This window comes from Adhaeribacter sp., assembly GCF_057359045.1.
In genome coordinates this window covers 1-45,783 of sequence record NZ_JBMQUD010000093.1, presented here as the reverse complement: position 1 = coordinate 45,783, position 45,783 = coordinate 1, and the positions used below count along the sequence as shown (strand labels likewise).

The following is a 45,783-nucleotide window of genomic DNA, read 5'->3' as shown; positions in this document are numbered from 1 at the left end:
TAAGTCAATCTAACCAATAGTTCTTTCCAAGATGACAGAATAAAATGATTTTTATTAAGAAAAATAGCCTATAAATTACCAATGTCCTTAGGAGAAGGGGCCAGGGAATAAGGTGCCATTCAAGCTTTATTAGATTTCATCCGAACAACAAGATTAATTCTTCTCCAGAATCTGGAAAAGTTCGTCGAGTTTAGGCGTTAAAATAATTTCGGTGCGGCGGTTTAGTTGGCGTTGGTCGGCAGATGAATTTTGGGCGACCGGCACATATTTGGAACGACCAGACGGGGTTACCCGCTCAGGGCTAAGCCCGGACTCAGTTAGAATACGGGTTATTTCGGTGGCACGCAGCACACTCAAATCCCAGTTGTCTTTCATGCCCACTGTACCTCTGGAAATGGGCACATCGTCGGTATGGCCTTCTACCAATACGTTTACATCCTGCTGATCCCGCAAGGCCACGGCCAATTTTTGTAAAGCATCCTGCCCTTTGGGATCTACTTTGGTACTGCCCGATTTAAATAATAATTGCTCCGACAACGAGACGTAGACTTTGCCATTTTTTACATTTACCGATAAATCGCCGGCTTTAAACCCTAATAAAGCATTGGTTACTTTGGCTTTTAAGGCGTTTACAGCTTTGTCTTTTTCGGCCAGTACCCGTTCCAATTCGTTCAGGCGTTCTTCGCGTTGTTTTAAATCGGCACTAAGTTTATCTATCTGGCTTTTGCTTAGAGCCAGGTCGCCGGATAAGCGGCTCGATTCAGAAGCACTGTTGCTGAGCAGTTTTTCGTGGTTTTTAATTAATTTATCGTAGGTGTTGGTTAACTCGCGGTATAAGCCCTGGGTTTTGCGCAAGGCCCTACCGGTTTCAGTGGAGTCTTTTACTAAAGCCCGGTGGGCATCTAGTTGCTGGGCCATTTGTTCTTCTAAATTTTTCCGTTCAGTCTGTACACGGGCCATGGCTTTTTCACAAGCTGCCAGGTCTAAGTCCAGTTTAGATTTGCGGGTGGCCAGGTCGTCGTATTTTTTCTTGGCAACGCAGGAGGCCAGTAAAAAAGTAAATAGAGAAAAAAGCAGGAGTTTACGTAAAATTAGGAAAGGCATAGGTATTTTAATAATTAGGTTGCTAAGTACAAATATACTAATTGACCCGACCCGCCAAACAGAATAAAACTTTTAAATACAGGAAAAGCATGATGCGGTAAGCAAGTTATTAAATAATCTAAAATAAATATAATAAACTCAATTTACAACGAGCGTAATCTTTTGGGATGTAAGTTGCATAGTTACCGGCAACAGGTTTTTACTACTAAAATCTGTTTTTAAGTTAATTTGTTGGGCCCGGATAAGTAGCTACAATACCCATTTAAAATTAATTAGCATAAGCAGAACCAACACCAGCAGTAGCTGATGAACCGCTTGTTCCTGAAAAGACACAAAAAAATCTGGTGCTCAAATCGTTTTAAAAAGCTTAAAAGGAGTAATGCCCACAACAGCGTAGTAAAAAAGGAGTATACCCAAGCTTGCTTGTTTTTAGTTTTAAAAACTGGCGTTTGGCATATCGGAAACGGAGCCGGGGGCGTTATGTATAACAGGATAATTTATTTAGCTTTTCTATAAATATTCACCGGAATCATAAGGTGTAAATAAATTAGCTAAGCAGGTGTAGTTGGTCTCCGGAAAAACTCTGTATATTTGCGCCCTGCAAAAAGTAACCGGGTGGTTGTGCTGGAGCCTTAAATAATAGGGAAGCCCTCGGAGTAAAAAGGTTTAAATAGAAATTGCCATTTCGCTTATAAAAAATAGGTAGTATGTCTTGGTTTAGAAGAGTAGAAAAAGGTATTGTAACCCCCACTGAGCAGAAGAAGGAAACCCCCGACGGCCTGTGGTATAAGTGCCCCAACTGTAAAGCGGTTACCAATACCACGGAGCACCGTAAAAATTTATACACTTGCCCCAAATGTAACTTTCACGAACGCATTAATTCTGCCGAATATTTTGAAGTATTATTCGACGACAATAAATTCGAAGAAATTAACGCCAATCTTAGTTCAGCGGACCCGCTCAATTTTGTAGATTCTAAGCCTTATCCCAAACGGATTGTAGATACGCAAAAAAAGACTAACCTCACCGATGCTGTCCGGACAGCGCACGGGAAAATTAATGGGGCTAATCTGGTAATTGCCTGTATGGACTTTAATTTTATTGGTGGTTCTATGGGTTCTGTAGTTGGCGAAAAAATTGCCCGCGCTATTGATTTTGCCCGGCAGCACAAATATCCTTTCCTCATGATTTCCAAATCAGGCGGTGCCCGTATGATGGAGGCCGGATATTCTTTAATGCAAATGGCCAAAACCTCGGCTAAACTGGCTTTACTCGCCGAAGAAGGCATTCCTTACATTTCGTTATTAACCGACCCCACTACCGGCGGTGTTACGGCATCGTTTGCCATGTTAGGCGATTTTAATATTGCTGAACCGGGTGCCCTCATTGGTTTTGCCGGTCCGCGGGTTATTAAAGAAACCATTGGCAAGGAATTACCCAAAGGCTTCCAGAGTTCAGAATTTGTTCTGGAGCACGGATTCCTGGATTTTATTGTGGAGCGCAAAGAGCTAAAACAAAAATTATCAGATCTGATAACCATGCTTCGCCCAACCGAAGAATCGCCGGCGGAAATTACCGAAACTACCCGCAAAAAAACGGTAAAAGCTTAAAATATAATTGTTTAGCCGATTGATGATAGGCCGCTATTGCGTAGCAGCCCAGGATTATTATACCTTTTTTATTCAGTTACCCAGATAACTAAATTAAAAATATAGAATCTGGCCCGGATTTTGAAAAGGGACTTTAACCGTTAACTAATTAGTATTAAAAAACATTTTTACCCGTATAAAGTATTATTGTTCGGAATCTTAATTCTAAAATTTAAACACTAAATTAATTTACTATGAAAATCTCGAAATTATTTTTTTCCTTTTTCTTCTCTTTACTAATCGTATTTTCGGGTTGTAAGTCTACTAATCAGTATAGCACCTCTAACGACTCAACCCGCAAAAAACAGGAAGAGGAAAAGTATAAAAACCGTACCCGTACCGGTGGTTTAATAGGTGCAGGCGCTGGTGCTGTTGTAGGTGGTGTGGTAGGTAGAATTACCGGTAACACGGCGGCGGGTGCCCTTATTGGTGCAGCTGTAGGTGGTACTACTGGTGCGGTTATTGGTCGACGGATGGATAAGCAAGCCGAAGAGTTGCGAGCAGATATGAAAAATGCTAAGATTGAGCGGGTTGGCGAAGGTATTAAAATTACTTTTGCTTCTGGTATTTTGTTTAATACCAACTCGGCTGATTTACAGCCCACCTCTATAACCGATATTAATACCCTGGCTGCTACCCTGAAAAAATACGGCGATACCAACGTAATTGTAGAAGGACACACCGATAACACCGGTACGGATGCCATTAACCAACCGCTTTCTGAAAACCGGGCTCGTTCTGTAGCCAGTCAGTTATTAGCGCAAGGCGTGGAGTCTAACAGAATTACAACCCAAGGCTTTGGTTCTTCTGTGCCGGTAGCCGATAACAATACTACCGCCGGTAAACAAGCCAACCGCCGGGTAGAAATTGCAATTTTTGCGAACGAAAAATTGAAAAAAGCTGCTGAGCGTGGCGATATCCGCTAAGCATAATATTATTTATAAAATACAAAACCGGGCCATTTGGCCCGGTTTTTTTATGTCCGGCAGATTGGTTTGGTTTACTAATATAGCTATAACTGCACTTTTTGTTTTTTATTGGATACTCTTTGCCGGACCAGGTACACTTGCAGCAGAATAATACTGGTACCCAATACTGCCAGGGCAATATCCTTCTGGGCATCCCACATATCGCCCTGCATACCCAAAAAATCATCGCCCTGGTTTTTAAAGAAAATATCGGCCACAAGCCACTCTACCACTTCGTATAAAGCCGCTAAAGAAAATGTTAGATCAAAAGGTAATAAATAGGTAAGCCAATTGCGCAGTTTAAGTTTAAACCGGAATATTTCGTGCATGGGGTAAGCCAGTAAAAAGCCAAAACCAAAGTGCACAATCCGGTCGAAGTGGTTACGTTCCAGGTTTAACTTTACCTGCAGCCACTCGCCAAAAGGGTTTTCGGCGTAAGTATATTGGCTGCCGTATACGTGAAGCATCAAAAAAATAAATATAAAACTTACCGCCAACGTCGAAAATTTATGCCAGCGGTTCAGGTAATACAGCAAAATTAAAAAGGGTATGGTTAAGGTATTTTCGAGGAGCCAGTTGGTAAAGTTAGTGGTGGTAAAACCCGTATAAACCCAAAAAGCCGTAAAAATTACCCCGTACCCGCCAATAATGCTAAGAGGGGCTATATAGGTGTTGCCGGTACGGGTTTCTGCTTTAATCGCCATGCTGCTGCGGGTATAATTAAGTACCTTTAGAGTTTTTACTTTTTATTAAATATTAGGTTTGAAATTCTAAAGATCTTCCAGAAATTTTTAAAGTGTTTTATTCTGACTAAAACCAGTTAAGGCCAGTTAGAACCTAATATTGTCCAGAAAGAACCTGTAAATCCGCAAAATGTTTTATGCCGCGGGACTAAACGCATCTTTTTAAATTCTTGCGATAAGTATTTGCATTTATTTAATTAAGTTGCCGCTTAAGCCTTAAACAGCTAGCACGTTTATGTTTCTTAAGAAAATTATTACTGGTTTATTTATCTGCCTGGGGCTAATCGGCTCGGGTAAAAAAGCAGAAGCGCAAACACCCATCACGCCACCACCCGCCGATTTAAAGATTTGGTTTACCCACCCGGCATTAAGCTGGAACGAAGCTTTACCGGTAGGAAACGGCCGGTTGGGCGCAATGATTTTTGGCGGCATTCAATCCGAAAGAATTCAGTTAAACGAGGAAACGGTTTGGAGTGGGGCACCCGCCGATTTTGTAAACCCGGCGGCCAAAGCTGCTTTGCCCCAGGTAAGGCAATTACTATTTGCGGGTAAGTACGCCGAAGCCCAAAAACTAGCCCAGGAGACCATGATGGGAAATAAAACGGTAGGTAGTAATTACCAGACCCTCGGCGATTTAGAATTGGATTTTGGAAGAGTTGATAATATTAGCGATTACCGCCGCGAACTGGATTTGGAAAACGCGCTAGCCACCGTCACCTATAAAGCCGGGCCAATTACTTTTACCCGCGAAATATTCTCGAGTGCGCCCAACCAGGTACTGGTGCTGCGGCTTACCGCCAGTAAAGCCGCCGCCTTAAACTTTAATTTAAAAATGAGCCGCCCCGGCGATAAAGCCCAGATTATTGCCAGCGAAAATGGTTTAACTTTAAGCGAACATGTAAACAATGGCGTCGGTGTAAAAATAAGTACGCGGGTAAAAGTTTTGACCGATGGCGGTCAGGTAACTGCAGCTGGTAACGCTCTGCAAATTAAGGAAGCCAACAGCGTAACCATATTATTAAGTGCCGCAACAGATTATTGGGGCGATGTGCCCTTAATTAAAGCAAATAAGCACCTAAGTGCCGCCGAAACACAACCTTACGCTAAACTAAAAACGGCCCATATCCAGGATTACCAAAGTTATTTTAAGCGGGTAGATTTTAATGTTGGAGTAACTGAAGCGGCCTATTACCCTACTGATGCCCGTTTGTTGGCGTTGCAAGCCGGCAACCCGGACCCGCATTTACTTCAATTATATTACCAGTTTGGCCGGTATTTATTAATCAGCAGTTCGCGGCCGGGTGGCTTGCCGGCTAATTTACAAGGCATTTGGGCCGATGGCTTGTACCCACCCTGGAGTGCCGATTATCATATCAACATCAATATTCAGATGAATTATTGGTTAGCCGAGGTAACGAATTTATCGGAACTGCACCAGCCGTTTTTAACTTTTCTGAACAAATTAAGCGTTGATGGCCGCAAAACCGCGCGCGACATGTATGGCCTGACGGGCGCGGTAGCGCACTTTACCACCGACGCCTGGCATTTTACCGAGCCTTACGGCCAAACGCAATGGGCCATGTGGCCAATGGGCTTGGCCTGGAGTGCCCAACATTTGTGGGAGCATTATTTATTTACCGAAGATAAAAAATACCTGCAGCAACTAGCATACCCGGTACTAAAAGAAACCGCCGAATTTTGCGCCAATTGGTTAGTCGAAAATCCGCAGACCAAACAGTTGGTATCGGGGCCTTCTATATCGCCGGAAAATACTTTTAAAACAACGGGTGGGGCAGTAGCTACCGTGGTTATGGGGCCTACCATGGACCACATGATTATCCGGGACTTATTTACCAATACCATTGCTGCCGCCCAGGTACTAAAAAAAGATGCGGCTTTCCGGCGGCACTTGCAAAATTTACTAAACCGTTTAAGTCCTACTAAAATTGCGAGCGATGGCCGCATAATGGAATGGACCGAAGAATTTGCCGAACCAGAACCGGGGCACCGGCATATTTCGCATTTGTACGGCTTGCATCCGGGCCGGCAAATTACAAAACAGCAAAATCCGGAACTAATGGCCGCAGCCCGTAAAACCATCGACTACCGTTTGAGCCACGGCGGCGGCCACACGGGTTGGAGCCGCGCCTGGATTATTAACTTTTTTGCCCGGTTGCAGGATGGCGGCGCCGCTTACGAAAATTTACTGGCCTTGCTCCGGAAATCTACTTTACCTAATTTATTTGATAATCATCCGCCTTTTCAGATTGATGGCAATTTTGGGGCTACGGCAGGTATAACCGAAATGTTGCTGCAAAGCCACGCCGGCGAAATAGAATTATTGCCAGCCTTGCCAACTGCCTGGCCCCAGGGCTACATTCACGGTATTTGTGCCCGCGGGGGCTTTGAACTGAATATAGATTGGGAAAAAGGCCAGCTTAAAAAAGTAACGGTGCTTTCTAAATTGGGCAATCTTTGCCAAATTCGTTACGGAGATAAAGTAGTTACTTTAAAAACCCAAATTGGTAAAGCTTATACATTAGATAGTAACTTGCAAGTATTATAAATAATAAATCCGGGTGTGTTAGGCACCCGGATTTATTATTAATTAAGAACTACATGAAAGCATAGAACAACCTGCTTTCTGGCTGGCCCAAGCGGGCCTTTTTACTAAAAAATGGTCAAATTTATTACTGTAAGGCTCTTTTAGGGCGGCTTGCAGTTGCGTAAATAAAGTGTTTTCGCCGCGTTCTAACTCTTCAATGGCCTGGTGCAATAAATAATTCCGGAGAATAAACCGCGGGTTACTTTGGCGCATGCGCTGTTCTGCTTCGGCCGGTGATATTTTGTTTTGCTGCCGGCGGGCAGCGTAGGCCAGGAGCCACTGGTTTAATTTTTCTGTTTGGCCGGTGTTAGGTGCCTGGTAAAAACTAGCTTCAAAATGATCAACTTTTAATTTGGCTGAATCATGGGTGGCAGCAAAACTGGGCAACAACTGGTAAAAAATGGTCATATCGGGCTTAATAGCCGTAAGAACTTCTTCTAAATTGGCCAACAACTTTAAATCTTCGGCGTTTACTATGTCCAGGCCTAATTTATTTCCCATCATTTGGTAATAATTCTGATAAAAATAGCCTTCAAAAGCTTCCAGTTCGGCTACCAGCTTTTCGGTTCCGGTAAGTAAAGGCGCTATCGCGCTAGCTAAACAGCCCAGGTTCCAATAAGCAATGGAGGCTTGCTGACCAAAAGCGTACCGGCGGCCCGGTAAATCGGTAGTATTGGGGGTAAAATTAGGGTCGTAATCGTCGAGGAAAGAAAAAGGGCCGTAATCAATGGTTAATCCCAGAATCGACATGTTGTCGGTATTCATTACTCCGTGCACAAAGCCTACCCGGAGCCATTCTACTATTAAGCGGGCTGTCCGTTCTACTACTTCTTTAAACCAGGCCAATATTTTTTCTTCGCCGTCGCCAGCAATACCAGGAAAATACCGGCTAATGGTCCAGTTGGTTAAATTTTTTAAGTTATCTAATTCTTTCCGGGCGGCAGGCATTTCAAAATTCCCGAAACGCAAAAAAGTAGGGGCTACGCGCATTACAATGGCCCCCGGTTCAAAGGCGGGGTTGCCGTTGTAAAACATGTCTCGCATTACCTGGTCGCCGGTAGAAGCCAAACTCAAGGCCCGGGTAGTTGGTACGCCCAGGTAATGCATGGCCTCGCTCATTAAATATTCCCGCACCGATGAGCGTAACACTGCGCGGCCATCGGCCCTGCGCGAATACGGGGTTCGTCCGGCGCCTTTTAGTTGTAATTCCCAGGTACGGCCGTCAGGTGCGGGCCACTCGCCCAAAGTTATGGCCCGGCCGTCGCCTAGTTGGCCGGCCCAATTGCCAAACTGGTGACCAGCGTAACAGGCCGCATACGGTACCATGGTAGGCGCGAGGTGGTTACCACCCAATAGATCAATATCGGTTTGAGTGGGTTTTTCAATGCCTAAATCTTTCGCTAAATCATCGGACCAGGCTAGTAATTGGGGTTTAGCTACCGGCGTGGGCATGGCTTTGCTGTACAACATCCCGGGGGTTTGGCGCGGACGCAGATCGCCGGAATCATCGCCCGGAAAATTATTTACAAATTCATTTTTATATTCTTGGGCACTCAGGCTGGGCATATATCAGTTTTATTAATTTAATGGTATAAAGAATTAACCAAATACAATATTGGTCTGGTAAGCATTAACAAAAGTTTTACCGGAAAAATTACCGGCTACTTACATAATTAAAGTAAAGTTTATAGCTGATTTTAATAATTATTATTTAGAGTATGTTTACATTTAGTAGAAACAGTCGAAATCCATCCTTTAGAAAGAATCTTCTGCTTAGGTAACCCCTACGAGTCTTTGGGAATGACGGAGATTACTGGGAGAAAGAGGCAATTTTCTTCCGCTTTTTTTAATTGTTTAATAAAATTTAAACATACTCTTACTTGATTTTAAAAGCGGTAAGTAGTGAATTTTTTCCGAGAAAACGATTACTCCGTATAAACAATAAAGCAGCAACTACGCCAACCGGTAGCTGCTGCTCTGCAGAAGTGGTATAAATTCTTTTATAATATTTCGAAAATATTTAAATCCTGATACGGCGTGCCGCTATTTTTAGATGAATATCTACCTCTGGATAAATATGGCGGTTTTTTAAAGCGGGATCGGCCGCGTAAGTCATGCCCCATTGGGTACGATCTAACTTAAAAGTAGCTTCTACCGCCAACGAATCTTCCTGTAAATCTATCCGGGCCGGAAAAGTAATGGCGTGCGTTTGGCCCAGCATAGTAAAGTTGCCGGTAACCTGCGCGTTGTTTGCGGTATTTGCCTCTGCAGCACTAGTGGGTAGAGGCATTACCTGGCTGAGCGTAAAACTGGCTTCGGGGTAAACGGCCAGGTTAAAAAAATCTTTGCTCTTCAGGTGTTTCAGCAGAACCGGTTTAACTGTTTTGGGCAAATCAAAATTTTTAATCGACGCAATGGGAATAACAAAGGTGCCGCTTTTAATCTGGCCATTTTCTACTAGCAGGCCGGCGCACGTTACGGCAAATGAACCCTGGTGCGTAGTATTGGGGCTGGCGCCCGACCATTTGATTAGCGATTTTTCCTCGTTTAGGGTGTAATTAAATTTATCGGTCTCGGAAATAAATAAAGAAGATAATAAGCTAAGTACACTTAGAAAGAATAATAAAAGGGGTTTCATGTAACTGTGTTTATGGAGGTTTACCTGTGGGTAAATAGTTAACTTTTACTAAGACTTTGCGGCCTAAAAATGCAACCGGAAGCAGTACCCCTAAAATTTATCTTTGTTAAAGCCAGAAATGATACCCTGAATGGGCAAAACCGGCTCCTGAATAGTATTATCAATATTTGTATTGATGTGCAGAGAACCTCTTTATTTTAAGAGCGATCTGCTGTACACGCGTATGCCAAACAGATAAATTTTTAAATAAACGGCTTTAAATCGTTTAAACTAAATAATTTTATTACCTTCGTTCTAATTACATGGGGTGCTTAATAAAGAATTAGGCTGAGATTATACCCATATACCTGATCTGGATAATGCCAGCGTAGGAAATGTAAACCTTCTTAAAAACACGCGTTCGCGTTTTTTAACATTTTCTATCTGCTTTAAAGCCAGGCATTTTTAAACTATTTAAAATACCGGTGATGAGCAATTTAACAAAACAAAAGTTTGACCTGGCAACCCAGGATTTAAGAAAATGGCAGGGCCGGCCGGAGTGGTTTTTTAACCGCGACCATACCGATACCTACGAAATGTGGTACGAAGGCCGCTACAAACGCGCCGAAATCTGGCAGAAAAAAATAATAGGCGACTTAATTAAGCAAGACCAACGGGTAAAAACCCTATTGGAGTTTGGTTGCGGCACTACCCGTTTTACCCGCTGGTGGCACGAAATAGGCATTGAAGCCAGCGGCGGCGATATTTCGCCGTTTATGTTGGGCCAGGGGGTACACCTGTTCGATGGCGATTTGGTCTTGGCCGATTCTCACTACATGCCCTTTAAAGACCACACCTTCGATGCTTTGGCTTTTATTACCACTTTTGAATATTACCGCGACCCGGTTAAAGTAATTCGGGAGGCGGTGCGCGTGGGTAAATACGGCATTGTTTTCGGGATGATGAACCGTAACTCTCCCAAAGTTGTACGCCGGCGGGTACAGCAAGCATTTGGTAAAAACCCCTTCTACGTAACCGCTACTTTTTACACCCCACAAAAATTAATGGCTACTATCCGGGAGGCGCTGGCGGGCCGGGAATACACGATAAACTGGATGGCTACTGGCTTGCCCGAATGGTTTCCGGTGCAGCAATGGCGCGTGCCTTACGGCGATTTTTTTGGATTGCACGTTAAATTAACCGATGTGCAATGAGCGCTTTTATAGATAATGCGGGCAAAATAGGTGCGGAGGCTTTTAAAGAAATATTGCTGCCCCAGTGTGGTGCTGCCCGGCCTGAGGTGGTATTGGGGCCGCGCTTTGGTGTAGATACTGCCCTGATTAACTTGGGCAATAATATGGGTTTGGCGGTGGCCAGCGATCCGCTTTCTTTAATTCCGGCGCTGGGTTTGCAGGAATCGGCCTGGTTATCGGTGCATTTACTGGCCAACGATATGGCTACTACGGGTTTTGCTCCTCAGTTTGCCCAGTTTGTGTTAAACCTGCCTACTAGTCTAAGCGCCGCTGCTTTTCAGGAATATTGGGGGCATATCCATCGGTTTTGTTCCGATATAGGTGTAGCCATTACGGGCGGTCATACCGGCCAGATAGAAGGGCAAAATTCTACTATAGCGGGTGGGGGCACCATGTTTTTAACCGCTCCTCTAGACCAAATGCTGGCCAGTAGCGGTGCCCGGCCAGGCGATATTATTGTGGTTACCAAAGAAGCGGCTTTAACGGCCTCGTCTATTCTGGGCCTAAGTTTTCCCGAAACGGTAAAAAACAAGCTGGGCCAGGAGGTTTACCAAATTGCCTGCGAAAATTTTTACCGCACCTCTTCTTTACCCGATGCTTTAGCCGCGACTGAAGTTTTAAAACCGCACCTGGATTTAACCGCCATGCACGATGTAACCGAAGGCGGTTTACTAGGCGCTATCACCGAAATGGCGGCCGCTTCGGGTTGTGGCTTTTGGGTAGAAGACGAAAAGCTGCCGATTGATGAGGCACCTTACCAGATTACTTCTTTATTTAACATTGATTACCGCTACAGCGTTGGGGCAGGGGCTATGATTATGGCCGTACAAAAAGAAAAATTGCCCGTTTTAATTCAGCACTTGGCCACAAAAAACATTCAGGCTACGGCCGTAGGGGAGTTTACAACAGCGGCGGAAGGTTGTAAAATCCTGCAAAACGAACAGATGCAAGAGCTGAACTTTAATGGCAAAGATCCTTATTGGGAAGCTTTTTTTAACGCCTATAAAGCCGGGTTAAAATGACAAAAATGAATTCCATTACCGGCGGCGTATACTTAGTAGTAGATCCCAGCCAGTCAATCCAGAACTTGCTGCCCAAAATAGAGCAGGCCTTAGCCGCTGGCGTACAGGTGCTGCAAATCTGGAAGAATTGGCCCGAATATTATGATTTAGAAGCAAAACAATATTTTATCGATCAACTGCTAAATATTGCCATTAAGTACCAGGTGCCCGTGCTGATAAACGACGAATGGGAATTACTGTTAACCACCGGGTTGCACGGCGTGCATTTTGATAATATTCCGGCAGATTATGATATAATCAAGCGCAGCATAAACCGTCCGTTTCTGGCGGGTATTACGTGCAGCAATAATTTGGACCTGATACACTGGGCACACCAAAACCTGCTCGATTATCTATCTTTCTGCGCGATGTTCCCGTCCTCTTCGGTAAACACCTGCGAACTGGTAAAACCCGAAACAGTAGCAGAAGCCCGCAAAATAACGGATATGCCTATTTTCTTGTCAGGCGGAATTACGCCGGCTAACCTAGGGTCTTTAAAGAATTTAGCTTTTAAAGGGGTTGCTGTTATAGCTGGTATTTTAAACGCCGAAGATCCTTATCAGAATACCATTGCCTACGAACAAGTACTTAAACAATTAAATAAATGAGAGCTGCCTTATTAGCAAAACTTTGCTGTCCGCAAGATAAATCGGATTTACAAATTCAGGTTTTTGCGCAAACCGAAGAAAACGAGATTACCGAAGGATTATTAACGTGCCAAGCCTGCAACCGCTACTACCCCATTATTTACGGTTTGCCTATTCTTACACCCGACGAGTACCGGGAAAAAGCTTTAGAATTACCCTTGCTGGAAAAATGGGGCTTGCGCTTAACCGATAACCAGAACCAGGTTTTCCGGTTAGAAGCACCGGAAAGTAAATAGAACAATGCCTCCCGGCACCGCAGTTTATACCTGCGGTTTTTCCGGTAATTATTTTCTGAAAAGGAAATAATTACCTCCGGCAGCACTTAAATTATAAGGGCAGAGCTATGAAGAATTAAATCATGCCGGGTTTGTAACCGGGCGAGGACCGTTTTTTCTTGCGCCAACCTCTTTTTAAAGAATTACCAGTCCAGATATTTGACAAGAAAATGGCCATTAACAAAGCCGCAATTTCTAATATTATAATAAATGCGAGTACTTCCCACCAGTTATAGTTATAGATATTCATACCTTATTTTTTAAGTGGCTGGAGATAAAAAAATACTAAATAAATATAACGGTAAATACCTAAAAATAGGTATAGGGGCTTATTTAATTATTCCGTAAGTTAGCCCAAGTCTTAAAGCGTGCCATAATAGGTCTATTTTTATATTACAAAAATATTAGCGCTTTACTATATTTATTCTTAATATTGTTAAATATTTCGATTATAGGGAATTTGGTGGTTCTTTTGTTTCTAGCTGATAAATTGAAAATTTTTATAAAAAATTGAATTTATTCGATCTTAGCGGGAACCTAAACGGGAGAATATCGTAATATAAATTTATTTTAATTAAACGTTGGAAGTATGCAGAAAAGGTTTACTCATTTAGCTTTCTTACTTATTGTTTTGAGTTGCGTAACCGCTTGCCAGGAAGGTAATTTCCGGTATATTGAGCCTGTTACCGGTAAAAACTGCCAATTAATAAAAGAGTATTCTTATAGTAACGGCAAGCGTTATTTATTAAATGAGTATTCCTACCTCGATTCTAACCATGTAGCCTCAGTTAAACATTATTCACCTACCGAATACCTGGGCCAAACCCAATTTGAATACGATACCGAAGGCCGGCTGGTAAAAATATACGATAAAATTCCGGATAACAATACCGGTAAATCTTATGATGGCTATTTGGTTTACGGGTACGATGCCAATGGCAACGTGATTGAAATTAAAGGCTATAATACTGAGAACAGCAGCGAAGTACTTATTCAGCACATGCTGTTGTATTACAATGCACAAAACCAGGTAGACCGGGTTATTTCCAGTTACGGCAGTTTAACCCGCCTGGAATATGATGAAAAAGGTAATGTTGCCCGCGTGTTCTTTACCCCTTATCTGCAAAAAGAATATTTAAGAGAAGAGTACACGTCTTATAACAATAAAACGCCGGATTCTTTAAACCAAATCCTAACACTGCGCAATATTTTTATGAACCCCATAGGTTGTAATTACAGCCAGAACCAGGCGCTGGCTTATAAAATGTATAACCCGGATGGTAGCTTAAACCAAAATTATAACCAAAGAATAACTTACGACCGCTTTGGCAATTACATTAAACTAAATTCTAATCACGCTGGAACCGGAGCACTGGCTAGTAATACCGTTATTGAAGCAGAATACAAATGCCGGTTTTAGTTTAGAACTACTTCAGAAGTATTTACTTTATAAAAATAAAGGTCCTGATTGGGAAAGATCAGGACCTTTATTTTATCTGGGTGTTATTTCCAATCGTAAAAAGATGTTCTAAAAATAGCAACAGCATTCATCATTTCAAAATGGTCATTCTGCAAGAATCTTCTTGGTTACTAAATCAGAAGAATCTTGCAAAAGAACCGATAAAAATGGGGAAAACTTATTCTCGCAAGCAGCTATGTAAACTAGTATTTACAAGTTGGTATTATGTGTAGGTTTGGGTTTAAATAACTTTAAAGTAAATGGCTTAGCCATTAAAATAGGGATTCGGGGAGATGTAATCTGGTAGCTTTTGATATTACCTACGCAACTACTCTCCTAATCTTTACCCCGGAGCGGAAGACAGCCAGCTACACTTATTGTTATTTACCTGCCGAAATTTTATAAATATATTGCCCTTTTTGTAAGGTTTTATTTGCTTTTAAGGTTAGGCGATGAATTTCTTCTCCCCAAACGTTGGCCAACCTTTTATCAGGTAAAGGAATCTTTTCGGTTTGGGCTTTAAAGGTTTTGGCATCGTAGGTTAAGATTACCATTTCGTTGCCCACGACTAGCTTAACCGTGCCGGCCTGCGAAATATCCGGCTTTTGCCAAACCAGGAAGTTTATGTGGTTGGGGATTTTTGCATTTTTTAATTCAAAATTATCGGTAATGGTTAAGCCGCCTTCCGGGGCCAGGTTGTAGGTGCGTTGCCAGTTTTTTACACCCGTCTGCTCCGGGTAACTGCCGGCAATGTCTAAAGAAAACTGCTGTTTTGCTTCGTTAAAAGAAACCGCCCGCGAACGGTATTGATGGCCAAAAGATTGCGGTGTACCATTTATGACTGGTAGGTTGTGGTAATTACTTTGCATGGTCCAGATGGAGTAGCGTTCGTTACTAAAGGTTTGGCGGGTATAGGTGCCAACCCCGGCATCAATAAATACCGGCACTTTATTTAAATACAGCGAAAAGGTGCCCACATCGTTATGATTATGACTCTCAGCATTGAAACCTCCTTTGGCGGCAAAGAAAAAGCCGGTTTTGTTTTTCATGTAACAGAATTCGGTTTCGGGATACCAAACTGCGGCATAATTTGGCAAAGCCGCCGACGTAGCATTTAAGCCATCGTTATAAGCCATTTCTTCTAATGCCCGGAACAAATCGCGACCGACAGCAATGGCAGTTGTGTTTTTCTTGCCGTGCAGGTAGGCGGCAAAGTGGGTCATGGTTTGGCTGTTAACTGCTTTACCGTAACGGTAAATCAACCCGGCATTGCCCCCGCCTTTGGCCGAAGCATCGGCAAAGTTTACTACCCAACCATCACCCACATAAGAATTGGCAATATACTCCCCCATATTTTTAATAATAGGTTCGTCGAAAACAGAGATTTTGCCATTGGTGGCGTAGCTGAGCAGTTGCAGATAATCGTACAGTTTGCCGGCCGCATGACCCCAGTAGGAGGGGCCTTCTTCGCAGGCGCCATCGGTTTTGGTGTAATTAATAAATGCATCGGTCGAGACCATGATCCGGTGAACGCCGGCTGCTAATTTTTCCGGATTATCTTCGATGAGTAAAAAAACGGTAAGCACGTTAAAATTACACCACGGGTTCCAGTTATTTACAATTTCGTTGGGCTTTAAAGCAAAGGCCTGCCACCAGAAATCGCTCCGCTGCATATAGGTAGTCAGGACCCGCTCTTGTAAGGTTTGTTTTAAGCGTTTCGCAATTACCGGATTTATTTTATCAAATGGTTCCTGAAAGAAATAATGTACCCAGGCCAGCAAAGAGCCAATGTCGCCGACTGTAAGATCGATTACGTGTTCCTGGTAGTCGGGTAAAGAACGTTTAGAGGTTTGATACGCACCTAAATGCGCTGAAAGAGCCCACGAAGTCATTTCAGAAAATACCCAAACACCGTTTACAATCTGGTTTATAAAACGACCTTTGCCTTCGCATAATTCTGCCAGCACCAGGGCACTCAGGGCATTGCTGTTGGCACCAAACGGACCTTCCATAATGGTACGGGAACCGCTTTTTTCAAACTCGATGTAATCCGTTGCTTTTACAACTTTCCATTCGTAGTCCAAGTATTTTTCACCTTCTTGTATTTGCGCATTTTTAAATTTACCCGATAGTTTATCCCAGGCCGCCCGGTTGGTATAAGCCGGATATTGAATCCATTTTTTATCTTTTACCAAGGCTGCTAAAACCTGTTCTGGGGTGGCTTTTTTCTGTAACAGATTTCTTTTTTCGTAACTAAAACCAGAACGTGCGAACAGACAGAGTAGAAATAAAACAGTTAAAAATTTAGGCATGCTTAAAGCTTTTAAATGAATGTAAGTAAAGTATTTAGCCGATTTCAGAAAAGGGTAATAAAAAAGAGGGAGCCATTAAGCTCCCTCTTTTCATGCTAATTACCAGCCCGTATTTTGTTCTAATTTAGAATTGGTTTCTATTTCCTGGGCCGGAATGGGCCAGATTACGTGCCGATCCTGGAAAGTTCGGGTTAATAGGTTATCACCCACAATGCTTTTCTCAATAACACCTTGGGTATATTGCTTAAGCAAGCCCCATCTTTTCAGGTCGAAATACCGGTGACCTTCGCAGGCAAGTTCTACAGCCCGCTCGTGCACAATACGTTTAAACATATCTTCTTTACTGCCTACAGCCAGAGCTGCCGGACCGCTGTTTAAGCCAGGCATGGCAGAGCGCGCCCGCACTTTGTTTACTTCCACAATGGCTTTACTTAACTGACCCGATTCGTTATAAGCTTCGGCCAACATTAAAAGTACATCGCCTAAACGGATAAGCGGAAAATTTATAGGCGTATGGGCCCGGTCGGTAATATCGCCACCCATGTTGCCTTCGGGTACAAACTTGCGCCAAACGTAAGTTAACCAGCCCCGGTTGTTCCGGATCTGACCAAAGTTTTCGTTTACGCCGGTAGCCAGCACCAATTGCATCTGACGCGGTGCGTTGGCATTCCAGCCTAATTGATAAGAGTAAGGTACTACCAGGGTTTGGGTCATACGCGGATCGCGGTTCCGGTAAATTTGACCCAGTTTAGCCGTGTCGGGAATGGTTACCAGGCGGCCGTTGGTCTGGGTAGCCATCATGGCGGCTCTTTTTACGTTGTTATTGGTAGTATAGCCAGGGAAGTGAACGTCCCAGTTAAAGGGAGAGCCATCTTTATTCTCGTACATATCGGCTAGGGTAGTGGTGGGCAAACCATTATTCCAGTCGCTGCCAAACGTAGAGCGGGTACCTAAATAAAATGCCAACGGCATACCGTACGGGAAACCAACGCCCCCTCTGTTCTGAATCGCGAAGATCATTTCCTTGCTGTTGTGGCCAGCAGGTTTAAATAAATTGGCGTAATTAGAATAGAGCTCGTACCCGTAATTATTCGATTTGTTGTAAACAATTTCTTCGAAGTCCAGGGTAGCTTTATCCCACTCTTTGTTGAATAAATAAACTTTACCTCGTAAGGCATAAGCAGCACCTTTGGTGGCCCGGCCAAGCTGGCCAGCGGGGTAAGAAATCGGTAAACCTTCTATGGCAGCCGTTAGATCAGCCAGAATAAATGCGCGTACTTCTGCTTCGGTGCTTCTGGGCAGCAGTAGCTGATTAAAATCGCGGTTCAGGTTAACGGTTTCGTTGTAAAGCGGTACCCCGCCAAAAAGATTCATGAGTTGGAAATAATATAAACCTCGCAAAAAACGCGCTTCCGCTATAAAAGCCTTTTTGGAATCTTCGGAGATGGTCATTTGGGAAATGTTCTGAATGACCGAGTTGGCGCGTTGTACTCCATCAAAACCACTCCGCCAGCGATTTACAGAAATAGCGGTGCGGTCGGTAAAGTTACCGTTAATAATGTCGCCCATACCCTGCGGATCGTAGCCTACGGCAATTTCGCTCAGGTTGTCGAACATAAAGTACAACCCAAAAGTATACTGGTCTTTTAATTCGGCGTAGGTGCCCATCATACCCTGTAGGGCGTGTTCCTCAGTTTTCCAGAACGAACCGGCACTTACCTTGTCGTAAGGTTGGGTGTCGAGATCATAACAACTGGTAACCGATAGTAATAATAGTAAATAAAGTATTTTCTTCATGATTATTAAAACTTAAAAAGTAAGATTTATACCTACCAAAGCCTGTTTCATACTCGGATAATTAACACCGCTTACCTCGGGGTCAAATCCTCGGTAGTTGGTAAAGGTCAGGTAATTTTCAAGACTGCCATATACCCGGAAAGAGGCTATTTTAACTCTTTCGGTAATGGTTTTAGGTATGGTATAGCCCAATTGAATATTTTTCAGGCGCATGTACGAACGATCTTGTAACCAGAAATCGCTGTTACGGGTATTGCGGGTATCGGTATAATTAAGCAAACGGGGGTAAGAAGCATCTGTACGCCCGGTATACCAGCGGCCATTGGCCACATCCTGGTTAATCTGGTAGCCCCAGCGTACGCCGGTAGTGTGGTAGATATCGGTCCAGATGGTTTCCAGACCCGACGAGCCCTGGAATAAAGCCGAGAAGTCAAAGTTTTTCCAGTCGAAACCCAGATTGAAACCATAGAATACCCGGGGAGCCGTGCCATGCCCCGTTGTATAGCGGTCATCGTCGTTAATAATGCCATCGCCGTTCATATCCTTGTACAACAAATCGCCCATTTGGGGCCTGCCGTAAGCGGCAAATGGATTGCGTTTTACACCGGTGGCCGGGTCTACAGGCGCATTATCGATCATGCTTTGTACCATAGCCAGGTCACTATCCGTCTGAATAATCCGGTCCACAGCCAATACATATTGTGTATTAATGGCGTAACCTTCCTGAATTAAGTTAGAGCCGCTAATGGTGCGTTCTTTACCTTTAAATTTGGTAACCTCATTATCCACAAAACTAAAGTTACCGCCAATCTGGTAATTAAAATCTTTTATTTTATTGCGGTAGTTCAGGTTAAGCTCAATACCGCGGTTTTGTACCTGCGCTGCGTTTTGTTTGGGAATAGACGCATTACCTACCACCAGCGGCGCCGGTAAATCAATCAGAATGTTTTTGGTGGTTTTATCAAAAACTTCTAACGAACCGTCTAGCTGGTTATTAAATAAGCCAAAGTCTATACCCAAATTAGAAATATAGGTGCTTTCCCAGGTAAGCGCCGCATTTGAAAGCGCCGTTTGGGCAAAACCAACATATAAATTGTTATTCAGGATATAGTTGGCGGCATTGTAAACTGCCTGGTAGTCGTAATTTCCTACGGCATTGTTACCCAAAGATCCGTAAGAAGCCCGTACTTTTAAGCTGGGCATCCAGGCAAGGTTATAAAAAGATTCTTCGGAAATACGCCAGCCCGCCGAGAAAGAAGGGAACACGCCCCAACGACTCGAACCGGACGCAAACCGCGAGGTTCCGTCGCGCCGCAGGTTAGCCTCGAACAAATATTTATCGTCCCAGGTAAGGTTTAAACGCCCAAAGTAAGAGCGCATGGCCCAGTCGTTGGTATTACCACCAGCTGCTGCATCGGCGGTAGCCGCATTAATAACACTTAGAGAAGGATCAACTAAATCAAGTTTACTAGCATTAAAAAAGCTATATTTATAATATTCCTGGCTGGCGCCTACCATCACATTCATGGCTAATTTTTCCATAAATGTTTTGTCGTACCGGACAATAGCGTCCATGTAATACTGGTAATTTTTACTATTCTGATTCTGTACCGAAGTCCGGCCGGTTCCGGCAGTAGCCACAGCGTTATTTAAGAAATTCCAACGGTCATTAAATACCGGTTGTTGGTAGCGCAACGTATCGTCAAACACATAGTTAAAAGAACCTTCGATGGATAATCCTTCTAGCGGTTGCAACTTGCCATAAAACCGACTCGTTAATTTATTTTGCTGGATATTTCCTTTTTGACTATATAGGCGGTGTATTACGTTATTCGACTGCGGATCGTCTTCGGTGTTGTTGGGGCTACCAAACCGTCCGTCCGGGGCTCTTAACACCATACCGGGCGTACTGGCGGCCGCGTAGGTAAATACATCATTCAGAATATTTGTGCCGATGTCCCTCTTAGCTACAATACCATTTAGTTGGGTGCCTAAAGTAAGCCAGGGTTTAACATTGGCTTCCAGATTCAGGCGCATGCTATATCTTTGGTAACCAGCCTTTTCAATTACCCCGGGGTTATCGAGGTAACCAAAAGATCCGAAAAACCGGGTGGTCTGGCTACCGCCTGAAAAAGAGAAATTGTGGTTCTGCAGCAGGTTAGATTTAAAAACTTCGTCGGTCCATTGCGTGTTCGGGTATTTCAACGGATCGCCACCTTCATTGGCCCGCCACTCATCAATCATGGCCTGGGAAAATATTGGCTTAGCGTTATTGTCGGAGTTAAAGAACCCTTCGTTAACCAGTTCCATGTAATCGGCGTAGTTCGAAATGGTTTTTACCACGTTAGCTGGTTTGGCCGTAGAGAAAAAAGTATTATAATTTACCGTAAACTCGCCTGATTTTCCTTTTTTGGTGGTAATCAGAATAACCCCATTAGCTGCCCGTGAACCGTAAATAGACGCCGAAGCGGCATCTTTCAGGACCGAAACACTTTCAATATCCTGCGGGTTCAAGTGGTTCATGTTACCAACGGCGCCGTCAATAATTACCAGCGGGTCGGAGTTATTCAGGGTACCCTGGCCCCGGATCCGGAGGGTAGCATTATCGCCGCCGGGGCGGCCGCTGCCCTGGTTTACCGATAAACCGGAAGCCAAACCGGCTAAGCCCGAAGAAACCGAGGTAATAGGCCGGCTTTCGGTTTGCTTGGCCAGATCAATAGTAGCTACGGCACCGGTTAAATTGGCTTTCTTCTGGGTGCCATAACCTACTACTACCACTTCTTCCAGGGTTTTGGCATCTACCTGTAAGGTTACGTTTACCGTGGTTTGGCCGTTGGTAATGGCAACTTCGCGGGTTATGTAACCAATGTACGAGAAAATAAGGGTGCCGCTGGCGCTGGGCAAGCTAAGACTATATGAACCGTCGGCTCCCGTTGCCGTGCCATTAGAAGTACCTTTTAATACAACTGTTACCCCAGGTAAAGGCTCGCCTTTTTCATCGGTTACTTTGCCTTTAATATCGGCTACCACAAAATTATTGGTGGGCGAAAATGGTGTACTTGCCGGGCCGGTAGCTTGCATAGCCGAAACTGATGCCAGTACCGGAATTTTTTGGTTTTGGGCGGTGGCTGCTCCCGATAAGTGCAGACAAATCAGCGCGGTTGCTAAGCCAAATTTGCCTAATCGGGGCTTTATTGTTTTGTACATAACTTGTTTGGTTAGTGGTAATATTTAGTTTATATTAAAAGTGTTAAAATATTTAAAATCAATTTTTTAATTAAAATATTAATTAGTTTAAACCGTATATTTTGGATTGAAGTACCTGTTCATCTACTCGTTTTATAAATAAGTATGCTGTGTACGTACACACCTGAATTAAAATAAATCAGGATGATGGCCGCTGAAACTAGTTAACTAATATCAATGCTGTAGAATAATAATTTGCCACCTCGTTACCGGCAGGAGTTTTGTACCTGCGTTTTTACAGCCAAAACCTGATTTAGCTATAGCAATTATAACTAAAACCCAGAGGTAAACAAAATGAGGTGATGTACCTAAAGCTACTGTTAATGTAATAAGGCAAGGATAATTAGACAGTATTATTAGAGAGGTTTTAAGAATAAGGTAAATGTTTTACAAAATTGTAAATATGGGAACGTTAGCATCAATGATTTTAATATTAAGTAAAATTAAAATTTAAAGCTGTTTTGGGGTAAACCGGAAAAACAAAATTAATTTATTATTTAACATAAAATAAGCAATATAGAACTTGGTTCTCTAAGACTTAAATAAACTAACTAAGTAAATTCTCCGGGAATATTACCCAGTAAAGCCTTGAGCCTGTAGTCGGAATAATATTGTCAGGATTATTTTAATTAGTAGCCTCCTGCTTTGTGCTTTGTCTATTCAGGATAAATGAAGCAAAAAAGAAAAGGTCCTGAAAGCAAAATTTAATATGATGCTCACGCCGCCATAGTTGATTTCTGAAAAAATAAAGAATTTATTTAAGGTATAATCTTTTATGGTTTGCTGCGCTCTGATTTTTTGGTTACAGACTTTAAATATTTAGCGGATGAAATATATTTTTCTATTTACCTGTTTATTCTTTGTGAACTGGCGGTTGCAGGCGGCCGATGTTTACAAATTTTATGTGGCACCAAATGGCAGTAACAGCTCCGATGGTTTAAGTTTAGATAAACCTTTTGCCACTATAGAGCGGGCGCGGGAGGCAATCCGGGAAATTAAGCAAAACGGTAAATTAAATAAACCGGTAGAAGTTTATATGAGGGGAGGGCAATACACCCTGCAGCAGCCTTTGGTTTTTACTTACGAAGATTCGGGTACGGAAACTACGCCCATAACCTACACCGCTTACCCCAACGAGAATGTTATATTGCAAGGCGGCAAAATATTAAAAGGCTGGAAACCTTACAAAAATGGTATCTGGATGACCAAGGTACCGGAAGTTAAAGCGGGTAAATGGAAATTCCGGCAGTTGTTTGTGAACGGCGAAAAACGGCTACGCGCCCGCCACCCGAATACCGGTTTTATGCGGGTTAAAGGTTTTCCGGACGGAGCCTTAGACGTAGATTACCACAAAGATTGCCAGCGCTTTGAATATGCTGCCGGCGACCTGAACCCCAACTGGATTAATCCCGAAGATGTTGAAGTTATTGTGTATCATTTCTGGACCGATTCGCACCTGCCCATTCAAACCATAGACCCGAAAACCCGCATTGTAACATTTAAGCACAAAGCCGGCAAACGGTTTACCGACGATTTTACCGGCAATGGTGCGCGGTATATAGTCGAAAATGTATGGGAAGCTTTGGATGCGCCCGGCGAGTGGTACTTAAACCGCAAAACCGGTATACTTTATTACTACCCACATCCCGGCGAAGACCTGAACCAGGCCGAGATAGTGGCACCGGTAAGCCCTGAATTTATACGTTTAGAAGGCGATGCTGTAGCGAAAAAACCAGTTGCACATTTAAATTTTAAAGGTTTTACCTTCCAATATAATAACTGGGACTTGCCCGCCGGTAATTCCAACGATGCCCAGGGCTCGGCAAGCGTACCGGCCTGTATTACTTTAAGCGGGGCTTATAACAACACGTTTACCAATTGCACTATCCAAAACACCGGTACCTTTGCTTTCGATATTATTCAGGGTTCCCGGCATAATAAAATAGCCCATTGTACCCTGCGTAACTTAGGGGCCGGCGGCATCCGGATAAATGGCGGCCGGGAAAAAGAACATCCGTTACTCCAAACCAGCTACAACCAGGTTACCGATAATTATATTAATTATTACGGGCTGGAATTTCCCTCGGCGGTTGGGGTAATGATTATGCATGCCAGCCATAACCAAATTTTGCATAACGAAATAGCACACGGCTTTTACACCGGTATTTCGGTGGGCATGGTGTGGGGCTACAAGCGCAGTGTGGCTACGCATAACTTAATCTCTTATAACCACATTCACGATATTGGCTTAGCCGGCTTGCTTTCCGATATGGGCGGCATCTATACCTTGGGGGTTTCGGCGGGTACGATTTTAAAAAATAATTTAATACATGATGTAAATGCTAACCATTACGGGGGCTGGGGCATTTACCTCGACGAAGGCAGTTCGCATATTCTGGTTGAAGATAATATTGTGTACAATACCAAATTTGCCCCGTTTAATATTCACTACAGCAAAGAAGTAACGGCCCGTAACAATATTTTTGCCCTTGGCAAACTGGAGCAGGTAAGCCGCCAGCGAGTAGAGCCCCACAAAAGTGTTTACTTCGAAAATAATATTGTTTACTGGAAAGAAGGGCCACTTTTTGTAAAAGATTGGCAAGACAAACCTTACCCGTTTCATACCGGAGCCATTCAAAAATCCCAGGAAATGCAAAGCACTTTCGATATGGATTACAACCTGTACTTTAATCCTACGGCTAGCCGTGATAATCTTAAATTTAATGGATTGAGTTGGGCCGACTGGCAAAAAGCCGGAAAAGATGTTCATTCAATTTATGCCGATCCGCTGTTTAAAAATCCGGAAAAATATGATTTTACTTTACTGCCAGGGTCGCCGGCTTGGGCACTTGGTTTTAAGCCGATAAGTATAAATACCGTTGGCCCACGTAAAGCCGCTGCGCCATTAAGCGATACAACTTCTAAACTGGTCCCGACAAAATAGAAATCGCTATAAGCTGTAGGTTTTTATTTAACCCAGAGCAGAAAATACATTTGGTTTACTTTAATATACACGCTATGCCTCGCCACATCTCATTTAAATATAGTTTATTACTCCTTCTGCTCGGGTTAACTTTAAAACTGCGGGCGCAACCCGATAGCCTTTCGGTGCCGCAAGAAACCCGGATAAGAGGAGGTTTACCCCATATTTTAGATAAATTAAAAAATGGCCAGTTGGTAAACATGGTGTATTTAGGGGGCAGTATTACCAATGCCGCCGACGGTTACCGCGAACAAAGTACTGCCTGGTTGCAAAAGCAATATCCGCAGGCTAAAATACAAAGTATTAACGCTGGTATTGGCGGCACCGGCTCCGATTTTGGAGCTTTTCGGGTGGGTAGCCAGGTATTACCCTACAAACCCGATTTGGTTTTTATAGAATTTGCCGTTAACGACCAAAACCGGGAGCCGGCTCAAATTAAGGAAGCCATGGAAGGCATTGTGCGGCAAATCTGGCAAAATAATTCGCGTACCGATATTCTTTTTGTGTACACCCTTACCGCCGATATGGCTGCTACGTTACAAGCCGGCAAACTACCCGCTTCGGCCCGGGCCATGGAAGATATTGCCCAATATTACAATATTCCGTCGGTGCACATGGGCTTAGAGGTAGTGGCTTTGGCTGCCGCCGGTAAACTAATATTTAAAGGCACTCCGGAGGAATTTCCCGGTAAAACCGTTTTTTCCCGCGATAATGTCCATCCTTATCCGGATACCGGCCACCGCTTGTATACCGAAGCCTTGGGGCGGGCATTCAGCCGTATGCAAAACGCCAATCTGCCCGCTACCAAGCGCCGCTTGCCTAAGCCGCTTAGTTCTGCAAATTGGGAAAAGGCCCAAATGATTTCGGTTAACCAAATAGCACGCACCGGCAACTGGCAGGAGGTAGGCGCGCACGACGCCAATATTAAACCATTACTACCTAAACTGATGCCTTTCGTGCTAAAATCTACTACACCGGGTGCCGCGTTAACGTTTAAATTTAAAGGTACTCGTTTTGGTTTAAATGATGTTATGGGGCCCGGTACCGGCACCTACGAAATAATTATTGATGGTGGCACGCCGCAAATTTACCGGCGCTTCGATAAATATTGCACCTACTACCGCGCCAATTACTTTATCTCGCCGGTTTTAAAACCTGGTTTGCATACCGTGCAAATTCGGGTATCGGACGCGCAACCTGATAAAAAAGTTATTCTGCAGGACAACCCAACCGACCTGGAAAAGAATCCGGAAAAGTATAGCGAGAATGCCTGCTATGCGAGTGGTTTGTTATTGCTGGGGGAGTTGGTAAGTAATTTAAACCCGGCACTGCATCGTGGTTAGACTTAATTCAGGTGAATATTTACTTAACTACTTTAACCAATTTCCGACGGCAGTAGCTATAAAATGGTTCTGTATGGCTAAGCATTTATCCGGAATATTTATTCAGCCAGGAGTTAAGTGTTATTTATACTTTTTTCGATAATATTTAAGGCTAACTTAAAATAAGGCACTTTATATTACCCGTTTATAGTAGAATTTTATTTAATTTAAATTCAAATAAAGAGGCCTTAGAATTCTTTATCATTTTTATTTTTCCCCATCACCACAATAATTAAGGTATGAAAATTAAATGGCTTGCCGTCGGTGTACTATTAACCGGCATATCGGCTTATAAACTCAATCCTGATTTTGAGCTTAAGCTGGCGCAAAAGAAATTTTCGGCGGATACCCAGTTGTACTTGCCCGAAGATTTAGAAGTATCGCTTTGGGCCGAATCGCCCAAGTTTTTTAATCCGACCAATATGGATGTGGATGCCAAAGGGCGGATCTGGGTAACCGAAGCCGTAAATTACCGCTTGTATAACAACAAACCGGCCGGGCGGCTTACCCACGAACAAGGCGACCGGGTAGTTATTCTGGAAGACAAAGATGGCGATGGGGTAGCCGAAACCTCTAAAGTTTTTGTGCAGGACAAAGATTTAGTAGCGCCCTTGGGTATTTCGGTCATTGGCAATAAAACCATTGTATCGAGTGCGCCTTCTATTATTGTGTATACCGACGAAAATGGCGACGATAAACCCGATAAAAAAGAAACTTTTTTAACCGGTTTTGGCGGCCTGGATCACGACCACAGTTTGCACGCCATGTTTGCCGGCCCCGATGGTAAATATTATTTTAACGCCGGTAATGCGGGTCCGCACATAGTAACCGATAAAGGTGGCTGGACTTTACGCTCCGGCAGTAATTACAACGGCGGCTCGCCGTATAACAAAGATAACAAAGGCGGCCTGGTAAGCGACGACGGTAAAGTGTGGGTGGGTGGTATTGCCATGCGCATTAACCCCGATGGGACCGGCCTGACCGTGTTGGGCCATAATTTTCGGAACTCTTACGAATTAACCGTAGACTCGTACGGCAATATGTGGCAAAACGATAACGACGACGACGGCAACAAAGGCGTGCGGGTATCGTGGTTAATGGAAGGCGGCAATATGGGCTACGCCAGTGCCGACGGCACCCGCCGCTGGCAAGCCGACCGCCGGCCGGGTCAGGAAACCATAACGGCGCACTGGCACCAGGAAGACCCAGGGGTAATGCCGCTTGGCGATAATACCGGCGCCGGTTCTCCTACGGGTGTGGCTTTTAACGAAAGCGATTTACTCGGAGAAAAATACCGGGGCATGCTGCTGGCCTGCGAAGCCGGCCGTAACGTGGTTTTAGCTTACAAACCCCAAACGCAAGGAGCCGGTTACAGCTTAAAACGCCAGAATTTTATTACCTCCTTAAAAGAAGATGAAGTAGAAAACGCCAAAAGCCGCGCTACCGACAACGACAAAGCCAAATGGTTCCGGCCCAGCGATGTGGTAATTGGCGCCGACGGAGCCATTTACATTGCCGACTGGTACGACAGCATGGTAGGCGGGCACCGCATGACCGATAGTACCGGCCGTGGCCGCATTTACCGGATTACGCCCAAAGGTAAAAAGCTGACTACGCCTAAAATTAACCTGAAAAACACCAAAGGCCAAATAGCCGCTTTATTGAGCCCGGCGGTTAATGTGCGTAATGCTGGTTTTGTGGCCCTGGCTAGCCAAGGGGGCAAGGCTGTAAAAGACGTGAAAAAATTATTAGCTTCTGAAAACCCGTATTACCGCGCCCGCGCCATTTGGCTATTGGCCAATATGGGACCTACCGGCGTAGCCGAAGTAGAAAGCCAATTACAAAACAGTGAACCAAATTTACGCATTACTGCTTTCCGGGCTTTGCGGCAGGTAAAACCAGATATATTGCCTTATGCCCAAAAGTTAAGCCAGGATCAGTCGGCAGCAGTGCGCCGCGAGGTAGCCGTAGCCCTACGAGATGTGCCTTTAGAGAAAATGCAGGATATAGCCCTTAAACTGGCTGCGCAGTACGATGGGCATGACCGTTTTTATTTAGAAGCCATTGGCCAGGCCCTGCAAAACAAAGAAGAAAAAGCTTATCCGGTATTATTGGCGCAACTGGGCAACAACCAGGCCCTGAACTGGAACCCGACTTTTGCTGATCTGGCTTGGCGCTTACACCCGCAGGCCGCCGTACCGGCTTTAAAGGAAAGAGCCGGCGCTGCCCAGTTATCGGAAGAACAACGCAAAAAAGCAATTGTGGCATTAGGTTTTGTTAAAAGTCAGGCGGCCGCCAATGCCATGCAGGATTTAATGGCCAGCAACTTAAAAGATGTGTCGGAGCAGGCTTTGTGGTGGTTGCGCTACCGTAAAAGCAACGAATGGAGCAATTTTAATCTGCCCCAATTACCGGAGCCGGCAACGGTAAACGCCGAAATGCAAAAAGCCATGCTGGCCCACAAAACAAAATTACTGGACAACGCTACCACTAAAAAAGACAAGCTTGCAGCCGCAACGGCCATGGCCAAAGACAAAGTTGGCGGCGAAATGTTAATTGGGTTAGCGGCCGAGAAAAAGTTATCGCCCGAAATAACCGCCGAAGTAAGTAAAGTAATTTTTACTAACCCGGATCAGTCGGTAAGGGTATTGGCCAGCGATTACTTTAAAAAACCGGGCGGCACCACCGCTTTGTCTATCCCAAAAATTGCCAAAATGCCCGGCGAAGTGGTTAAAGGCAAAATGGTGTTTCAGAGTAAATGTACTACCTGCCACCGCGTGGGTAAAGAAGGGAACGACATTGGTCCGGAATTAACGGTTATTGGTAAAAAATTCGAAAAGTCTGGTTTGCTCGATGCCATCGTGAACCCCAGTGCCGGTATGGCCTTTGGCTATGAGTCGTGGCTAATCACGAAAAAAGATGGTACTACCGCTGCGGGCTTTCTGCAAGCCGACGGCGAAACCCTGGTGCTGAAAGGCATGGATGGTAAAATGATAAATATTAAAGCCGCCGATGTGGCCACCCGCAAACAGTTTGCCACCAGCATTATGCCCGAACCAACGGCGTTGGGCTTAAACGAAAAAGACCTGGCTAATTTATCAGAATATTTATTAACCCTTAAAACCGATACCAAGCAGCAATAAAGTAAAAAGATTAGTCTAATTTAAAAAAGGTTATGGTTGCGGATTTATTCTGCAACCATAACCTTTTTTTTCTATAAATTGAGCTATTTGAACACTTTGGTCATTATAAATTAAGCAGTGCGCTTAATTACATTCGAGTTATGGTAATCTTAGAAGTGGGTTCGTAATTCTGCTTCGCATATCGTTTGGCGCCATTGGTGGTGTTATCACCGCCAATTTAATTACTTCTGCCAGTACAACATTCTGGTGAAATTACCCCGCAGGGGCCGTGGCTCCATTCAGTTTACAATAAACGAAACAGCTTTTTAAAACAGTTTTGGGCAAGTTAAATTCTTCATCAATGAGTTCTTTGTTGATGATTGCGCCTGCTTTGGTGCCCGCCGCTACGGCAAAGGCAAGCGATCTGAAAGGAGTGGTATTGTCGCCGGCCGCAAATATTCCTGCTACGGTAGTTTTCTGAAAATCATCGACCTGTAAGAAGCCTTGTTCAGTTAGTGAGCACCCTAACGTAGCTGGGATGGTACAATGCTGCCGGAAACTTACCCGGCTAAAAACAGCCGTAATTTCTTCGGTGCTTCCATCCTGGAATAAAAGATGTTTTAAATACCCGTTTTGATGAACCAATTCACCAATAGCTTTTTCAACTACCCGGATGTTTTTCTTTTTAAGGGTATTAACCTGTTCCTGGGTTAAGGTTGAACTTCCGTTGGTGAATAAAGTAAGCGTTGGGCTCCAGTTGCTGATAAGTTTACCTAACTCAAAAGCGGTATCGCCATTAGCTATAATCCCGAGAGGTTTACCGGCAACCTCGTAACCGTGGCAATACGGGCAATGTAAAACCGAAATACCCCAGCAGGCATCAAACCCCGGTAGGTTGGGCATTTGGTCTAAAACGCCGGTGGCAAAGAGTAGTTTCCGGCAGGTATAGGTTTCTCCTGCGGCCGTAATTATTTGGAAAAAAATATTTTTCTTTTTCACCGCTACCGCTGTTCCCTGGCAAAAGCTTATTGTTTTATAAGCTAAAACCTGGGTTTTGGCGGTTTCGGAAATTTGTTTAGGTGTTTGCCCGTCTTGCGTAATAAAATTATGTGAATGGGGCGTTTGCCAGTTACACGGTTGGCCGCTATCTATAATAAGTACGTTTCTTAAGGCGCGGCCCAAGCTCATGGCCGCCGATAACCCGGCGTAACTGCCACCAATAATTATTACATCATATATTTTAGTTTCGTGCATACTTTCAATATTTTAAACCTTTAGAATAAATTTTGAGAGAGACCGATAAAATCGTACTACTTAAGCCCAATGGCGTAAGATTTGCCGTGGCTTACTTGTTATTTGACAAAGATAAAAATTATATTTACTATTGCAACTAAGTCGCATTAAAAAATGAAAAGAAGAAATACTACGGCGCAAGCCGCCATTCTGGAGTCGCTTAAAAATGCAAAACAAGCCTTAAGCCATGACCAGTTACAAACTGCCTTAAATTTAGAGATTGATAGGGCAACTATTTACCGGGTGCTCAACCGGTTTAGTGCCGATGGCTTGGTGCACAGCGTAATTGGGGACGATGGCAAACAATATTTTGCTGTTTGTACTGGCTGTACCGAAAAGAAGCACCAACACAACCACTTTCATTTCAGGTGCCAAACGTGCAGTAAGGTAGAGTGCTTACCGATTGAAATACAAATGCAGTTGCCCCTAGGTTACCAGGCCAAGCATTTTAATGGCTTTATAACCGGGGTTTGCGCTAGCTGCGTTTAATGAGTAGAGTGCAGTATATTTATACGATATTTTGCAATGGTTTGATTTAGATGAGCGTAAGATCTTCTTCTTGTACTTTTTTGTAGTGGTTTACTTGCAATTATAGATACGATAATTCTTTAAATAATTGGTTTCTAATACCCTTTCATCTTTTAGAATACAAACTCCAAAGTTCTTGAACTGGAACAGGTTTGCGGCTAACTCTATTAATATCTTTCCCTTCTACCGTAAATAAATAAGGGAAGAAATGGTATGCCTCATTGCCATCTAATCTTTTAATCTCTTTTTCCCAATCGGTCCATTTAAGTCCTTCATAAAATTTGTTAATATCTCCTGAAAAACAAAAGTTTATAAATTCAGAGTAGCCAATATCCAAAGATTCCCATTCCAAATTATCCGGAGAGAGATAAAAGACTTTGCCTAAGTCTCCTGGGCCAAACTCACCTGCATTTATCGCAAAAAAACCACCAATAACATCGTCAGCAATCAAAAGAAAAGAAGGTTGTTCGCCTTTGCTTTGAAATGATTTATTTAGGTTCCATTCCATTAAACCCCGATTTAGTTTTTCTGAGCCAGAGCCTAATATTCTTATCCAGCCATTATCGATTAAAATTCCGCCTGTTTCATATATGATTGCGCCCATTGGAGAGCGGGTAGTAACCTGTGCAGCAATTAATTCCTGTTCTGCTCTTTGTGGGTTTTTTAGGTAATATTTGAATTTTATTTTTAGCTTCTTTCATCCAATCCGTTACTAATTCCCAACCAGGTTCGTGTTTGTTAATTAGTTCCGGAAGCGTTCGCATTTTATTTGTTTGGCTAAAAATATCTTGTATGGTAATAGAGAGTAGTGCAAAAGAAAGAAGTAAAATTCTCATTTAAATTTAAAAATTAAGCTAGCAGTTTTATCGTCGATTATCCTTTGCAGCGGATGTTTTTACTTTTTCTTTCAAATTCTACCAATTTTTATGATAAAACTTTTTACTTCAGGATAAGTCTTTCTCTTTATTATCTATTTTTATTTCAGAGATTATCGTTAATCCTTCAAATGTTTGAGAGTTAGAAACATAATTTATATATTCATTTATATAAACCAAAACCCAATAACCAACTTCAACGGCTACTCACTTTTTGTAGCGTAGGCCTTGCTGTAATCTAACTTTTTGGCGGCGGCCCATTTTAAGCCACCCAAAATATGCTGCATAAAAACGGGATTGGTGTAGCTGCTTTTGGCATGACCCAAAGTAGTGTTCCATTGGCGGCCACCATCGTAAGTGTTGCACCACACAATGGGTACGTATTGGCCAAAAGTATCGGGCAAAGGTTTCTCAGGGTTGGCTTCGCGTAATTTTTTGGTATCGGCTACCATTAAAACCCGGATAGTGGGGTTCATGTCGCGTAAAAAATAGCATTCGTCTTGTACTGTCCAGACCGGGGGCACCACCGCTGCCGAGGGGTGTTTCGGTTCTACGGGTATCACATTAAACTCCTGTAATTTGGGGTGCATCAGAAAAGAGCCGCCAATCATTTGCTTAAACCAGGACCATTGGCGTTCGGTGCCGCAGGCAATATGTATGCCCACAATACCGCCGCCCGCCTGAACAAACCGCATCAAAGCTACTTTTTGGGCTTCGGTGTCAAATACCTGGTTGTTGCTGTTCGAGAAAATAATGGCATTGTATTTTTTAAGATTCTCTTCATTAAAAAGCGCGGCATTGGTAGTGGTATCTACGGCAAAGTTGTTTTGCTTACCCAGCAACTGTATGGCTTTAATACTTTCGGGAATATTATCGTGCACAAAACCTTTGCCGTTTTTAGAAAAGACCAATACGCGCATGCCTTTTAAATTTACGGTATTATTGTCCCATTTTTCCTGCGCGAATAAGTTAAATTGTATAAGTAATAAAAGCGATAAAAAAGCCAGGCGAATTTTAGTTTGGTACATAAAGCTGGTTACAAAATATTAAGAGATTTAAATCTAAAGAATAATTGCTGCTAATTTTTATCTTAATTATCAGAATAATTCTGCCGGATATTAGCAAAAAAGGCGCGTCTTTCCAACTTACTACCAGGGCTATTCCAAATCATAAGCCACTTATAATTAATCTTAAGCCAGTTAACGATGAATACCTGAATTCCAGCAAACCTGAATTGGTAAGATAAAGCCATTATACATTTGCTTAACTCAATATATTGCGCATAAGAATAAATATTGCTTTATTGGTTTAATTATAGCACAACTGCTTTTTACCAGATTATTCACCAGCAAAATAGAATTCCAGCACATGAAACTACGAGTAAAAAATTATGGCCGACGCCGATTCCTGACTAAAACCGGAACTGCGGTGGCAGGTTCATTATTAATGCCGGCCCTAGCCGGAGTTATAGCCCAACCGGCGCCCGCTAAAAAAATGCGGGTAGCGATGGTGGGTACCGGCTCACGGGGTATAGGCATGTGGGGTAAACCTGTAGCCAGAGATTACGCCGAGCAAATGGAATTTGTGGGTTTGTGCGATGTAAACCCCGGCCGGGTAGCTTACGCCAAAAAGACCATGGGCGTAAATTGCCCCACCTTTACCGATTTTACCAAAATGATGAAGGAGACCAAGCCCGATACCCTCATTGTGACCACTGTTGATGCCACGCACCACGAATTTATAATAAAAGGCATGGAAATGGGCGCCAATATTATTACCGAAAAGCCCATGACCACCGATGAAAAAAAATGCCAGGCCATTCTGGATGCCGAAAAGAAAACCGGCAAAAAAGTAACCGTTACCTTTAACTACCGCTACTCGCCGCACCGGCAAAAAATTTACGAAATGCTGCGCCAGGATGCCATTGGTAAAATTACTTCCGTCGATTTTCATTGGTACCTGAATACCTCGCACGGGGCCGATTATTTCCGGCGCTGGCACCGCCTGAAAGAAAAAGCAGGTACCTTGTTTGTGCACAAAGCCACCCACCATTTCGATTTACTTAACTGGTGGCTGGAGTCGGACCCCGAAGAGGTATTTGCTTACGGTAAACTAGAGCACTACGGTAAAAACAACCCTTTTCGGTTTACCAATTGCCGCCCGTGCCCGCACAAAGACAAATGTGACTATTATTACGATATCACCAAAAATAAAAACTACATGGACCTATACGTGGCCCATGAGCAGCACGACGGCTACTTACGCGACGGGTGTGTTTGGAAAGAAGATATTGATATATACGATAAAATGACAGCCGCCATCCGGTATGCCAACGGGGTGCAGGTAAGTTACTCTTTAACCACATATTCGCCGTACGAAGGCTATCGCATTGCTTTTAATGGTACCAAAGGCCGTCTGGAAGCCTGGATTCAGGAAGCCCAACCCTGGAAAATGGAAAACTACGATGAAATAAGGCTAACCAAAAACTTTGGCAAAACCGAATTAATTCAAGTGCCCCACGGTACCAGTGGCCACGGCGGCGGCGATGCCCGCCTGAAAGATAGTATTTTCAAGAGCCAGGGCCAGACCGATCCGTATCGGCAGTCGGCGGGTACCCGCGATGGCGCTTTTTCTATTTTAGTAGGTATTGCGGCCCGCACCAGCGTTGAAACCGGCAAACCCGTTAAAATAGCTGATCTAACCTCTTTAAAACCGCAACCAATAAAAGCTTGATAATTGGATGATTGATAGCTCAGCCCCGGACGTAACCTATGGTAAATAGATAACAGAAATTTGTTCGTGAAATATAAACCGGCCTCAGATGGGTACATTTCCCGGAACAAATAATTATTTATCCGCTGAATTTCTAAAGTTGCTAATGCTTTCATGCGGCAAGGTGAAGAATATTATATTAGGTAATATAAGACTTAGGTATACTGGGCTTTATATATAATAAAATTTATTTATAGCTTTACCGCTACCAATTAACCTTGTACAAATTGGCTTAATATTATTTAAACATACTGCTAAATGAATAAACAAATTTACCCGCTTCGGTTTCTGTGGCTTTTTTTATTGTTGTTAGTTACCCTGCAAGCCGGCGCTTTGCCCGCCCGTGCCGTAACAGTACCCCCTGGTAAAACGCTTAAAGACAAAAATAAACCGCTCCGGCTATTTATTATTGGCAATAGTTTTTCGCAAAACGCCGCCCGGTACTTACCCCAACTGGTTAAAGAAAACGGCGGCGAGTTAATTATTGGCCGGGCGGAGTTGGGTGGTTGTTCTTTGCAGCGGCACTGGGAAATTGCCGCCGCCTACGAAGCCGACCCCAATGACCCAAAGGGTAAACAATACAAAGACAAATCTTTAAAAATGCTTTTATCGGAAGGGGAGTGGGATGTGGTTACCATTCAGCAAAACTCCATGAACTCCAGCGATGTTGAAACTTACCGGCCGTACGCCCGCAAATTGTACGATTATATTAAATCTATTCAGCCAAAAGCCGAGGTAGTGATGCACCAAACCTGGGCTTACCGCATCGATTCTAAAAATTTTGGCCTGATCCAAAAAGAGCAGCACGCCCAAACCCAGCGCGAAATGTGGGAAAAATCGCGGGCTGCTTACCATACCATTGCCGATGAATTAAATGTGCGGTTAATGCCAGTGGGCGATGCTTTTTACCAGGTGAGCACCAACCCCAAATGGGGCTACAAAGTCGATGAAAAGTATGATTTTGCCAATCCGGTAGCACCTAATTTACCTAATCAGGCTAATTCTTTGCACGTGGGTTATACCTGGAAAGGTGACAAACTAGGTTTTGATTCAAATCATGCCAACGCGGCCGGCGAATTTTTAGGTTCGCTGGTGTGGTACGCCAGTTTGTTTAACCAATCGCCTACCAAAGTAAAATTTGTACCGGCGCAAGTACCCGCCGATTTTGCCGATTATTTAAAGAAAGTGGCCAAAGCCGAAGTAAAAAAGGCAAAAAAGGAAGCGGTTAAAATTTAATCTAAAACTGATACCAAAGGGCCGGAGATTGTTAAAAGGCTCCGGTTCTTTATTCTACCGGTTGCGCATAATCTACCAACAATACATAAGTAACCGGATTAAAGCAGATTACACTATCTATCAATCTAAATTAATAAATATCTATAATTTAAAAACTGATTACCTGTAACTAACTACTTACCATAATTTAATCAAAGTCTATCTAAACAAAAAAATGATACTTTACCACCGCATAAAATTAAGTTTACGCTATTACGCCAGCCTTTGGTTGCTGCTTCTGGTAACGGCTGTGCAAGCCCAGCCCACCGAAAAAATAATAAAAGTAATAGTGGCCCCCGACCACCAGAATTGGGAATATAAAACCGGCGAAAATGTAAAGTTTACTATTTCGGTTTTACAGTACGGCAACCCGGTTAAAAATGCCCAGGTGCAATACGAAATTATGCCGGAGAAAATGGAGCCCACCAAGAAAGAAACCATAACCCTGAATAATGGTTCTAAAACCATAAACGGCGGCACCCTTAAAACACCGGGCTTTTTGCGCTGCATAGCCGTAGCTACCGTAGATGGTAAAGAATACCGGGGCCTGGCCACTGCCGGCTTCGAGCCGCTAAAAATTAAACCTACTACCGACGTACCCACCGATTTTACCGCCTTTTGGGATAAAGCCAAAGAAGCTGCGGCCAAAATTCCGATGGATGCCCGTATGACCTTAATGCCGGAACGTTGTACCGAAAAAGTAAATGTGTACCACGTGAGTTTACAGAATTTTGCGCTAGGTTCGCGGCTATATGGTATTTTATGCGTGCCCAAAAAAGAAGGCAAATACCCGGCGGTGTTAAAAGTGCCGGGCGCCGGAGTACGGCCGTATAACGGCGACATTACGGCCGCCGAGAACGGTATTATTTCTTTTGAAATCGGGATTCACGGTATTCCGGTAAACATGGACATAGGGGTATATAATGATTTAAGAACCAGTGCACTATCTAATTACATGATGTACGGCCTCGACGACAAAGACCGTTACTATTACAAACGGGTTTACTTAGGTTGTGTAAGGGCCAACGATTTTATTTTTAGCTTACCCCAGTTTGATGGGCAGAATTTATCTGTAACCGGTGGGAGCCAAGGCGGGGCTTTAAGTATTGTAACGGCCGCTCTCGATAACCGGGTTAAATATTTAGTGGCGTATTATCCGGCCCTGAGCGATTTAACCGGTTACCTGAATGGCCGTGCCGGTGGGTGGCCGCACATGTTTAACCAGGCCAACAGCGCTTACAACAATACCAAAGAAAAAATTGCCACCAGCAAATATTACGATGTGGTAAATTTTGCACGCCTGGTAAAAGTGCCGGGTTATTACTCGTGGGGCTTTAACGACGAAACCTGTCCGCCTACTTCTATGTATGCGGCCTATAACGTAATTACTGCGCCCAAAGAGTTGTTCCTGGCTTTAGAAACCGGGCACTGGACCTTTCCGGAGCAGTACGAAATAACCACCCCCTGGCTTTACGGCAAACTTCAGAAAAAATAAATTTAATTAAATGGTAAAATAATTGGCAAGTAAGGTTTAAAGCCGGTTGATTTGCGCGTCGGAATAAACTTTAGCATTTTATAAGAAAATTTTTGGATCTAAAAAAAGGCCCTTTATATTTGCGACAGAATGAAGAACATAAACTTACATACTGCTGGTTGGTGGCACCTTTTAGAAAACTAAAAGTGTGAACCGGCATACACCAATTTGTAAGATAATATATACAAAGGCCCAAGTTCACTTGGGCTTTTTTCGTTTTTAGTCATTAGCAGTTTTTCTAAATGAACAACTTTAAATTACATACAGTACAAAAGCACCTGCTGGCCGATACCGTTACCCCGGTTAGTATTTACCTGCAACTCCGCGATAAATACCGCAATTGCATTATGCTGGAAAGTTCGGATTATCATGGCAACGATAATAGCTTTTCGTATATCTGCTGCGAACCCATGGGGGGCTTTGAACTAAAAGACCAGGTAATTAGCCAGTTTTTTCCCGACGGCACCTCTGAGCAAATAGAACTTACCGACCGCCGCGATGCCGTAAAACACCTGCAGCAGTTTATTAACTGTTTTTACGTCCGGAAACACCAGTACAGTTTTGTAAACAATGGTCTGTTTGGCTACATGGCTTACGATGCCGTTACGTATTTCGAGGACATCTCTTTTCAGGAGAAAGAAACGGCTTACCCAGGCTTACCCGAAATACTATACAGCCTCTATCGGTTTGTAATTGTGGTAGACCATTTTAAAAACGACCTCTATATTTTTGAGCACAGCATCGACGAAAACAACGATGGCAAAGGTTTGGAAAACATCGAAGCCTTGATCCGGAATAAAAATGTGCCGTCTTTTAGCTTTAGCGCCAACCACGACGAAGATTCTAATTATACCGACGAAGCTTTCCTGAAAGTACTGGCCGAAGGGCAGAATCACTGCAAACTGGGTAATGTTTTCCAGATTGTATTGTCACGCCGTTTTTCCCAGGGCTTTAGAGGCGATGAATTTAATGTTTACCGGGCACTGCGCTCCATAAATCCATCGCCGTATTTATTTTATTTTGATTATGGCAATTTTAAAATATTTGGTTCTTCGCCGGAAGCCCAGATTTTACTCAAAGGCAACAAAGCCAGCATATTCCCGATAGCCGGTACTTTCCGGCGCACCGGCGACGATGCCAGCGACCAGGAGCAAGCCCGCAAACTCTACGACGACCCTAAAGAAAACGCCGAACACGTTATGTTGGTAGATTTAGCCCGTAACGATTTGGGCCGCCACGGCGACGATGTGAATGTAGATGTATTTAAAGAAGTACAATATTACTCGCACGTTATCCATTTAGTTTCTAAAGTTACCAGCAACCGCAGCAAAGATGTTGCCCCCATGCTCATGGTCGCCGATACTTTTCCGGCCGGTACTTTATCGGGCGCACCTAAATACAAAGCCATGACCATTATTGATGAACTGGAGCCCACCGCACGGGGTTATTATGGCGGGTGCATTGGGTTTATTGGCTTTAACGGCGACTTTAATCATGCTATCATGATCCGGTCGTTTTTAAGTGTACAAAACCGCTTGTATTACCAGGCCGGCGCCGGCGTAGTAGCCAAATCTGAACTGGAATCGGAGTTAAACGAAGTAAACCATAAATTGGCTGCCCTGCGCAAAGCTCTCGATCGGGCGGCAGAAATTTAAAAACTTATTAAATAGTAAAGAAGCTTAAAATACTAGGTTAAAGATTGCACAAGAAGGTTAACCTTAACCTTTCAACCTTTAATATTTAACCTCTAATTTTATTTCCCATGAAAGTTTTAGTGTTGGATAATTACGATTCGTTTACTTACAACCTGGTACAGTTGGTCCGGAAGTTGGGTTATGGTACCAAAATGGACGTGTACCGGAACGATAAAATTGATTTAGACGCGGTAGAAGAATACGATAATATTTTATTGTCGCCGGGGCCGGGTGTACCTGCCGAAGCGGGCATAATGCCTGAGTTGATTAAACGGTATGCACCCACCAAGAAAATATTAGGCGTTTGTTTGGGCCACCAGGCCATAGCCGAAGCTTTTGGCGGCACGCTGCTCAATTTGCCGGAACCCGTACACGGGGTTGCTACGCCCATTAAAGTTTCTTCGCCAAACGAATCTATGTTCCGGGGTTTACCAACCGAGTTTAAAGCTGCCCGTTATCATTCGTGGGTAGTGGTGCCCAAGTCGGTACCGCACGAGTTAGAAGTAACAGCCGTTGACGGAGAAGGACAAATAATGGCGTTGCGTCACCGGGAGTATAACGTTAAAGGCGTGCAATTCCACCCCGAATCTATTCTGACCGAGCACGGCGAAACCATGATTAGAACCTGGCTTAAGGGTACCATTACCCCCAAGAAAAGCTGGATTTAAAAAAGCCGGGGTAAGTGCACCGGTTTTCCGGAGCGATCAAAACACCCAACCTGGGTTTTTATCTAATCAATTTTACATGAGCTAATCTACTTAAAAATGAAACAAATATTATTACACCTTATTGAGCAAAAAGCCCTTTCGAAAGAAGCTGCCAAACAGGTGTTGCTTGATATTGGACAAGGAGTATATAACCAAAGCGAAATGGCGGCCTTTTTAACGGTTTTCCTGATGCGCAATATTACGGTTAGTGAACTGGAAGGCTTCCGCGATGCCATGCTGGATATGTGTATTAAACCGCAGTTGGCTACCCACGATGTAATAGATTTGTGCGGAACCGGTGGCGATGCCAAAGATACCTTTAATATATCTACCTTGGCTTCTTTTGTGGTAGCTGGAGCTGGCTACAAAGTTGCCAAGCACGGTAACTTTGGCGTTTCGTCGGTTTGTGGCTCGTCTAACATAATGGCTTATATGGGTTACCAGTTTACCAACGACTCTGATTATTTGCGGCGAAAGCTCGATGAAGCCAATATTTGCTTTTTGCACGCGCCGGTTTTTCACCCGGCCATGAGCCACATTGGCCCGGTTAGGAAAGAACTGGGCTTAAAAACCTTTTTTAATATTTTGGGCCCGATGGTAAACCCGGCTTTGCCCAATTACCAAATGGTGGGGGTTTTTAACCTGGAGTTGTTGCGCTTATACAATTATTTGTATCAAAAAGGAAATAAGCGTTACATCATATTGCACTCTCTTGATGGCTACGACGAAATTTCCCTGACATCGCCGTTTAAAATGGTAATGGCCGAAGGCGAGCATTTAATTACCCCCGAAACGTTGGGCTTTAAAACGGTGCAGCCGCACGAATTGGCCGGTGGCAAAACCGTAGAAGAATCAGCAGCTATTTTCCGGCAGGTGTTAGAAGGGCAGGGCACCGAAACGCAAAACAATGCCGTACTGGCCAACGCCGGCATGGCCATATTTTGTGCTAACCCCAAAACTTCTATTCCGGATGGGATAGCGGCCGCCCGGGAGTCGCTGGAGTCTGGTAAAGCTTTGGCTGCTCTAAAAAAATTATTAGCCTGATAGAAGGTTTGCGAATAATTGATTTAATCTAAGCCGTGTAAGCCAAATTGGGTTTTATAAGTGATTAAATACAAAAGCCATTCAAGAAAAATACTTAGAATAACGGGTTTATAAACCAAATTAGCAGGCGTCGGCCATAACCGCCTTTGCCTATTACTTATTACATCATGAATATTTTAGAACAAATTGCTGCGCATAAACAAAAAGAAGTAGCCGACCGCAAAAGCATTGTGCCGGTAAAATTATTGGAGCGCAGCATTTATTTCGAGACGCAACCTGTTTCTTTAAAGAAATACCTGCAACGCCCTGATTTAAATGGCATTATAGCGGAGTTTAAGCGCCAGTCGCCGTCTTTGGGCATGATTAATTCGCATGCTTCCGTCGAGAAAACAACCATTGGTTACATGCAGGCGGGTGCTTCGGCTTTATCGGTGCTCACCGACCAGAATTTTTTTGGCGGCAAAAACGAAGATTTAACAACGGCCCGCAAATACAACTTCTGCCCCATTTTACGCAAAGATTTTATTATTGATGAATACCAGATTGTAGAAGCCAAATCGATTGGGGCCGACGTAATACTATTAATTGCCGGCATTCTGGAAACTGAGAAGTTAAACCAACTGGCGGCGTTTGCCCGCTCGCTTAACCTGGAAATATTACTGGAAGTACATGACCAGGAAGAACTGGAACGCACCTTAAGCGATGCCGTAGATGTAATTGGGGTAAATAACCGTAACCTGAAAGATTTTACTGTTAGTACCCAAACTTCTAAAGACTTGGCCGCTTTAATTCCGGATTCTTTTATCAAAGTGTCGGAGAGCGGAATTGGCCAGCCCGAAACCATTCTGGAATTGCGCCAATATGGTTACCAGGGCTTTTTAATGGGCGAAGCCTTCATGAAAACCAGCCAGCCCGAAAAAGCCTGTGCTACGTTTATTCAAAGCCTGAAACAACCAACCGCAACTGTTTAATGAGCCCATTTACGCCAGCACCAACTTTACCGCCACCAGCTTTGCAGCTAAAAGTGTGTGGTATGCGCGACCCGGAAAATATTGCGGCGGTGCTGGCCTTGCAACCCGATTGGCTCGGCTTTATTTTTTACCCAAAATCGGCGCGGTACGTAGGAGCCGCCTTACCACCCGCCGTATTAAAGAATATTCCGGCAGCTACCCGTAAAGTAGGTGTTTTTGTAAATGCCCCGGCCCCGGAAATGTTGCGGGCAGTAAAAGAGTATAATTTGGCTGCGGTACAACTGCACGGCGACGAATTGCCGGAATTGTGCCGGGAAATGCAACAGGCAGGTTTACTTGTTTTTAAAGCTTTTTCTATAGACGATAATTTTGATTTTAACCAGTTGCAAGCTTACGAAGGAACTTGTGATTATTTTTTGTTTGATACCAAAGGACAATCGTACGGGGGCAATGGTATCCGGTTTAACTGGGAATTGCTGCGGCACTACACCGGCACTACGCCCTTTTTGCTGAGCGGCGGCATCGATTTAGACCACGTAACCGCTATTAAAGCTTTGCAGTTGCCTTTGTTAAGTGGCATCGACATTAATAGTAAATTTGAAATGAGCCCGGCTTTAAAAGATAGTGCTAAAATTGCGGCATTTTTTAAAGCAATCCGGGGTTAAAGCATAAAGCAGCCCATAACTGCACAACAGGGCAGGTGCTGCTAAACTAAAATTCAAGCTAAATAAATCTTTTGGCTATTAAACCAAATCTAATGAAGTTTTCAGTTGATGATCGGGGGTATTATGGCAATTTCGGGGGCGCTTACATCCCTGAAATGTTGTACCCCAATGTAGAAGAGCTCCGGCAAAAATATTTAGAAATAATATACGAGCCCGGTTTTCAGGCCGAACTGCAAGGTTTGTTGCGTGATTACGTTGGCCGGCCCACGCCCTTGTATTTTGCCCAGCGCCTTTCCGAAAAATTTAACGCCAAAATATACCTGAAGCGCGAAGACCTGGCGCATACCGGTGCGCACAAAATAAATAATACCGTGGGGCAAATTTTATTGGCCAAACGCTTGGGTAAAACCCGGATTATTGCCGAAACCGGTGCGGGGCAGCACGGGGTAGCTACGGCAACCGTTTGTGCTTTGGCCGGTTTAGAGTGCGTGGTATACATGGGTAAAATAGATACCGAACGGCAAAAGCCCAATGTAGCGCGCATGCAATTATTAGGCGCTACGGTGGTGCCGGTTACCTCCGGTAGCCAGACTTTAAAAGACGCTACCAACGAAGCTATCCGCGACTGGATTAGCAACCCCGAAGATACGCATTATATTATTGGCTCGGTAGTTGGCCCGCACCCTTACCCCGATATGGTCGCTCGTTTTCAGGCAATTATCAGCGAAGAAGTAAAGCAACAGTTGCAGGGAAAAGAAGGCCGTACCAACCCCGATTATGTGGTTGCCTGCGTGGGCGGCGGCAGTAATGCGGCCGGGGCCTTTTATCATTTCCTCGACGAACCAGACGTAAAATTAGTAGCAGTGGAAGCGGCGGGGCACGGCGTGGATACGGGTTTTTCGGCGGCTACCTCGGTGTTGGGTACGTTGGGTATTATTCACGGCAGTAAAACCTTGCTCATGCAAACCGATGATGGCCAAATTGTAGAGCCGCATTCCATTTCGGCGGGTTTAGATTACCCCGGCATTGGCCCAATGCACGCGCACCTGTGGGAAACCGGCCGCGCCAAATTCTACAGCATTACCGACGACGAAGCCATGCAAAATGTAGTTATGCTGAGCCGCCTCGAAGGCATTATTCCGGCTATTGAATCGGCGCACGCTTTAGCGGCTTTGCACCAAATGGAACTGAAGCCCACCGATGTAGTAGTATTAAACCTCTCGGGCCGCGGCGACAAAGATTTAGCTACCATTATCAATTACCTCGACGACATTGAAAAACCCCATGGAGAACAGACTAACTAATTTATTCCGGCAAAAGCGGGAGAACCTGCTGAATGTATATTTTACCGCCGGTTTTCCGGAACTGGAAAGTACCGGCATAGTGCTTAAAGCCTTAGAAGCTGCCGGGGCTGATATTGTAGAGATTGGCATGCCGTACTCCGACCCGTTGGCCGATGGTCCCACCATTCAACAAAGCAACACGGTGGCCTTGCGTAATGGTATGTCCATCCGGAAATTATTCGTGCAACTGGAGCAAGTTAGGGCCGAGGTTAATTTGCCCATAATCCTGATGGGTTACCTCAATCCGGTATTGCAGTTTGGCATTGAGCAGTTTTGTCAGGAAGCCGCGCGGGTAGGGGTAGACGGGTTAATTTTGCCGGATATGCCCTTACAGGAATACGAAGAGGAGTACCAACCAATATTTCGCAAATACAACCTCAGTGTTATTTTTCTGGTTACGCCCCAAACGGCCGAAGACCGCATCCGCAAAATAGATAGCCTGACCGATTCTTTTATTTACCTGGTTTCGTCGGCTAGCACCACCGGCAATAAAGTAGGCGGCGACGAAAAGCAACTAGCCTATTTCCAGCGCATCCTGAACCTGAACCTGAAAAATCCGAAGCTGATTGGTTTTGGAATTTCGGACCGCGGCTCTTTTGCCCTGGCTTGCAAATACGCCGAAGGGGCAATTATCGGCAGCGCGTTTATAAAAGTAATTCAGGAGAAAGAAAACCTGGAAAATAATATTCAAACTTTTATTCAATCGGTTAAAGCACCGGAACAGGTATCCGCTTAAAATTGATAGCATAATTTTTTTTCACTAACGGCCTGTGAGCGGAAGAATATATCAAGCCCGACACCGAACATAGCAGTACGTCCCTAATCACTATTCACTAATAACTAATAATTAATAATTAATTAATAACTTATAGCTAACCGCTAACCAAAATGATTATTCAATTAAAAGAAGATATTCAGGAGTCGGAAAAGGCGGCCATTGGGGCCAAACTGAAATCTTTTAAATATAAAGTAACGGAGGTTAAAACCCAGCGCGCCAATTATTTAATCTGCATTGGTAAAAGTGAATTCGATATCCGGAACGTGGGCCAAATGCCCGGTATTAAAGATTTGCACCGGGTATCCGACGATTACAAACTGGTTTCGCGGAAGTGGCGGGTAAATTCCTCGGTAGTGGACCTAGGCGATGAGCTGGAAATAAAGCAAGGGAATTTTACCTTGATGGCCGGGCCTTGCTCCATCGAAGACGAAATCCAAATTCAAAAAACCATCGACCATTTAAAAGCGAATAATATTAAAATAATGCGGGGCGGCGTGTTTAAACCGCGCAGTTCGCCGTACTCTTTCCGGGGTTTGGGCATTGAAGGGCTGCAATTATTTTACCGCATGTGCCGCGAAAACGGTATTAAAATTATTACCGAAGTCATGCAGGTATCGCAAATTGCACCTATGTTGGATTATGTTGATATTTTTCAGGTAGGCGCCCGCAATACCCAAAATTTTAATTTGCTAGATGAGTTGGGTAAGGTTGATAAGCCCGTAATGATTAAGCGGGGCATTTCCGGTACAATCGACGAGTTGCTGTATTCGGCAGAATACGTTTTTTCTGGTGGTAACGAAAAGCTGATTCTGTGCGAACGTGGCATCCGGACCTACGAAACCGCCAGCCGCAATACCCTGGATTTAAATGCCATTCCGATATTAAAAGACAAAACCCATTTACCGGTAATTGTAGATCCGTCGCACGGCATTGGCATCCGGGAATATATTGAGCCCATGGCATTGGCAGCGGTAATGGCCGGTGCCGACGGTATTATTTACGAGACCCACGAAAAGCCCGAAGAACCCGCCTCCGACGGGGCGCAAACTTTAAACTTTGCCGAATCGGAACGCATGATCCG

35 protein-coding genes and 1 riboswitch are annotated in these 45,783 nt (G+C 43.9%); of the genes, 23 read left to right on the top strand and 12 right to left on the bottom strand.

Translation table 11 applies throughout. The annotated features are described in order from the left end of the window. Positions 1 to 153 precede the first annotated feature (153 nt). Positions 154 to 1,104 (bottom strand): OmpA/MotB family protein, encoded by a 951-nt coding sequence (locus ACO1R6_RS14645; RefSeq protein ID WP_486265647.1) that lies wholly within the window; start codon positions 1,102 to 1,104, stop codon positions 154 to 156. Between the two features lie 707 nt (positions 1,105 to 1,811). Between ACO1R6_RS14645 and accD the strand changes: the two genes are divergently transcribed. Both accD and ACO1R6_RS14635 read left to right on the top strand, forming a co-directional pair. Further along, entirely contained in the window at positions 1,812 to 2,714 is a 903-nt protein-coding gene (accD, locus tag ACO1R6_RS14640; RefSeq protein WP_486265646.1) for an acetyl-CoA carboxylase, carboxyltransferase subunit beta, read from the top strand. 233 nt (positions 2,715 to 2,947) lie between these two features. Further along, positions 2,948 to 3,679 (top strand): YiaD family glycine zipper/OmpA-like lipoprotein, encoded by a 732-nt coding sequence (locus tag ACO1R6_RS14635; protein ID WP_486265645.1) that lies wholly within the window; start codon positions 2,948 to 2,950, stop codon positions 3,677 to 3,679. A gap of 86 nt (positions 3,680 to 3,765) precedes the next feature. Here the strand turns inward: ACO1R6_RS14635 and ACO1R6_RS14630 are convergent, their stop codons facing one another. After that, positions 3,766 to 4,425, bottom strand: coding sequence for a DUF2238 domain-containing protein (locus tag ACO1R6_RS14630; protein WP_486265644.1), 660 nt, complete (start codon positions 4,423 to 4,425; stop codon positions 3,766 to 3,768). A gap of 274 nt (positions 4,426 to 4,699) precedes the next feature. On the opposite strand from ACO1R6_RS14630, the gene ACO1R6_RS14625 reads away from it, so the two are divergent. Further along, positions 4,700 to 7,030 (top strand): glycoside hydrolase family 95 protein, encoded by a 2,331-nt coding sequence (locus ACO1R6_RS14625; RefSeq protein WP_486265643.1) that lies wholly within the window; start codon positions 4,700 to 4,702, stop codon positions 7,028 to 7,030. A 42-nt stretch (positions 7,031 to 7,072) separates the two neighbouring features. Here the strand turns inward: ACO1R6_RS14625 and ACO1R6_RS14620 are convergent, their stop codons facing one another. Further along, the gene (locus tag ACO1R6_RS14620) at positions 7,073 to 8,635 is read right to left on the bottom strand and encodes a protein adenylyltransferase SelO (RefSeq protein WP_486265642.1); all 1,563 of its coding nucleotides are present in this window, start codon (positions 8,633 to 8,635) and stop codon (positions 7,073 to 7,075) included. Positions 8,636 to 9,089: 454 nt separating this feature from the next. Beyond that, positions 9,090 to 9,707, bottom strand: coding sequence for a YceI family protein (locus tag ACO1R6_RS14615; RefSeq protein WP_486265641.1), 618 nt, complete (start codon positions 9,705 to 9,707; stop codon positions 9,090 to 9,092). Between the two features lie 293 nt (positions 9,708 to 10,000). Further along, positions 10,001 to 10,099, top strand: a riboswitch (TPP riboswitch). 75 nt (positions 10,100 to 10,174) lie between these two features. Between ACO1R6_RS14615 and ACO1R6_RS14610 the strand changes: the two genes are divergently transcribed. The 4 genes from ACO1R6_RS14610 to ACO1R6_RS14595 are packed head-to-tail and all read left to right on the top strand — an operon-like array spanning position 10,175 to position 12,883. After that, complete coding sequence (locus ACO1R6_RS14610; protein ID WP_486265639.1) at positions 10,175 to 10,900, top strand: class I SAM-dependent methyltransferase; 726 nt, start codon at positions 10,175 to 10,177, stop codon at positions 10,898 to 10,900. Next, entirely contained in the window at positions 10,897 to 11,961 is a 1,065-nt protein-coding gene (locus ACO1R6_RS14605) for an AIR synthase-related protein (protein WP_486265637.1), read from the top strand. Before ACO1R6_RS14610 ends, ACO1R6_RS14605 begins: the two co-directional genes overlap by 4 nt. Before the next feature lie 5 nt (positions 11,962 to 11,966). Then, positions 11,967 to 12,608 carry a thiamine phosphate synthase gene (locus tag ACO1R6_RS14600; protein ID WP_486265636.1) on the top strand — a complete coding sequence of 214 codons (642 nt, stop codon included), beginning with the start codon at positions 11,967 to 11,969 and terminating at the stop codon, positions 12,606 to 12,608. Continuing rightward, positions 12,605 to 12,883, top strand: coding sequence for a Trm112 family protein (locus tag ACO1R6_RS14595; RefSeq protein ID WP_486265635.1), 279 nt, complete (start codon positions 12,605 to 12,607; stop codon positions 12,881 to 12,883). Before ACO1R6_RS14600 ends, ACO1R6_RS14595 begins: the two co-directional genes overlap by 4 nt. A 115-nt stretch (positions 12,884 to 12,998) precedes the next feature. Here ACO1R6_RS14595 and ACO1R6_RS14590 read toward each other — a convergent pair whose 3' ends face one another. Continuing rightward, positions 12,999 to 13,172 (bottom strand): hypothetical protein, encoded by a 174-nt coding sequence (locus tag ACO1R6_RS14590; RefSeq protein WP_486265634.1) that lies wholly within the window; start codon positions 13,170 to 13,172, stop codon positions 12,999 to 13,001. Between the two features lie 339 nt (positions 13,173 to 13,511). On the opposite strand from ACO1R6_RS14590, the gene ACO1R6_RS14585 reads away from it, so the two are divergent. After that, positions 13,512 to 14,342 carry a hypothetical protein gene (locus tag ACO1R6_RS14585; RefSeq protein WP_486265633.1) on the top strand — a complete coding sequence of 277 codons (831 nt, stop codon included), beginning with the start codon at positions 13,512 to 13,514 and terminating at the stop codon, positions 14,340 to 14,342. A gap of 419 nt (positions 14,343 to 14,761) precedes the next feature. Here the strand turns inward: ACO1R6_RS14585 and ACO1R6_RS14580 are convergent, their stop codons facing one another. The 3 genes from ACO1R6_RS14580 to ACO1R6_RS14570 form a co-directional block, all read right to left on the bottom strand. Then, positions 14,762 to 16,693, bottom strand: coding sequence for a heparinase II/III domain-containing protein (locus ACO1R6_RS14580; RefSeq protein WP_486265632.1), 1,932 nt, complete (start codon positions 16,691 to 16,693; stop codon positions 14,762 to 14,764). A 99-nt stretch (positions 16,694 to 16,792) separates the two neighbouring features. Further along, entirely contained in the window at positions 16,793 to 18,490 is a 1,698-nt protein-coding gene (locus ACO1R6_RS14575) for a RagB/SusD family nutrient uptake outer membrane protein (RefSeq protein ID WP_486265631.1), read from the bottom strand. Between the two features lie 12 nt (positions 18,491 to 18,502). After that, positions 18,503 to 21,697, bottom strand: a complete 3,195-nt coding sequence (locus tag ACO1R6_RS14570) for a SusC/RagA family TonB-linked outer membrane protein (RefSeq protein ID WP_486265629.1) — start codon at positions 21,695 to 21,697, stop codon at positions 18,503 to 18,505. An 865-nt stretch (positions 21,698 to 22,562) separates the two neighbouring features. On the opposite strand from ACO1R6_RS14570, the gene ACO1R6_RS14565 reads away from it, so the two are divergent. From ACO1R6_RS14565 to ACO1R6_RS14555, 3 genes are all read left to right on the top strand, one after another. Next, the gene (locus tag ACO1R6_RS14565) at positions 22,563 to 24,680 is read left to right on the top strand and encodes a right-handed parallel beta-helix repeat-containing protein (protein WP_486265628.1); all 2,118 of its coding nucleotides are present in this window, start codon (positions 22,563 to 22,565) and stop codon (positions 24,678 to 24,680) included. A 74-nt stretch (positions 24,681 to 24,754) separates the two neighbouring features. Then, the gene (locus ACO1R6_RS14560) at positions 24,755 to 26,062 is read left to right on the top strand and encodes an SGNH/GDSL hydrolase family protein (protein WP_486265627.1); all 1,308 of its coding nucleotides are present in this window, start codon (positions 24,755 to 24,757) and stop codon (positions 26,060 to 26,062) included. A 278-nt stretch (positions 26,063 to 26,340) separates the two neighbouring features. Next, a complete protein-coding gene (locus tag ACO1R6_RS14555; protein WP_486265626.1) occupies positions 26,341 to 29,244 on the top strand; it encodes a PVC-type heme-binding CxxCH protein in 2,904 nt (967 codons plus the stop codon). A 252-nt stretch (positions 29,245 to 29,496) separates the two neighbouring features. Here ACO1R6_RS14555 and ACO1R6_RS14550 read toward each other — a convergent pair whose 3' ends face one another. Continuing rightward, positions 29,497 to 30,477, bottom strand: coding sequence for an NAD(P)/FAD-dependent oxidoreductase (locus ACO1R6_RS14550; RefSeq protein ID WP_486265625.1), 981 nt, complete (start codon positions 30,475 to 30,477; stop codon positions 29,497 to 29,499). 153 nt (positions 30,478 to 30,630) lie between these two features. On the opposite strand from ACO1R6_RS14550, the gene ACO1R6_RS14545 reads away from it, so the two are divergent. Next, positions 30,631 to 31,005: a Fur family transcriptional regulator gene (locus tag ACO1R6_RS14545; protein WP_486265624.1), complete on the top strand. Its 375-nt coding sequence runs from the start codon at positions 30,631 to 30,633 to the stop codon at positions 31,003 to 31,005. A 145-nt stretch (positions 31,006 to 31,150) separates the two neighbouring features. On the opposite strand, the gene ACO1R6_RS14540 is transcribed toward ACO1R6_RS14545, so the two are convergent. The 3 genes from ACO1R6_RS14540 to ACO1R6_RS14530 all read right to left on the bottom strand — a co-directional run bounded on the left by ACO1R6_RS14540 (position 31,151) and on the right by ACO1R6_RS14530 (position 32,947). Further along, complete coding sequence (locus tag ACO1R6_RS14540; RefSeq protein ID WP_486265649.1) at positions 31,151 to 31,678, bottom strand: DUF2625 family protein; 528 nt, start codon at positions 31,676 to 31,678, stop codon at positions 31,151 to 31,153. Then, positions 31,629 to 31,880, bottom strand: coding sequence for a hypothetical protein (locus tag ACO1R6_RS14535; protein ID WP_486265623.1), 252 nt, complete (start codon positions 31,878 to 31,880; stop codon positions 31,629 to 31,631). Before ACO1R6_RS14535 ends, ACO1R6_RS14540 begins: the two co-directional genes overlap by 50 nt. A gap of 242 nt (positions 31,881 to 32,122) precedes the next feature. Continuing rightward, positions 32,123 to 32,947 (bottom strand): ThuA domain-containing protein, encoded by an 825-nt coding sequence (locus ACO1R6_RS14530; RefSeq protein WP_486265622.1) that lies wholly within the window; start codon positions 32,945 to 32,947, stop codon positions 32,123 to 32,125. A gap of 340 nt (positions 32,948 to 33,287) precedes the next feature. On the opposite strand from ACO1R6_RS14530, the gene ACO1R6_RS14525 reads away from it, so the two are divergent. The 11 genes from ACO1R6_RS14525 to aroF all read left to right on the top strand — a co-directional run. Beyond that, positions 33,288 to 34,652, top strand: a complete 1,365-nt coding sequence (locus tag ACO1R6_RS14525) for a Gfo/Idh/MocA family protein (protein WP_486265620.1) — start codon at positions 33,288 to 33,290, stop codon at positions 34,650 to 34,652. A gap of 297 nt (positions 34,653 to 34,949) precedes the next feature. Further along, entirely contained in the window at positions 34,950 to 35,927 is a 978-nt protein-coding gene (locus tag ACO1R6_RS14520) for a DUF4886 domain-containing protein (RefSeq protein WP_486265619.1), read from the top strand. Between the two features lie 214 nt (positions 35,928 to 36,141). Beyond that, positions 36,142 to 37,461 carry an acetylxylan esterase gene (locus ACO1R6_RS14515; RefSeq protein ID WP_486265618.1) on the top strand — a complete coding sequence of 440 codons (1,320 nt, stop codon included), beginning with the start codon at positions 36,142 to 36,144 and terminating at the stop codon, positions 37,459 to 37,461. A gap of 281 nt (positions 37,462 to 37,742) precedes the next feature. Then, complete coding sequence (locus tag ACO1R6_RS14510; protein ID WP_486265616.1) at positions 37,743 to 39,155, top strand: anthranilate synthase component I family protein; 1,413 nt, start codon at positions 37,743 to 37,745, stop codon at positions 39,153 to 39,155. 107 nt (positions 39,156 to 39,262) lie between these two features. Further along, positions 39,263 to 39,862: an anthranilate synthase component II gene (locus tag ACO1R6_RS14505; protein ID WP_486265615.1), complete on the top strand. Its 600-nt coding sequence runs from the start codon at positions 39,263 to 39,265 to the stop codon at positions 39,860 to 39,862. Positions 39,863 to 39,958: 96 nt separating this feature from the next. Continuing rightward, positions 39,959 to 40,945, top strand: coding sequence for an anthranilate phosphoribosyltransferase (gene trpD, locus ACO1R6_RS14500; protein ID WP_486265613.1), 987 nt, complete (start codon positions 39,959 to 39,961; stop codon positions 40,943 to 40,945). A 167-nt stretch (positions 40,946 to 41,112) separates the two neighbouring features. Then, on the top strand, positions 41,113 to 41,916 hold the full coding sequence (gene trpC, locus ACO1R6_RS14495; RefSeq protein WP_486265612.1) for an indole-3-glycerol phosphate synthase TrpC: 804 nt from the start codon (positions 41,113 to 41,115) through the stop codon (positions 41,914 to 41,916). Positions 41,917 to 41,978: 62 nt separating this feature from the next. After that, the gene (locus ACO1R6_RS14490) at positions 41,979 to 42,581 is read left to right on the top strand and encodes a phosphoribosylanthranilate isomerase (protein WP_486265611.1); all 603 of its coding nucleotides are present in this window, start codon (positions 41,979 to 41,981) and stop codon (positions 42,579 to 42,581) included. 92 nt (positions 42,582 to 42,673) lie between these two features. Further along, positions 42,674 to 43,885 (top strand): tryptophan synthase subunit beta, encoded by a 1,212-nt coding sequence (trpB, locus tag ACO1R6_RS14485; protein WP_486265610.1) that lies wholly within the window; start codon positions 42,674 to 42,676, stop codon positions 43,883 to 43,885. Next, a complete protein-coding gene (trpA, locus tag ACO1R6_RS14480; RefSeq protein WP_486265609.1) occupies positions 43,866 to 44,660 on the top strand; it encodes a tryptophan synthase subunit alpha in 795 nt (264 codons plus the stop codon). Before trpB ends, trpA begins: the two co-directional genes overlap by 20 nt. Positions 44,661 to 44,812: 152 nt before the next feature. Further along, positions 44,813 to 45,783, top strand: a 971-nt coding sequence (gene aroF, locus ACO1R6_RS14475; protein ID WP_486265608.1) for a 3-deoxy-7-phosphoheptulonate synthase, incomplete at its 3' end; no start/stop codon positions are given.

Bases quoted from the DNA above. Each gene is read 5' to 3' on its own strand.
- ACO1R6_RS14645 (WP_486265647.1), bottom strand. From the start codon at position 1,104: ATGCCTTTCCTAATTTTACGTAAACTCCTGCTTTTTTCTCTATTTACT.
- accD (WP_486265646.1), top strand. From the start codon at position 1,812: ATGTCTTGGTTTAGAAGAGTAGAAAAAGGTATTGTAACCCCCACTGAG.
- ACO1R6_RS14635 (WP_486265645.1), top strand. From the start codon at position 2,948: ATGAAAATCTCGAAATTATTTTTTTCCTTTTTCTTCTCTTTACTAATC.
- ACO1R6_RS14630 (WP_486265644.1), bottom strand. From the start codon at position 4,425: ATGGCGATTAAAGCAGAAACCCGTACCGGCAACACCTATATAGCCCCT.
- ACO1R6_RS14625 (WP_486265643.1), top strand. From the start codon at position 4,700: ATGTTTCTTAAGAAAATTATTACTGGTTTATTTATCTGCCTGGGGCTA.
- ACO1R6_RS14620 (WP_486265642.1), bottom strand. From the start codon at position 8,635: ATGCCCAGCCTGAGTGCCCAAGAATATAAAAATGAATTTGTAAATAAT.
- ACO1R6_RS14615 (WP_486265641.1), bottom strand. From the start codon at position 9,707: ATGAAACCCCTTTTATTATTCTTTCTAAGTGTACTTAGCTTATTATCT.
- ACO1R6_RS14610 (WP_486265639.1), top strand. From the start codon at position 10,175: ATGAGCAATTTAACAAAACAAAAGTTTGACCTGGCAACCCAGGATTTA.
- ACO1R6_RS14605 (WP_486265637.1), top strand. From the start codon at position 10,897: ATGAGCGCTTTTATAGATAATGCGGGCAAAATAGGTGCGGAGGCTTTT.
- ACO1R6_RS14600 (WP_486265636.1), top strand. From the start codon at position 11,967: ATGAATTCCATTACCGGCGGCGTATACTTAGTAGTAGATCCCAGCCAG.
- ACO1R6_RS14595 (WP_486265635.1), top strand. From the start codon at position 12,605: ATGAGAGCTGCCTTATTAGCAAAACTTTGCTGTCCGCAAGATAAATCG.
- ACO1R6_RS14590 (WP_486265634.1), bottom strand. From the start codon at position 13,172: ATGAATATCTATAACTATAACTGGTGGGAAGTACTCGCATTTATTATA.
- ACO1R6_RS14585 (WP_486265633.1), top strand. From the start codon at position 13,512: ATGCAGAAAAGGTTTACTCATTTAGCTTTCTTACTTATTGTTTTGAGT.
- ACO1R6_RS14580 (WP_486265632.1), bottom strand. From the start codon at position 16,693: ATGCCTAAATTTTTAACTGTTTTATTTCTACTCTGTCTGTTCGCACGT.
- ACO1R6_RS14575 (WP_486265631.1), bottom strand. From the start codon at position 18,490: ATGAAGAAAATACTTTATTTACTATTATTACTATCGGTTACCAGTTGT.
- ACO1R6_RS14570 (WP_486265629.1), bottom strand. From the start codon at position 21,697: ATGTACAAAACAATAAAGCCCCGATTAGGCAAATTTGGCTTAGCAACC.
- ACO1R6_RS14565 (WP_486265628.1), top strand. From the start codon at position 22,563: ATGAAATATATTTTTCTATTTACCTGTTTATTCTTTGTGAACTGGCGG.
- ACO1R6_RS14560 (WP_486265627.1), top strand. From the start codon at position 24,755: ATGCCTCGCCACATCTCATTTAAATATAGTTTATTACTCCTTCTGCTC.
- ACO1R6_RS14555 (WP_486265626.1), top strand. From the start codon at position 26,341: ATGAAAATTAAATGGCTTGCCGTCGGTGTACTATTAACCGGCATATCG.
- ACO1R6_RS14550 (WP_486265625.1), bottom strand. From the start codon at position 30,477: ATGCACGAAACTAAAATATATGATGTAATAATTATTGGTGGCAGTTAC.
- ACO1R6_RS14545 (WP_486265624.1), top strand. From the start codon at position 30,631: ATGAAAAGAAGAAATACTACGGCGCAAGCCGCCATTCTGGAGTCGCTT.
- ACO1R6_RS14535 (WP_486265623.1), bottom strand. From the start codon at position 31,880: ATGAGAATTTTACTTCTTTCTTTTGCACTACTCTCTATTACCATACAA.
- ACO1R6_RS14530 (WP_486265622.1), bottom strand. From the start codon at position 32,947: ATGTACCAAACTAAAATTCGCCTGGCTTTTTTATCGCTTTTATTACTT.
- ACO1R6_RS14525 (WP_486265620.1), top strand. From the start codon at position 33,288: ATGAAACTACGAGTAAAAAATTATGGCCGACGCCGATTCCTGACTAAA.
- ACO1R6_RS14520 (WP_486265619.1), top strand. From the start codon at position 34,950: ATGAATAAACAAATTTACCCGCTTCGGTTTCTGTGGCTTTTTTTATTG.
- ACO1R6_RS14515 (WP_486265618.1), top strand. From the start codon at position 36,142: ATGATACTTTACCACCGCATAAAATTAAGTTTACGCTATTACGCCAGC.
- ACO1R6_RS14510 (WP_486265616.1), top strand. From the start codon at position 37,743: ATGAACAACTTTAAATTACATACAGTACAAAAGCACCTGCTGGCCGAT.
- ACO1R6_RS14505 (WP_486265615.1), top strand. From the start codon at position 39,263: ATGAAAGTTTTAGTGTTGGATAATTACGATTCGTTTACTTACAACCTG.
- trpD (WP_486265613.1), top strand. From the start codon at position 39,959: ATGAAACAAATATTATTACACCTTATTGAGCAAAAAGCCCTTTCGAAA.
- trpC (WP_486265612.1), top strand. From the start codon at position 41,113: ATGAATATTTTAGAACAAATTGCTGCGCATAAACAAAAAGAAGTAGCC.
- ACO1R6_RS14490 (WP_486265611.1), top strand. From the start codon at position 41,979: ATGCGCGACCCGGAAAATATTGCGGCGGTGCTGGCCTTGCAACCCGAT.
- trpB (WP_486265610.1), top strand. From the start codon at position 42,674: ATGAAGTTTTCAGTTGATGATCGGGGGTATTATGGCAATTTCGGGGGC.
- trpA (WP_486265609.1), top strand. From the start codon at position 43,866: ATGGAGAACAGACTAACTAATTTATTCCGGCAAAAGCGGGAGAACCTG.